Origin of the sequence: Streptomyces amritsarensis (genome assembly GCF_001953875.1) — a bacterium.
Lineage (GTDB): Bacteria > Actinomycetota > Actinomycetes > Streptomycetales > Streptomycetaceae > Streptomyces > Streptomyces amritsarensis.
This window is the reverse complement of the sequence record NZ_MQUR01000006.1, coordinates 1-56,042: the sequence shown is the minus strand read 5'-3', so window position 1 is coordinate 56,042 and position 56,042 is coordinate 1. Positions and strand designations below refer to the sequence as shown.

Annotated in this window: 56 protein-coding genes (1 of these 56 running past the window's edge); 37 read left to right on the top strand and 19 right to left on the bottom strand. The window is 71.6% G+C overall.

Annotation, left to right across the window (positions count from 1 at the left end; all coding sequences use genetic code 11):
- The 4 genes from AVW11_RS04430 to AVW11_RS04415 all read left to right on the top strand — a co-directional run.
- On the top strand, nucleotides 1–569 hold the 3' portion of the coding sequence (locus AVW11_RS04430) for a MepB family protein (RefSeq protein ID WP_078857692.1). 4 nt of this gene lie to the left of the window's left edge; 569 of the gene's 573 nt are visible here — the last part of the coding sequence; the start codon falls outside the window, past its left edge; its stop codon occupies nucleotides 567–569.
- Between the two features lie 41 nt (nucleotides 570–610).
- Nucleotides 611–1,198, top strand: a complete 588-nt coding sequence (locus tag AVW11_RS04425; RefSeq protein WP_076043302.1) for a GNAT family N-acetyltransferase — start codon at nucleotides 611–613, stop codon at nucleotides 1,196–1,198.
- A 342-nt stretch (nucleotides 1,199–1,540) separates the two neighbouring features.
- Nucleotides 1,541–2,719 carry an exonuclease SbcCD subunit D gene (locus tag AVW11_RS04420; protein WP_076043301.1) on the top strand — a complete coding sequence of 393 codons (1,179 nt, stop codon included), beginning with the start codon at nucleotides 1,541–1,543 and terminating at the stop codon, nucleotides 2,717–2,719.
- A complete protein-coding gene (locus tag AVW11_RS04415; protein ID WP_076043300.1) occupies nucleotides 2,719–5,730 on the top strand; it encodes an AAA family ATPase in 3,012 nt (1,003 codons plus the stop codon). The genes AVW11_RS04420 and AVW11_RS04415 overlap by 1 nt, the downstream gene beginning before the upstream one ends.
- 101 nt (nucleotides 5,731–5,831) lie before the next feature.
- On the opposite strand, the gene AVW11_RS04410 is transcribed toward AVW11_RS04415, so the two are convergent.
- Nucleotides 5,832–6,050: a hypothetical protein gene (locus AVW11_RS04410; protein ID WP_030848328.1), complete on the bottom strand. Its 219-nt coding sequence runs from the start codon at nucleotides 6,048–6,050 to the stop codon at nucleotides 5,832–5,834.
- Nucleotides 6,051–6,286: 236 nt separating this feature from the next.
- On the opposite strand from AVW11_RS04410, the gene AVW11_RS04405 reads away from it, so the two are divergent.
- Nucleotides 6,287–6,526 carry an acyl-CoA carboxylase epsilon subunit gene (locus tag AVW11_RS04405; RefSeq protein ID WP_107423233.1) on the top strand — a complete coding sequence of 80 codons (240 nt, stop codon included), beginning with the start codon at nucleotides 6,287–6,289 and terminating at the stop codon, nucleotides 6,524–6,526.
- A gap of 50 nt (nucleotides 6,527–6,576) precedes the next feature.
- On the opposite strand, the gene AVW11_RS04400 is transcribed toward AVW11_RS04405, so the two are convergent.
- Nucleotides 6,577–8,211 (bottom strand): FAD-dependent oxidoreductase, encoded by a 1,635-nt coding sequence (locus AVW11_RS04400; protein WP_030848322.1) that lies wholly within the window; start codon nucleotides 8,209–8,211, stop codon nucleotides 6,577–6,579.
- A gap of 275 nt (nucleotides 8,212–8,486) precedes the next feature.
- Here AVW11_RS04400 and AVW11_RS04395 point away from each other — a divergent pair, with 275 nt between their 5' ends.
- The 10 genes from AVW11_RS04395 to AVW11_RS04350 all read left to right on the top strand — a co-directional run bounded on the left by AVW11_RS04395 (nucleotide 8,487) and on the right by AVW11_RS04350 (nucleotide 16,328).
- Nucleotides 8,487–9,584 (top strand): SchA/CurD-like domain-containing protein, encoded by a 1,098-nt coding sequence (locus tag AVW11_RS04395; protein ID WP_060179672.1) that lies wholly within the window; start codon nucleotides 8,487–8,489, stop codon nucleotides 9,582–9,584.
- A gap of 87 nt (nucleotides 9,585–9,671) precedes the next feature.
- A complete protein-coding gene (locus AVW11_RS04390; RefSeq protein WP_030848318.1) occupies nucleotides 9,672–10,115 on the top strand; it encodes a cupin domain-containing protein in 444 nt (147 codons plus the stop codon).
- Nucleotides 10,112–11,383 carry a beta-ketoacyl-[acyl-carrier-protein] synthase family protein gene (locus AVW11_RS04385; RefSeq protein WP_078093526.1) on the top strand — a complete coding sequence of 424 codons (1,272 nt, stop codon included), beginning with the start codon at nucleotides 10,112–10,114 and terminating at the stop codon, nucleotides 11,381–11,383. The genes AVW11_RS04390 and AVW11_RS04385 overlap by 4 nt, the downstream gene beginning before the upstream one ends.
- Nucleotides 11,380–12,618, top strand: coding sequence for a beta-ketoacyl synthase N-terminal-like domain-containing protein (locus tag AVW11_RS04380; protein WP_060179670.1), 1,239 nt, complete (start codon nucleotides 11,380–11,382; stop codon nucleotides 12,616–12,618). The genes AVW11_RS04385 and AVW11_RS04380 overlap by 4 nt, the downstream gene beginning before the upstream one ends.
- Nucleotides 12,619–12,662: 44 nt before the next feature.
- Nucleotides 12,663–12,917 (top strand): acyl carrier protein, encoded by a 255-nt coding sequence (locus tag AVW11_RS04375; protein WP_030848312.1) that lies wholly within the window; start codon nucleotides 12,663–12,665, stop codon nucleotides 12,915–12,917.
- Between the two features lies 1 nt (nucleotide 12,918).
- A complete protein-coding gene (locus AVW11_RS04370) occupies nucleotides 12,919–13,398 on the top strand; it encodes an SRPBCC family protein (protein ID WP_030848309.1) in 480 nt (159 codons plus the stop codon).
- Between the two features lie 20 nt (nucleotides 13,399–13,418).
- Nucleotides 13,419–13,760: a TcmI family type II polyketide cyclase gene (locus tag AVW11_RS04365; protein ID WP_030848306.1), complete on the top strand. Its 342-nt coding sequence runs from the start codon at nucleotides 13,419–13,421 to the stop codon at nucleotides 13,758–13,760.
- 165 nt (nucleotides 13,761–13,925) lie between these two features.
- Complete coding sequence (locus AVW11_RS04360; protein WP_078093524.1) at nucleotides 13,926–14,633, top strand: NADPH-dependent FMN reductase; 708 nt, start codon at nucleotides 13,926–13,928, stop codon at nucleotides 14,631–14,633.
- A 63-nt stretch (nucleotides 14,634–14,696) separates the two neighbouring features.
- Nucleotides 14,697–15,614, top strand: coding sequence for a MurR/RpiR family transcriptional regulator (locus AVW11_RS04355; protein ID WP_030848299.1), 918 nt, complete (start codon nucleotides 14,697–14,699; stop codon nucleotides 15,612–15,614).
- A gap of 327 nt (nucleotides 15,615–15,941) precedes the next feature.
- Nucleotides 15,942–16,328 carry a hypothetical protein gene (locus tag AVW11_RS04350; protein ID WP_030848295.1) on the top strand — a complete coding sequence of 129 codons (387 nt, stop codon included), beginning with the start codon at nucleotides 15,942–15,944 and terminating at the stop codon, nucleotides 16,326–16,328.
- A 22-nt stretch (nucleotides 16,329–16,350) separates the two neighbouring features.
- On the opposite strand, the gene AVW11_RS04345 is transcribed toward AVW11_RS04350, so the two are convergent.
- Complete coding sequence (locus AVW11_RS04345) at nucleotides 16,351–16,725, bottom strand: hypothetical protein (protein ID WP_030848292.1); 375 nt, start codon at nucleotides 16,723–16,725, stop codon at nucleotides 16,351–16,353.
- A gap of 335 nt (nucleotides 16,726–17,060) precedes the next feature.
- Here AVW11_RS04345 and AVW11_RS04340 point away from each other — a divergent pair, with 335 nt between their 5' ends.
- The gene (locus tag AVW11_RS04340) at nucleotides 17,061–17,576 is read left to right on the top strand and encodes a hypothetical protein (protein ID WP_030848288.1); all 516 of its coding nucleotides are present in this window, start codon (nucleotides 17,061–17,063) and stop codon (nucleotides 17,574–17,576) included.
- A gap of 43 nt (nucleotides 17,577–17,619) precedes the next feature.
- The gene (locus AVW11_RS04335) at nucleotides 17,620–17,868 is read left to right on the top strand and encodes a hypothetical protein (protein WP_030848285.1); all 249 of its coding nucleotides are present in this window, start codon (nucleotides 17,620–17,622) and stop codon (nucleotides 17,866–17,868) included.
- Nucleotides 17,869–18,006: 138 nt separating this feature from the next.
- Here the strand turns inward: AVW11_RS04335 and AVW11_RS04330 are convergent, their stop codons facing one another.
- Nucleotides 18,007–18,342, bottom strand: coding sequence for a hypothetical protein (locus AVW11_RS04330; RefSeq protein ID WP_076043298.1), 336 nt, complete (start codon nucleotides 18,340–18,342; stop codon nucleotides 18,007–18,009).
- Nucleotides 18,339–18,770, bottom strand: coding sequence for a MerR family transcriptional regulator (locus AVW11_RS04325; protein WP_030848280.1), 432 nt, complete (start codon nucleotides 18,768–18,770; stop codon nucleotides 18,339–18,341). The genes AVW11_RS04330 and AVW11_RS04325 overlap by 4 nt, the downstream gene beginning before the upstream one ends.
- Before the next feature lie 93 nt (nucleotides 18,771–18,863).
- Here AVW11_RS04325 and AVW11_RS04320 point away from each other — a divergent pair, with 93 nt between their 5' ends.
- Nucleotides 18,864–19,691: an oxidoreductase gene (locus tag AVW11_RS04320; protein WP_076043297.1), complete on the top strand. Its 828-nt coding sequence runs from the start codon at nucleotides 18,864–18,866 to the stop codon at nucleotides 19,689–19,691.
- 68 nt (nucleotides 19,692–19,759) lie between these two features.
- Here AVW11_RS04320 and AVW11_RS04315 read toward each other — a convergent pair whose 3' ends face one another.
- Together AVW11_RS04315 and AVW11_RS04310 are read right to left on the bottom strand one after the other, a co-directional pair.
- The gene (locus tag AVW11_RS04315) at nucleotides 19,760–20,011 is read right to left on the bottom strand and encodes a hypothetical protein (RefSeq protein ID WP_225884572.1); all 252 of its coding nucleotides are present in this window, start codon (nucleotides 20,009–20,011) and stop codon (nucleotides 19,760–19,762) included.
- Between the two features lie 50 nt (nucleotides 20,012–20,061).
- A complete protein-coding gene (locus AVW11_RS04310) occupies nucleotides 20,062–21,264 on the bottom strand; it encodes a DUF418 domain-containing protein (protein WP_240528126.1) in 1,203 nt (400 codons plus the stop codon).
- 347 nt (nucleotides 21,265–21,611) lie between these two features.
- Between AVW11_RS04310 and AVW11_RS04305 the strand changes: the two genes are divergently transcribed.
- From AVW11_RS04305 to AVW11_RS04295, 3 genes are all read left to right on the top strand, one after another.
- Complete coding sequence (locus AVW11_RS04305; RefSeq protein ID WP_076043294.1) at nucleotides 21,612–22,931, top strand: hypothetical protein; 1,320 nt, start codon at nucleotides 21,612–21,614, stop codon at nucleotides 22,929–22,931.
- A 23-nt stretch (nucleotides 22,932–22,954) separates the two neighbouring features.
- Nucleotides 22,955–24,175 carry a serpin family protein gene (locus AVW11_RS04300; protein ID WP_076043293.1) on the top strand — a complete coding sequence of 407 codons (1,221 nt, stop codon included), beginning with the start codon at nucleotides 22,955–22,957 and terminating at the stop codon, nucleotides 24,173–24,175.
- 189 nt (nucleotides 24,176–24,364) lie between these two features.
- The gene (locus AVW11_RS04295) at nucleotides 24,365–25,525 is read left to right on the top strand and encodes an NAD(P)/FAD-dependent oxidoreductase (RefSeq protein ID WP_076043292.1); all 1,161 of its coding nucleotides are present in this window, start codon (nucleotides 24,365–24,367) and stop codon (nucleotides 25,523–25,525) included.
- 125 nt (nucleotides 25,526–25,650) lie between these two features.
- Here the strand turns inward: AVW11_RS04295 and AVW11_RS04290 are convergent, their stop codons facing one another.
- Nucleotides 25,651–26,412, bottom strand: coding sequence for an MBL fold metallo-hydrolase (locus AVW11_RS04290; RefSeq protein ID WP_076043291.1), 762 nt, complete (start codon nucleotides 26,410–26,412; stop codon nucleotides 25,651–25,653).
- Nucleotides 26,413–26,649: 237 nt separating this feature from the next.
- Nucleotides 26,650–27,627: a GlxA family transcriptional regulator gene (locus tag AVW11_RS04285; RefSeq protein WP_060179662.1), complete on the bottom strand. Its 978-nt coding sequence runs from the start codon at nucleotides 27,625–27,627 to the stop codon at nucleotides 26,650–26,652.
- A 164-nt stretch (nucleotides 27,628–27,791) separates the two neighbouring features.
- On the opposite strand from AVW11_RS04285, the gene AVW11_RS04280 reads away from it, so the two are divergent.
- Both AVW11_RS04280 and AVW11_RS04275 read left to right on the top strand, forming a co-directional pair.
- Nucleotides 27,792–28,034 carry a hypothetical protein gene (locus tag AVW11_RS04280; protein ID WP_076043290.1) on the top strand — a complete coding sequence of 81 codons (243 nt, stop codon included), beginning with the start codon at nucleotides 27,792–27,794 and terminating at the stop codon, nucleotides 28,032–28,034.
- Complete coding sequence (locus tag AVW11_RS04275) at nucleotides 28,031–28,471, top strand: SRPBCC family protein (protein WP_060179661.1); 441 nt, start codon at nucleotides 28,031–28,033, stop codon at nucleotides 28,469–28,471. The genes AVW11_RS04280 and AVW11_RS04275 overlap by 4 nt, the downstream gene beginning before the upstream one ends.
- A 44-nt stretch (nucleotides 28,472–28,515) precedes the next feature.
- On the opposite strand, the gene AVW11_RS04270 is transcribed toward AVW11_RS04275, so the two are convergent.
- The 3 genes from AVW11_RS04270 to AVW11_RS04260 all read right to left on the bottom strand — a co-directional run bounded on the left by AVW11_RS04270 (nucleotide 28,516) and on the right by AVW11_RS04260 (nucleotide 30,621).
- Nucleotides 28,516–29,277 carry a hypothetical protein gene (locus AVW11_RS04270; RefSeq protein WP_076043289.1) on the bottom strand — a complete coding sequence of 254 codons (762 nt, stop codon included), beginning with the start codon at nucleotides 29,275–29,277 and terminating at the stop codon, nucleotides 28,516–28,518.
- Nucleotides 29,278–29,693: 416 nt separating this feature from the next.
- Nucleotides 29,694–30,143: a peptidase M23 gene (locus AVW11_RS37340; protein WP_158076117.1), complete on the bottom strand. Its 450-nt coding sequence runs from the start codon at nucleotides 30,141–30,143 to the stop codon at nucleotides 29,694–29,696.
- Nucleotides 30,144–30,174: 31 nt separating this feature from the next.
- On the bottom strand, nucleotides 30,175–30,621 hold the full coding sequence (locus AVW11_RS04260) for a hypothetical protein (protein WP_060179658.1): 447 nt from the start codon (nucleotides 30,619–30,621) through the stop codon (nucleotides 30,175–30,177).
- Nucleotides 30,622–31,001: 380 nt separating this feature from the next.
- Between AVW11_RS04260 and AVW11_RS04255 the strand changes: the two genes are divergently transcribed.
- Nucleotides 31,002–31,460, top strand: a complete 459-nt coding sequence (locus tag AVW11_RS04255) for a hypothetical protein (protein WP_240528125.1) — start codon at nucleotides 31,002–31,004, stop codon at nucleotides 31,458–31,460.
- A gap of 566 nt (nucleotides 31,461–32,026) precedes the next feature.
- Nucleotides 32,027–32,257, top strand: a complete 231-nt coding sequence (locus AVW11_RS04250; RefSeq protein WP_060179657.1) for a hypothetical protein — start codon at nucleotides 32,027–32,029, stop codon at nucleotides 32,255–32,257.
- A 54-nt stretch (nucleotides 32,258–32,311) separates the two neighbouring features.
- Here the strand turns inward: AVW11_RS04250 and AVW11_RS04245 are convergent, their stop codons facing one another.
- The 4 genes from AVW11_RS04245 to AVW11_RS04230 all read right to left on the bottom strand — a co-directional run bounded on the left by AVW11_RS04245 (nucleotide 32,312) and on the right by AVW11_RS04230 (nucleotide 36,659).
- Nucleotides 32,312–33,637, bottom strand: coding sequence for an outer membrane protein assembly factor BamB family protein (locus AVW11_RS04245; protein ID WP_076043287.1), 1,326 nt, complete (start codon nucleotides 33,635–33,637; stop codon nucleotides 32,312–32,314).
- Between the two features lie 138 nt (nucleotides 33,638–33,775).
- Nucleotides 33,776–34,717, bottom strand: coding sequence for an NAD(P)-dependent oxidoreductase (locus AVW11_RS04240; protein ID WP_240528124.1), 942 nt, complete (start codon nucleotides 34,715–34,717; stop codon nucleotides 33,776–33,778).
- A 282-nt stretch (nucleotides 34,718–34,999) separates the two neighbouring features.
- Nucleotides 35,000–35,998 (bottom strand): endonuclease/exonuclease/phosphatase family protein, encoded by a 999-nt coding sequence (locus tag AVW11_RS04235; RefSeq protein ID WP_158076116.1) that lies wholly within the window; start codon nucleotides 35,996–35,998, stop codon nucleotides 35,000–35,002.
- Between the two features lie 133 nt (nucleotides 35,999–36,131).
- A complete protein-coding gene (locus tag AVW11_RS04230; protein ID WP_076043286.1) occupies nucleotides 36,132–36,659 on the bottom strand; it encodes a DoxX family protein in 528 nt (175 codons plus the stop codon).
- Between the two features lie 488 nt (nucleotides 36,660–37,147).
- Between AVW11_RS04230 and AVW11_RS04225 the strand changes: the two genes are divergently transcribed.
- Nucleotides 37,148–38,140 carry a GlxA family transcriptional regulator gene (locus tag AVW11_RS04225; protein WP_076043353.1) on the top strand — a complete coding sequence of 331 codons (993 nt, stop codon included), beginning with the start codon at nucleotides 37,148–37,150 and terminating at the stop codon, nucleotides 38,138–38,140.
- A gap of 577 nt (nucleotides 38,141–38,717) precedes the next feature.
- Here AVW11_RS04225 and AVW11_RS04220 read toward each other — a convergent pair.
- Entirely contained in the window at nucleotides 38,718–39,647 is a 930-nt protein-coding gene (locus AVW11_RS04220; RefSeq protein ID WP_076043285.1) for an AraC family transcriptional regulator, read from the bottom strand.
- 110 nt (nucleotides 39,648–39,757) lie between these two features.
- Here AVW11_RS04220 and AVW11_RS04215 point away from each other — a divergent pair, with 110 nt between their 5' ends.
- A complete protein-coding gene (locus AVW11_RS04215) occupies nucleotides 39,758–40,438 on the top strand; it encodes an NAD(P)H oxidoreductase (RefSeq protein ID WP_076043284.1) in 681 nt (226 codons plus the stop codon).
- A gap of 1,057 nt (nucleotides 40,439–41,495) precedes the next feature.
- Nucleotides 41,496–42,749, top strand: coding sequence for a protein-glutamine gamma-glutamyltransferase (locus AVW11_RS04210; protein WP_076043283.1), 1,254 nt, complete (start codon nucleotides 41,496–41,498; stop codon nucleotides 42,747–42,749).
- Between the two features lie 295 nt (nucleotides 42,750–43,044).
- Here the strand turns inward: AVW11_RS04210 and AVW11_RS04205 are convergent, their stop codons facing one another.
- A complete protein-coding gene (locus AVW11_RS04205; RefSeq protein ID WP_076043282.1) occupies nucleotides 43,045–43,503 on the bottom strand; it encodes an RpiB/LacA/LacB family sugar-phosphate isomerase in 459 nt (152 codons plus the stop codon).
- 483 nt (nucleotides 43,504–43,986) lie between these two features.
- Between AVW11_RS04205 and AVW11_RS04200 the strand changes: the two genes are divergently transcribed.
- The 8 genes from AVW11_RS04200 (at nucleotide 43,987) to AVW11_RS37330 (ending at nucleotide 53,546) form a co-directional block, all read left to right on the top strand.
- Nucleotides 43,987–45,597 (top strand): alpha/beta hydrolase, encoded by a 1,611-nt coding sequence (locus AVW11_RS04200; protein WP_076043281.1) that lies wholly within the window; start codon nucleotides 43,987–43,989, stop codon nucleotides 45,595–45,597.
- Between the two features lie 1,083 nt (nucleotides 45,598–46,680).
- Nucleotides 46,681–47,913, top strand: a complete 1,233-nt coding sequence (locus AVW11_RS04190) for a hypothetical protein (RefSeq protein ID WP_079250515.1) — start codon at nucleotides 46,681–46,683, stop codon at nucleotides 47,911–47,913.
- Between the two features lie 171 nt (nucleotides 47,914–48,084).
- On the top strand, nucleotides 48,085–48,537 hold the full coding sequence (locus AVW11_RS04185; RefSeq protein ID WP_076043351.1) for a hypothetical protein: 453 nt from the start codon (nucleotides 48,085–48,087) through the stop codon (nucleotides 48,535–48,537).
- A gap of 31 nt (nucleotides 48,538–48,568) precedes the next feature.
- Nucleotides 48,569–48,742, top strand: a complete 174-nt coding sequence (locus AVW11_RS37335; protein WP_158076115.1) for a hypothetical protein — start codon at nucleotides 48,569–48,571, stop codon at nucleotides 48,740–48,742.
- Between the two features lie 383 nt (nucleotides 48,743–49,125).
- Nucleotides 49,126–50,256: a S41 family peptidase gene (locus tag AVW11_RS04180; protein ID WP_079250507.1), complete on the top strand. Its 1,131-nt coding sequence runs from the start codon at nucleotides 49,126–49,128 to the stop codon at nucleotides 50,254–50,256.
- Nucleotides 50,257–50,367: 111 nt separating this feature from the next.
- Complete coding sequence (locus AVW11_RS04175) at nucleotides 50,368–51,309, top strand: aldo/keto reductase (RefSeq protein WP_225884561.1); 942 nt, start codon at nucleotides 50,368–50,370, stop codon at nucleotides 51,307–51,309.
- A gap of 231 nt (nucleotides 51,310–51,540) precedes the next feature.
- On the top strand, nucleotides 51,541–53,052 hold the full coding sequence (locus AVW11_RS04170; RefSeq protein ID WP_076043279.1) for an alpha/beta hydrolase: 1,512 nt from the start codon (nucleotides 51,541–51,543) through the stop codon (nucleotides 53,050–53,052).
- A gap of 320 nt (nucleotides 53,053–53,372) precedes the next feature.
- Nucleotides 53,373–53,546: a hypothetical protein gene (locus AVW11_RS37330; protein ID WP_158076114.1), complete on the top strand. Its 174-nt coding sequence runs from the start codon at nucleotides 53,373–53,375 to the stop codon at nucleotides 53,544–53,546.
- A gap of 21 nt (nucleotides 53,547–53,567) precedes the next feature.
- Here the strand turns inward: AVW11_RS37330 and AVW11_RS04165 are convergent, their stop codons facing one another.
- Nucleotides 53,568–54,875 (bottom strand): MFS transporter, encoded by a 1,308-nt coding sequence (locus tag AVW11_RS04165; RefSeq protein ID WP_076043278.1) that lies wholly within the window; start codon nucleotides 54,873–54,875, stop codon nucleotides 53,568–53,570.
- Between the two features lie 210 nt (nucleotides 54,876–55,085).
- Here AVW11_RS04165 and AVW11_RS04160 point away from each other — a divergent pair.
- Nucleotides 55,086–56,042 (top strand): AI-2E family transporter (locus AVW11_RS04160; RefSeq protein WP_076043277.1); only part of this gene is annotated, 957 nt, incomplete at its 3' end.

Below are 56,042 nucleotides of genomic sequence, written 5' to 3'. Positions count from 1 at the left end.
CGACGGACGGCGAAGCACGCGGAACGGTCGGACGGGGCGGGGCCTCGCCGCGGATTCCGGACGACCTGCTGCGGGCGAGGGCTCTGGTGTACGACCCGGGCGGCTTCACGTGCTCGCCGGCGGTGCCCGAGGCGGAGAGCGCCGACTACGGGGCGTGCGGATTCACCCTGGACGGGCTCTCGGTCCGGTTCCGGGTGGCCAGGACGACCCCGACCAAGGCCGGCCAGTTCGTGACGGTGTGGAAGAGGTCCGCGAGCGGGCCGATCCAGCCCTACGACGCGGCGGATCCCGTCGACCTGTTCGTCGTCAGCAGCCGTGAGGGCGATCGGTTCGGGCAGTTCGTGTTCCCGCGGGAGGTGCTGCGCGAGCGGGACATCGTGTCGACGAACGGCGCCGGCGGCAAACGGGCCTTCCGCGTCTATCCGCCCTGGGTGACGACCACCGGCCGGCAGGCCGGCCGTACCCAGGCCTGGCAGGTGGAACACTTCCTCCGGCTCCGCGAGGGGGAGCCGGTCGACATGTCCCGCGCACACGCGCTCTACCACCCCGGAGGAGCACTCGGCCGTTAATGCGTTGTGGCGGCCGGCCGTTGCGGGCGAACATCCCTTGCATGGATGAGCCCCCCGAAAGCCTCCGTTCCCCCCAGGCCGACCTGCGCCGCTGGCGCATGAGCGACCTCGACGCCCTGGAGCGCGCGATCCGCGAGTCGCTCGACCACCTGGTGCCGTGGATGCCGTGGGCTGCCGACCCCGGCAGGCGGCAGACCGCCGCATTCCTCACCGAGGCCCAGCAGAAGTGGGAGACCGGGCGGGAATTCGGCTACGCGATCACCGCGGACGCCGAAGTGATCGGCAGTTGCAGCCTCATGCGCCGCATCGGAGCGGGCGGCCTCGAAATCGGCTACTGGCTCCACCCCGCCCGGACCGGGCGGGGCCTGGTCACCATGGCCGTGGAGACCCTCGTCGGCGCGGGCTTCCGGCTGGACGGCACCGACCGCATCGAGATCCACCACGACGCCGCGAACCATGCCAGCGGGGCCGTCGCGCGACGGGCGGGATTCACCGAGATCGAGCGTGTACCGGCTCCTGAAGGGCCGCTCACGCCAGGCGAATCGGGGATCGACGTCATCTGGCGGATGACGGCAGACCAGTGGAGGACGCGGACCGCGCAGAGCGCCGCCGCCCGCCCGGCGAGCTGACTGCCGGGCGAGCCGCCCGGCGGCCGGGCCGACCGGCACCGGCCCGCGAACCGGCCGGGCCGCGGCGGCGACGCCCGGGCCGCGTCAGGCACGCCCCCGGCCGCAGCCCGGGCGGTTCCCGGGTCCGTCCCGGTCGCACCCCGGATCGGGGGCGGCTGCCGGCAGGCGATCCGATCGGCCCCCGACGTACCGGTGCGGCCCCGCACTTCTTTCCGCAGCGACGGTGGCCCGCGGCCCCAAGGGGGGAAACCTTCCCGCACCCGCCGCCGGAGCGGTGTGTGCCGTTCCGCCTATCGGCAAAACCGTCCGGGGACCCCGCGCGTGCGGTTACGGTCTGGGCCCATGAGGTTCCTGCACACTTCGGACTGGCACCTGGGCCGCCGGTTCCACGGAGTAGACCTGATCGACGCCCAACGCAAAGTCCTCGACCACATCTGCGCAACCGTCCGGACCGAGCAGGTGGACGCGCTGCTCGTCGCGGGCGACGTCTACGACCGGGCGATTCCCGGCCTCGACGCCGTGCGCCTGTTCAGCGACGCCCTGCACCAGCTGGCGGACCTGGACATACCCACCGTCATGATCAGCGGGAACCACGACTCCGCCCACCGGCTGGGCGTGGGAGCGCGGCTGCTGGCCCGGGCCCGGGTGCACCTGCGGACCGATCCGGCCGACCTCGACACCCCGATCCTCCTCGAGGACGCCGACGGACCCGTCGCCGTCTACGCGGTGCCCTACCTCGAGCCCACTCTCGTACACACCCAACTGGGCGCCGAGACGGCCTCCCACCAGGCCGTGCTCACCTCCGCCCTGGACCGCATCCGCGCCGACCTCGCCACACGACCCGCAGGCACCCGCTCCGTCGTCCTCGCCCACGCCTTCATCACCGCCGGCGGCAGCCCGGCCGACGTCACCGGCAGCGAACGCGACATCAGTGTCGGCGGCGTTGCCGACGCCGCAGCCCGCGTCTTCGACGGCATCGACTACACCGCCCTCGGCCACCTGCACCGCGCCCAACGGGTCACCGACCGCGTCCACTACAGCGGCTCCCCGCTGGCCTACTCCTTCTCCGAAGCCGGACACGACAAGTCGCTGACGCTCGTCGACCTGCCGGGGAGCGCCGAGCCCACCGTGACCCGCACGGCGTTACCGCCGGACCTGCGGCTTCCCCTGGCCCGCCTGACGGGCCGCCTGGAGGACCTGCTGACCGACCCGGCCCAGGAGGCCATGGCCGAGGCCTGGCTGCACGTCACCCTCACCGACACCGCGCACCCCTACGAGCCGATGGCCCGGCTCAAGCAGCGCTTCCCCCACACCCTGCACATCGAGCACACGCCCGCCTCCCTTCCCGCCCAGGCCACCACCTCCTACGGCGAACGCATGCGGGGCCGGGGCGACCTCGACATCACCCACGACTTCATCACCGCCGTGCGCGGCACCGGGCCCACCGACGAGGAGAGCGCGCTCCTGCGGGAAGCGGTCGACGGGTCCCGCATCAACGCCCAGGAGAAGGAGGCCGTCTGATGCGCCTGCACACCCTGCGCCTACAGGCGTTCGGCCCCTTCGCCGGCACCCACACCGTCGACTTCGACGCCCTGACCCGCGACGGACTGTTCCTCCTGCACGGAGACACCGGAGCCGGCAAGAGCACCCTATTCGCCGCCATCTGCGTCGCCCTCTACGGAGAGCCCCCCACCGACCGCAAACTCCAGCTGCGCAGCGACCACGCCCCCGCCGGCCTCCTCACCGAGGTGACGCTCGAAGTCACCCTCGCCGGCAAACGGTTGCGGATCCGACGGGTTCCCGCCCAGCAGAAGCCCAAGGTCCGCGGAGGGGGAACCACCCAGCAGCCGGCCGAGACCCACCTCAGCCAATGGTCCCCGGGCCCCTCGGGACAGGGCCACTGGGAGGCCCTGAGCAGGTCCCACAGGGAAGCCGCGGACGAGATCAAGACGCTGCTCGGGATGAGCCGGCAGCAGTTCTGCCAGGTCGTGCTCCTGCCGCAGAACGAATTCACCAAATTCCTGCGCGCCAGCGCCTCCGACCGCAAGGACCTGCTCGGCAAGCTCTTCCACACCCACCGGTTCGGGTCCGTCGAGAACTGGCTGGCCGCACGGAAGAACGCCCTCGCCCAGCAGCGCGACGAGGCCCGTACGTCCGTCGTGCACCTGACCGAGCGCATCCAGCAGGAAGCGGGGGAGGAGCTCGAGCCGCACGAGGGCGCCCCGGTCGCCGCCGACCCCGCCACCCTCACCGGCCCCGCCCTCGCCTGGGCGACCGCCCTGCACGCCGAGGCCGTCACCCGCGAACGCGACGCGGCCGCCGCCGCCGGACAGGCGCAGGAGGAGCTGGCCGCATTCCGAGACGCCGAACGCGCCGTGCACGACCTCGCCTCCCGGCAGGAAGCCCACCGCCAGGCCCACGACCGGCTCAAGGCCCTCGACGAGCAGACGGACCGGCAGGCCGACCTCGGCCGGCAACGCCAGGAGGCCCAGCAGGGGCAGAAGCTCGCCCCCCTCCTGGAAGCCGCGACCACCGCCGCCGAACAGCACGCCCGGGCGCTGGAGGACGAGCGCCGGGCCCGTGCCGCCCTGAGCCCCGAGCACGCGGTGCTCGCCGCCGCCGACCTCACCCGGGCCGGGCAGCGCCTGCGCGCCGACATCGGCGCACTGCAGGCACTCCTGCCCGACGAGGCCTCCCTCCAGCAGCACACGACGGACCTGCGGAAACTGGACGACGAACGCCAGGAACTCGCCCAGGACCTCGACGACGCCGAAGCCTGGCTGGCCGAGGCGCCGCAGCGCCGTACGGAGCTGCGCGCCCGCCTCGACGCCGCACGCACCGCGGAGGAGGCCGGCCGCCGGCACGCCACCGCCCTGGATCTCCTCGACGCCCGCGTCGACGCGGCGAAACGCCGGGACGCGCACGTCGAGCAGATCGGCGCGGCCGAGCAGGCCTTCGCGGCGGCCCGGAACACGACGAGCGAAGCCGCGCGGGAACACATCGACATCCGGCGCCGGCGCACGGACGGCATGGCCGCCGAACTCGCCCTCGGGCTCGAAGACGGCGAGCCCTGCGCGGTCTGCGGTTCACCCGTCCACCCGAACCCGGCGGCCCCGCACCCCGACCAGCCCACGGCCGCCGACGAGAAGCAGGCCGAGACCCGCCACGCGCAGGCCCAGGACACCGAGCGCGCTCTCCGGGACGGCCTGCAGGACCTCCTCCAGCTGGCGGCGGCGGCCCGCGGCGAGGCGGGCGGGGACACCGCCCTGGCCGTCCTCACCGCCGAACGCGCCACGCTGCGGGACCTCCTGGCAGCAGCCCTCGAAGCCGCGGCCGACAGCGGGCCGGCGGCCGAGGAACTCGTCGCGCTGGAACACCGGCACGCCCAGACCGACGAGGCCAGGACCGCGGCGGCCACCCGGCTCGCCGCCGCCGACGCCGCCCACGAGGCACTCGCGCACCGGATCGAGGACCTCGACCGGAAGATCACCGGCGCCCGCGCCGACGACCCCACCCTCGCCCGGCGCATCACGCGGCTCACCCGGACGGCCGACCACCTCACCACCGCGGCCGAACACTGCGGCGACACGGCGCGGACGGCCGCCGAACACGAGGAGTCGAGGCGAGCGGCGGAGCAGGCCGCCCACTCGGCCGGCTTCGACTCCCTGGAGGCCGCCGCACGGGCCCAGCGCTCCGACGAGGAGATCCGCACCCTTGAAGCGGAGATCGACCAGTGGCGCGAACAGCGCGCCGTGGCCGCCGCACGCCTGCAGGAACCCGACATCGCCGCGGCCGCGGCCCTGCCGCCCGCCGACCCCGGCGAAGCCACCGGGCGACTCGACGCCGCCACCGCCCGCCACACCGGCGCGGCCGCCCGAGCCGCACACGCCGCCACACGCGCCCGTGCCCTCGCCGACCTGCTGGCCCGGCTCACCACCCGCGTCGGGGACCTCGAACCCGCCGAAGACGCCCACCGCACCGTCGACCACCTGCACGGCCTGGTCAACGGCACCTCGCCCGGGAACTCACTGCGCATGCAGTTGGAGGCCTACGTCCTGGCCGCCCGCCTCGAAGAGGTCGTCACCGCCGCCAACACCCGCCTCACCCGCATGTCGGACCACCGCTACACCCTCGTGCACTCCGACGGCCGGGCCTCGCACGGAGCCCGCTCCGGCCTCGGCCTGAAGATCACCGACTCCTGGACGGGCAAGGAGCGCGACACCGACACCCTCTCCGGCGGCGAGTCGTTCTTCGCCTCCCTCTCCCTCGCCCTCGGACTGGCCGACGTCGTCACGGCCGAATCGGGCGGCCAGGCCCTCGACACCCTCTTCATCGACGAAGGCTTCGGCACCCTCGACGAGGACACCCTCCACAAGGTCCTCGACGTCCTGGACTCCCTGCGCGCGCACGACCGGACGGTCGGGGTCATCAGCCACGTCCCCGAACTCCGCCGGCGCATCACCCACCGCCTCCACATCCGCAAGACGACCACCGGCTCGACCCTCGCCCAGCTGACCGGCGCGGAGCAGTGACACCCTCTCGCCCTGCGGGTACCGGCCCCTGACACGTTCCGTCCGCCGCGGCGATCGCCGCGGCGGACGGAACTCACCCGTGTGGCCCAATCCGCCGGACTTCAGCGGCGCGGCCCCAACACCTCCTCGGCTCCGGGCAGGTCGTGGACGCAGACACCGCGCCCGGTCAGCGGCAGCAGCCCCGCTAGCGGGCACGACACGGGCATCTCGTGGTCGACCTCCCACTGCCCGACCTTGTTCCCACCCGTGTGGTCCGTCGTGCAGACGGCGTACAGGTGGCCGGCGCACCCCCGGCAGAGCAGGGGCTGGTGGCCGCTCACGGCCGTCCCGCCGGCCGCGGCGGACTCGGCATGCCGCGTCCGCCGGGCGCTTGTACCGTCGGTCGCGACAGGAGTCCTTGAGATCCGACAGGACCCCACAGGCCGGTTCGCGCACGCGGAACACGTCCCGTCAGCGCGCCGAGCCACCCGTGTGCCGCCCGCGTCGATGCCGAGCCGGTCAGCCCCTCGCGACGCAAAAGGGCGCACGCGCAGCCCCCGTGAGAGAGGCCGTGCCGATGTCGAACGATGTTCCGATAACGAGCCTGCTGCGTGTGGAGAAGGGCGTCGCCGCCCCGGAGGAACTGGCCGCGATCGCGGTCGTCGTCGCCTGCTACGCGAACCGGACGTCCCTCGATCGCGCCCGTGACCGCGGCGCGACGGGCGGCGCCGGGAAGGGGGTCGGCAGCGGCTCGGGCCGCCGCCGTACCGTCCACCCCTACGCCGGCTGCTGGGCAGGCTGCTGGACCTGCCGCTGAACCCCGTCCGCCGGCCGCGCGCACGGCCGGCGGACGAGGGGCGTGGGTGGTCACGCCCGGCGCAGCACCGTCGAGAGGACCTCGCGCAACGCCGCCGCCGGATCGGCCGCGGCGCCCTCCGAGCGCCAGGCGACGAAACCGTCGGGGCGCACGAGCACGGCGCCGTCGGCGCCCAGCCGGTGGACCTCGGTCCAGGGGGCACCGCCCGCCGGGACCAGGTCCGCACCCGGCCCGGAGCCGATCGTGTACGCGTCCATGCGCACCTTCAGCTCCCGGGCCACCTGCTCCGCGGCCGCCTGCCACGGCGTACCCGCACCGCTGAGCAGCACGAAGGAACGCTCGTACAGGTCCAGGGTGGAGATCCGCTCACCGGCCCTGGTCAGCCACATGTGCGGGGCCCGGGTCCCGGTGTCGCCCATCGACTGCAGCGTCTCGGGGATGACGGGCCGATCAGGGTCGCCGCCGACGAGCGCGCCCTGCGTGTAGCAGTAGGCCATCGCCGTCGTGAGGACACCGCTGCCCGGGCCGCCGCCCATGGTGGGCGGAGGCACGTACCCCGGGTGGCTGTGTTCGGCCGAGCGGGCCGACGCCCGCTCGCTCGTGGCCCTGGCCACCGGCAGCCGCTCGGCCTGGTAGGTGTCGAGCAGCCCGATGCCCGCCGACCCGTTCAGCACCGCGGCGATCTTCCACGCCAGGTTGTGCGCGTCCTGGATGCCCGTGTTGGAGCCGAATGCCCCCGTGGGCGACATCTCGTGGGCGGCGTCCCCGGCGAGGAACACCCGTCCGGACGCATACCGCTCGGCCACCCGTTCGGCCGCGTGCCACGGTGCCTTCCCGCCGATCTCCACGTCCAGGTCGGGTACGCCGACCGCCTCGCGGATCTGGTCCACGCACCGCTCGTCGGTGAAGTCCTCCAGGGTTTCGCCCTGGTCCGGGTGCCAGGGGGCGTGGAAGACCCACTGCGTGTCGTTGTCCACCGGCAGCAGCGCCCCGTCGGCACCCGGGCGCATCAGGTAGCAGACGATGAAGCGCAGGTCGCCCAGCACCTGCACCAGCCGCTCCGAGCGGAAGGTGACGCTCACGTTGTGGAACAGCTCGCCGTTACCCGTCTGGGGGATCCGCAGCTGCTCGCGGACGGGGCTGCGCGGGCCGTCCGCCGCGATGAGGAAGTCCGCGCGCACCGTGATGTGCTCGCCCGTCGTGCGGTCCTTCACCACGGCGTTCACCCCGGTGGAGTCCTGGTCGAAGCTCATCAGCTCGTTGCCGAAGCGGATGTCGGCGCCCTGCGCCCGGCTCTGCTCGGCCAGCACCGGCTCGATGTTGTTCTGGCTGCACAGGCACCACTCGGTCGGGCTGAAACGTGCCAGCGCGCCGGACGGGTCGATGGACTTGATGAGCCAGTTGTGGTCGGCGGCGTCGGTCAGCGACCGCGCCTGCAGAATGCCCTGAATTCCCTCCAGTACGGACGCCGCCCGGCGGATCGCGTGCTCCGCCCCTGCTGTGCGGTACAGCTCCATCGTCCGGGCGTTGATGCCACGGCCGCGCGGGTGCGGGGAGGTACCCGAGTGCTTCTCGACCAGCAGGTGCCTCACTCCGTGGCGGCTCAGGAAAAGCGAGGTGGACAGGCCCACGAGGGAGCCGCCCACGACGAGAACCGGTACGCGAACATCGGCGTTGTCTTCCATCAGCTGCGGGCTCCTGTTTTCTGTGTGGGGGAGTGGACTCTTTATGCCCCCGATCCGGGATGAGGCCCAGTTGATTCGCCGGTTGTCACCCGCTTGATCCCGACATGTAGCGGTACGCCCCTCCCCGGATGACGATGAGCGACAGCGGCTCCCCCCGGGACGCGCCGGCCTGTCCTTCCCCGGCGAGGCGGCCGCCGGCCCGGGCAGAGGCCACCGGTGACGGACGAGGGGTCCGTACGCGATGGATCTCCACCCCCTCATGAAGGAGTGAGTAGATGACAACCACCCTGTCCGAACGGGTGTCGCAGTCAGCCTTCGACGGCTCCATGCTCCGGGTCGTCCTTCTGATGGATCTCCACGAGGGGACCCAGCAGCGGTTCTTCGAGGCGTACGAAAAGCTCCGCAACGACATCGCGTCGGTCCCGGGCCACATCAGCGACCAGCTGTGCCAGTCCTTCGAGAACCCCTCGCAGTGGCTCATCACGAGCGAGTGGGAGAGCGCCCCGCAGTACCTCGCCTGGGTCAACAGCGAGCACCACGCCGAACAGGTACGGCCGCTCGGCGCGTGCGCCCGCTCCATGCGCCCGCTGAAGTTCACCGTCCTGCGCGAGACCGGCCGCGGCTACGACCAGGCGTCCCGCCCGGCCACGGCGCGCCTGCAGGCCACGCCCCGCCTGGGCGCCGGCATCGTGCGCCACGCCCTCACCTTCACCGTCAAGCCGGGCAGCGAGAAGGACGTCGCGGCCATCCTCTCCAGCTACGCCTCCCCGGCGGCCCGCGTCGACGACCACACCCGCCTGTGCCGCACCTCGCTGTTCATGCACGGCAACCGGGTGGTGCGGACGGTCGAGGTCCAGGGCGACCTGATGGCGGCCCTGCGGCACGTCTCGGAACAGCCCGAGGTACGCGCCGTGGAAGAGGCCATCAACCCCTACCTCGAACAGGACCGCGACCTCGGCGACCCGGAATCGGCCCGCATGTTCTTCATGCGCGCCGCCGTCCCGGCCGTCCACCACATCGCCGCGCCCGAACCCGAGTCCGACGAGGTGCAGCGGCACGCGATCTACTACCCCGCGAAGCCCGGCTGCGGCCAGGCGCTCGCCAGGTTCCTCGCCCGGCAGGACGAGGCGGCCGCACGCCGGCCCACGAGCCCCGTTCGGAGCAGCAGCATCTTCCAGCGCGACGACATCGTCGTCCGGCTGATCGACGTGCGCGGCCCGCTGAAGGCCGACCCCGAGACCGTCTACGGCGTCTCGGGCCCCCGCAAGGCCGCGGTGCTCGACCGGCTGACGGTCGCGTCCGGCGGGCGGGGTCGCGCCGCGCACCACACCATGAACCTCATCACCGACCGCCGGGCACCCGCGCAGTCCTGATCCCCCGGGGCCGCCGGCCCCACCTCCCCGACCCCCACCTTCCCGATCTCCGTCGAGGCTCTCCCCACACGCCAGGAGGCACCCACCATGACCCAACAGCGCCCACGCATCGTGGACCTGAGCGAGACGCCGCCCAACCGCCGGCGCGGTGGCGACCTGAGGGCCGTACTCACCCCGACCTCGGTGGGCTCGACCAGCGGCTTCATGGGGCTGGCCATCATGGCCCCCGGAGAGTCGATCGCCGAGCACTACCACCCGTACTCCGAGGAGTTCGTGTACGTCGTCAGCGGCCGGCTGGAGGTCGACCTCGACGGGGAACCCCACCCGCTGCGCACCGACCAGGGACTCCTCGTCCCCCTGAACACCCGCCACCGCTTCCGCAACGTCGGGGACACCGAAGCACGCATGGTCTTCCACCTCGGCCCCCTCGCCCCGCGCCCCGAGCTGGGACACGTGGACACCGAGCAGGCCCCGAACCCGGAGGGAACCGCATGGGAGCAGCCGCCGGACCGTACAGGAGCGATCTCGTGACCCGCCGGCGGGTGGCCGTCACCGGAGTGGGCGTCGTCGCGCCCGGCGGCATCGGCGTCCGCGACTTCTGGGACCTGCTGGCCAACGGGCGTACGGCGACGCGGGCCATCAGCCTCTTCGACCCGAAGGGATTCCGCTCCCGGATAGCCGCGGAGGTCGACTTCGACCCCGCCGCGCACGGCCTCGACGACGAGGAGACGGCCCGCGCGGACCGGTACATCCAGTTCGCCCTGGTCGCCGCCCGCGAGGCGGTGCGCGACGCCGGACTCGACCTCACCTCGGACGGGGCCTGGCGGACCGGTGTCTCCCTCGGCACCGCCGTCGGCGGCACCACCCGTCTGGAGCACGACTACGTCGCCGTCAGCCAGTCCGGCTCCTGGTGGGACGTGGACCACAAGCTGGCCGGCCGGCACCTGCACCGGGCGTTCACGCCGGCCACCCTCGCCTCCGCCGTCGCGGAGCAGACGGGAGCACGCGGCCCCGTCCAGACCGTCTCCACCGGCTGCACCTCGGGACTCGACGCCATCGGGTACGCCGTGCACGCCATCGCGGAGGGCCGCATGGACGTGTGCATCGCCGGCGCCTCGGACTCGCCGATATCGCCGATCACCGTGGCCTGCTTCGACGCCATCAAGGCCACCTCGCCGAACAACGACGACCCGGCCCACGCCTCCCGGCCGTTCGACGCCGACCGGGACGGGTTCGTCCTCGGCGAGGGCGGCGCCGTCCTCGTCCTCGAAGAGCTCGAACACGCCCGCGCCCGCGGTGCGACCGTCTACTGCGAGATCGGCGGCTACGCCACCTTCGGCAACGCCCACCACATGACCGGGCTGACCACCGAGGGACTGGAGATGGCCCGGGCCATCGAAACCGCCCTCGCCCAGGCCGGGATCGCCGCCCACGAGATCGACTACGTCAACGCGCACGGCTCGGGCACCAAGCAGAACGACCGCCACGAGACCGCGGCGGTCAAGAAGGTCCTGGGCGACCACGCCTACAAGACGCCGATGACCTCCATCAAGTCCATGGTGGGGCACTCCCTCGGCGCCATCGGGGCCATCGAACTCGCAGCCTGCGTCCTCGCCATGGTCCACCAGGTGGTGCCCCCGACCGCCAACTACGAGACGCCCGACCCCGAATGCGACCTGGACTACGTGCCCAAGGTCGCCCGGGAGCGGAAACTGCGCAGCGTGCTCTCCGTGGGCAGCGGCTTCGGCGGGTTCCAGTCCGCCGTGGTCATGACCCGGCCGAAGGAGGAGGTCTCGTGACCAGCCGTACGGTCATCACGGGCATCGGGGTCGTCGCGCCCAACGGCGTCGGCGCCGACGCCTTCTGGAAGGCGACCCAGTCCGGCATCAGCGTCCTGGACCGCGTCACCCGGTCGGGCTGCGAGCACCTGCCGCTGCGCGTCGCCGGCGAGGTCAGGGGCTTCGACCCCGGCGCCCTGGTCGAGGACCGGTTCCTCGTCCAGACCGACCGGTTCACCCACCACGCCCTCGCCGCCGCCGACCTCGCCCTGGAGGACGCCCGGCTCGGCCGGGCCGACTACGAGGACGACCCCTTCTCCTTCGGCGTCGTCACCGCCGCCGGCTCCGGCGGCGGCGAGTTCGGCCAGCGCGAACTCCAGCACCTGTGGGAGCAGGGGCCGCGCTTCGTCGGCCCCTACCAGTCGATCGCCTGGTTCTACGCCGCGAGCACCGGCCAGATCTCCATCCGCCGCGGGCTGAAGGGGCCTTGCGGGGTCGTCTGCAGCGACGAGGCGGGTGGGCTCGACGCCTTCGCGCACGCCGACCGGGCCATCCGCCAGGGCAGCCGGGCCATGCTGGTCGGAGCGACGGAGGCGCCCCTCGCCCCGTACTCCATCGTCTGCCAGCTGGAGTACGAGGGACTGAGCACGCTGGATGAACCGGAGCGCGCCTACCGGCCGTTCACCGACCAGGCCTGCGGCTACGTCCCCGCCGAGGGCGGCGCGATGTTCGTCGTCGAGGACGAGGACGAAGCACGCCGCCGCGGCGCCACCGTACGCGCCGTACTGGCCGGCCACGCCGCGACCTTCAGCGGCACCCGCCGCCGGGACGAGGCAGGCGAGGGACTGGCCCACGCCGTCCGCGGCGCCCTGCGGGAAGCCGGCTGCGCCCCCGAGGACATCGACGTCGTCTTCGCCGACGCCCTCGGTACCCCGGAGGCCGACGCGGCCGAAGCGGCCGCGATCCTCCACGCCCTGGGCGACCACGGACACAAGGTGCCGGTCACGGCGCCCAAGACCGGTACCGGAAGGGCGTACTGCGCCGCTCCCGCGCTCGACACCGCGGCCGCCGTCCTGGCCCTGGAGCACGGAGTCGTCCCGCCGACCCCGAACGTCTACGACGTGTGCCACGACCTCGACGTGGTGACGGGCAGCGCCCGGCCGGCGGAACTGCGCACCGCGCTCGTGCTCAGCCGCGGCCGGATGGGTTCGAACTCCGCGCTCGTCGTCCGCAAGGGCTCCGCGGCGGCCTCGTAGTCCGCCGGGGCCCCGGCGGCCCCGCACAGGAAGGGAGCACCCGTATGTCCGACCGACTGACCGTGGAAGAACTCGCGGCCCTCATGAAGACCGCCGGCATCACCGTCGATCCGACCGAGATGGCGAGCCGCCCGGACCGCTCGTTCGACGAGTACGGCCTGGACTCGCTGGGCCTGCTCGGCATCGTCGGTGAGCTGGAGAACCGGCGCGGACGGGCCCTGCCCACCGACGCCGACCGCTGCAAGACCCCCGGGGAATTCCTCGACCTCGTCAACCACAGCCTGATGACCGGAGCCTGACATGCCAGGACACACCGAGAACGAGATCACCGTCAACGCGCCCGTGGAGCTCGTCTGGGAGATGACCAACGACCTCCCCAGCTGGCCCGAGCTGTTCAGCGAGTACGCCTCGCTCGAAATCCTCGAGCAGAAGGGCGACACGACCACCTTCCGCCTGACCATGCACCCCGACGAGAACGGCAAGGTGTGGAGCTGGGTCTCGGAGCGGACCGTCGACCGCCAGGGCCTCACGGTCCGCGCCCGACGGGTGGAGACGGGCCCCTTCGCCCACATGGACATCCACTGGCAGTACTTCAAGGTGCCCGGCGGCACCCGGATGAAGTGGACCCAGGACTTCGCGATGAAGCCGGACGCGCCCGTGGACGACGCCTGGATGACCGACAACATCAACCGCAACTCCCCGATCCAGATGGCGCTCATCCGCGACAAGATCGAGCAGCGCGAACGCGAGGGCCGGGCCCCGGCCGCCAGCCGCCTCTGAGACGAAAGGCAAGCAGTCGGATGAACGACACGCACCGCGCTCTGATCGTCGCCCGCATGGCGCCGGGATCGGGCCCCGACATCGCCGAGCTCTTCGCGGACTCGGACGCGGGTGAACTGCCGCACCTGGTCGGGGTCACACGCCGGAGCCTCTTCCAGTTCGGCGACGTCTACCTGCACTTCATCGAGGCGGACCGGCCACCCGGACCGGCCATCGCCAAGGTCACCGACCACCCGGAGTTCCGCAGCCTCAGCGAACGGCTCACGGCGTACGTCAGCCCGCACGACCCGGAGACCTGGCGCAGCCCGAAGGACGCGATGGCCCACGAGTTCTACCGCTGGGAGAACCCCCGCGCGAAGTGACCCGGCGGCCCGGACGGGACCCGCACACCGGCGTGTGCGGGTCCCGCCGCGTATGGACCGTCCCCCGGCGACGGGAGAGGACAGCGCAGCGGGCGGGGCAGCAGGGCAGCAGGGCAGCAGATCGGCAAAGGGCACAGCAGCACAGAGCGAGAAGCAGGAGACGGCATGAACCCGACAGACACCGACCACTTCCCGAGGGACCCGGGCCGCCCGCACGACGGCGAGCACCCGCGGACCTCGCTGCGCACGCTCGTCCTGTCCGGGTCCTCCCGTACCGGCTCGGTCAACGTCCGGCTCGCGGCCCTCGTCGCCGCGATGGTGCGCGAGGCGGGGGCCGTGGCGGAACCCGCCACCCTCCGCGACTTCCCCATGCCGCCGTACGACGGCGACGCCGAGGCGGGCGAGGGACTGCCGGAGGGCGCCCTGGCCCTGTGCGAGCGGATCGAGGCCGCGCAGGCGCTGATCATCGCCTCGCCCGAGTACAACGCCTCCGTGCCGGGCGTCCTGAAGAACGCCGTCGACTGGGTCTCCCGCTACCGCCCGCAGCCCTTCAAGGACAAGCAGACCCTGCTGGTCTCCGCCTCGCCCTCGATGGTCGGCGGCAACCGCGGCCTGTGGGCCCTGCGCGTCCCCCTCGAACACCTCGGCGCCCGCGTCTACCCCGACATGTTCAGCCTGGCGGGCGCCCACCACGCCTTCACCGAGGACGGCACCCTGACCGACCCGGACCTCGGCAAGCGGCTCGGCGAGACGATCGGCTCCTTCCTCGACCTCGTCGAGGCCGACACCCGCTACCTCTGCCTCCAGCGCCGCTGGTACGAGTTCCTGGGCGACCGCACCGACGCCCCGGTGACCTCCCGCGCCCAGGACTGATCATCATCGGCCACTGGGGGTGAGCTATGTTTGGCGCGAGTGACGTGAGAAGGAGGCCCTCCGGTGTCATCGGGGCAGCAGGCACGCGCACAAGCGGCTGCGATCACGCCGAGCGGTCAGCCGGCCACTGAGGTCCGTCCTCCGGCCGACCGGCTCCTCGCGCTCTTCGACGGCCGCCGCCTGTCCCCGGGCCAGCGGCGCATCGCCCAGTACCTGATCGACCACCTCACCGAGGCAGCGTTCCTGTCGATCACCGAGCTCGCCGAACGGGTGGGCGTCAGCCAGCCCTCCGTGACCCGGTTCGCGGCCTCCCTCGGCTTCAGCGGCTACCCGGCCCTGCGCGACGTGCTCCAGCCGATCGCCCTGAGCGCGGTGGCCGGCGCCCCCGACACCCGCGAGCAGATCCGCCGCAACGAACTCCAGGCTGCCGTCGACGCGGAGATCGAGAACCTGGAGAACGTACGCCGGCTGCTCGCCGACACCAACCAGGTGCTGGACATCGGCCGCGAGCTGGCCGCGTCGGTGCCGCTGACCATCCTCGGACTGCGCATCTCGGTCTCCCTCGCCGAGTACTTCGCGTATGCCGCCCGGCGCATCCACCCCGACGTACGCCTCGTGACGCGCGGCGGCAGCGTCGCCTTCGACGCGCTGCTGCAGTCCAGGGCGGCCGGCGGGACCTGGGTCCTGGCGTTCGCGATGCCGCGGCACGCCAAGGAGACCCTGCTGGCCGTCCGGGCTGCCCGCAGTACGGGGCTGCGCGTGGTCCTGATCACGGATCCCACCCTCGGACCCCTGGTGGACGAGGCCGACGTGGCCCTGACGGCGGCGACCGGTTCCCGCCTGGTGTTCGACTCCTACGCGGCGCCCGGGATGCTTTCGGCGGCCCTGCTGCAGGCGATGGCGGACGCGGATCCCGAGCGGACGCAGGCCCGGCTCGAGGACTACGAGCACGTGGCCGACCAGCACGGCTTCTTCCTGTAGGCCTTCTTCAAGCACCTCCACGCCGACTCCACCAGGCGATATTCAGCCTTCGAGGTGCATGAAATTTTTCATACGCTTGCTTACTCGACGGTATATATGTTTACTGACGACGGCGCTCCTGATCCACCAGATGCCAAGGAGGACGACCCCACGTCCTCTCGAACGCGCCGCGGTACGACGAACCTCCTCCTCACGTCGCGACCGCGGGTCGAGTCCAGGCTTTCGGATCCCGCAGAGCGCCCATGGCGGCCTCGGTCAACCCCTGGGCCGAGGCCGCCCCTCAGAACGTCTCGATCAGAGCTTCGACACCACTCGGAAGTGACGAGAATGCCCCAGACGGCCACGTTTACGCTCAGCCCGGACTGGCCCCTGCAGGTCAAGGCGCCCGGCACGCACGACTGGGAGCGCACGGCCACGCGCTGGCTGCGGGACCTCCTCCCGGCTCGCTACGGCGGCTACCTGACGCTGACCCGCCACCACGCGCTCCTCGCCCGGCACGTCCAGCTCCAGCTCCAGCACGAGATGCGTGCGGTGCGGGCGGCCCTGCAGACCAGCCGCGCCGAGCTGCCCACGATGGGCATCGCCGAGTCGGTCATCGAGAACTCGATCAGGATGTACGCCCTGGAGCTCGAGCAGCTGGGACGCCTCGCCCGCGGTGCGCGGCTGGTCTCGGACGCGCTCCTGGTGGGCACCCCCGCCCAGCGCCGGCGCTGACGGCGGCCTGGCGGGGCAGCCCTCAGGACGGCTGCCACGAGCGCAGCCGGGCGGCGACGTCGAAGACACCGACCCGCAGCATGCGGATATCGGTGATGAGGTCGCGCCACTGCTCGTAGGAGGCCTCCACCGCCTTCCCGGAGGCCTCGATGTAGGCGACGGCCACCCCGTAGGCGAAGTACTCGTTCGAGGCGGGCAGCGGCCGGAGCAGCACGATCGCATCGAGCAGGGCGGCCGCACGCCAGAAGGCATCGGGGTCGTCCACTTCCAGGCTGGGCGTGTTGACCCGGTGCCGGGCCACGGCGGCGACCAGGGCGGAGTGGTCGGCCACCTCCACGTCCTTGAACAGCGCCTCCTGCCGCTCCAGCAGCCAGCGGTGATCGATGTGCAGTTCCACGCGTCCGAGTATCCCCGCCCCGGGCCCGCCCGTGGGGCTTTTCGGTCCGGGCGGCGGCCGCAGGGCGCATCGCCCCCGTTCGGCGGGCGGCGATCGGCGGGCAGCGGGCAGTGGGCTGGGCGGTGGGCGGTGGCGGTCGCGCCTGAGGTTCCGCCGCCCCGCCCGCCTCACCCGGCTCGCCTGCACCGCTTCGCAGCGGACACCCGCCACCTGCGTCGACAGGTGTTCCTCCCGTACCGGACCGCTGTCCGCGAGATCCGACCGCGCAGAGGTGTTCCGCCGCGGGACTTTGCCTCCTACGGTCTGTGCAGCACAGTTCTGGACCAGGAGGCAGCGTGAAGCGCGACATCGACATCGACATCGACCAGCTGGTGACGGCGATGCAGGCGGTCGACGAGGCGGGGCGGCTCTTCGAGGAGGCGCTCGCGACGTACGAGTCGCGCGGCCTGAAGCGCACCAGCGACGACTTCAAGGTGGCGGGAGGCTCCGTGCAGACGCTCCAGGGCGCCGAGGAGATGGCGATGGGCACTCGGAAGTTCCTCGCCGAACTCGCACTGATCCTCGGCTACGCGACAGCGGGCATCGAGGACCGTGTCGCCGCCCGGCCGGCGGTCGCCCGGGCCGGTTTCACCGGCATCAGCGGCGGCGGCGCCCGGATGGCGCGCCCGCTGCTGGACCCGACGCTGCGGGGGCTGCGCCTGCTGCTCGGCGTCGACTTCTTCGAGCCCGCCTTCAAGGCGGAGATAGAGGAGGTCGTCCGGGCCGAGAAGGCGACCTACCCCGACCCCGCCACGTTCCGCATCCGCGCGTCGGCCGCCGACGCCGCCGCCTCCGTCGGCCGAACGCGCTGACTCCCGGGATGCCGGACCGGCCCGGCCCGGCGAGGCTGGGGGTATGCATCACGCGCCCGTCGTCGTACACCGGATCTTCCCGTCGGGAGGCCGACAGGTCACCCTGCGGACCGCCAACCGGGAGGAGCCCCTCGGGCTGGCCCGCTCGGACGAGGACCTCATCGAGTTCCTGCGGCGGGCGGGCATGCCGGACCCCGACGACGTCGTCCTCGGCGGCACCGAACTGGTGGAGTGGGAGTCGGACACCCCCCACGTCTACGAGGCCGACCCGCCGACCGAAGACCTCCCCTGAGCCTCCCCCGACAGCCGCCTCGTGGGGCTCGACCGCCGAGGACCCCTGCGCACCGGCCGCGCCCCCCTGCGCGCAACCTGACCCAGCAGGTCGAAGCGGCCTGGCACCTCGTCCTCACGGCAGGCCGGCGGCCGTGCTTCAGCCCACCGTCCAGGGAACCCGGCAGGTGTGCGGAGCCGATCCCTCCGGACACAGGGCGGCCAGTACGGCCTTGCGGATCGCCCGCCAGGTCCGCAGGGAACACACCAGGTGGACGTCCAGCTCCACCGGCTGCCGGGCTCCGCCGCTCCCGCCGGGATGTTCCACGCTCCACTGCTCCGCCAGGAAATCCAGCCCGTCGTCGTCCGTGCGGGCGACGGTCCCGCCGACGATCCGGGCGCTGCGGGAACCGACTGCGGCCTCGATCAGGCCCTCGACCCAGGCCAGCCCCTCCTCGTCCGCGTACAGGCCGAGCCTGAGGCGTCGTCTCCTCATCGCACCGCTCCTTCCCCGGCCGCCGCATCCGGGCGGGACGGATTCCACAGCCGGTCGGCCTCACCGCGGACGACGTGATCCTCGTAGACGCGCACCTTGTGGCGCATCACGTCCAAGGCACCCTGCAGTTCACGGATCCGCGCCTCCACGTGGCCTTCGTGCCGGCGCAGCAACTCCAGCCGCTCGTGTTCGTTGCCCGGGCCCTGCCGGACCAGTTCGATGTACTGCCGGATCATCGCCAGTGACATGCCGGACGAACGCAGCTTGGTGCAGATCGCCAGCCACTCCAGGTCCTCCTGGTGGTAGATCCGGCGGCCGTTGGACAGCCGGCGCACAGGATTGGCGAAGAGGCCCTCCCGTTCGTAGAACCGCAGTGCGTGAACGCTCAACCCACTGCGTTTCGCCACTTCGCCGATGGTCAGGTCCACGAGCAACTCCCCTCACGCACCTCTTGATCTAGACCGGACTCTAGCTTCTAGCGTGAAGCCCCCGGCCAATCGGCGATCGGAGTGGAGAAGAACATGGGCGTTTGGTTTGTCACCGGTGCATCGCGCGGCCTCGGCGCGGAGATCACCCGTGAGGCTCTGGAGCGGGGGCACAGCGTGATCGCCACGGCGAGGGACGCGTCGGCCGTGCTCAAGGCGTACCCGGAGAAGCCGGACGGACTGCTCGCGGTGAACGCGGACGTGACCGAACCGGAGCAGTTGACGGCCGCTGTGCAGGCCGGCCTCGCGGAGTTCGGCCGGATCGACGTCGTCGTCAACAACGCCGGCTACGGACTCGTCGGCGCGATCGAGGAGACCTCCGACGAAGCCGCCCGCGACCTGTTCGACGTCAACGTCTTCGGCCTGCTCCACACGTTGCGGGCGACCCTGCCGACCCTGCGTTCCCAGCGATCCGGACACGTCGTGAACATCGGTTCCGTGGGCGGTTTCGCCACCGCTGCGGCGGTCGGCCTCTACGGCGCCTCGAAATTCGCCGTCGAGGGCATCTCCGAAGCACTGCACGGCGAACTGGCACCGCTCGGTGTCCACGTCACGATCATCGAACCCGGCGGTTTCCGCACCGACTTCCTGGGCCGCTCCAGCATCCGGGTCGAACCGGCCGCCATCGCCGACTACGCCGTCGGCGCGGGCCCGGTGCGCGAGGCACTGGCCCGGAACGACGGCATCCAGCCGGGCGACCCGAAGAAGGCGGCCAAAGCCGTCGTCGATGTCACCGAGGTCGAACGGCCGCCGCTGCGCCTGCAGTTGGGCGCCGACGCGGTCGAGCGCGTCGAGGCGAAGCTGGAGCTGGTACGGCGTGAACTCGACCAGTGGCGCCACGTGGCGCTCTCCACCGCCCTCTGACGCCCGGCCGCTCGGCGCGTGCGGGGGAGGAGCGCCGCGGTACCCGTCCGCGCCCCGTACGCACTCTTTTACGACCGCTTACCGGAAGGTGGGGCGAGGGGCCCGTCCGCACAGCCGGCGGTATACCTGCGGCGTTGCAGGATCCACCGGTGAACGGACGGTGTCAGGCCGGCGCCGACGACGAACCCGACCACGACGCTCCGGCTCGCGACCGCGACGGTCCCGGTGAGCGCGCACAGGACCATGCCGGTGACCACCCAGCCCGCGACCTCGACTCGACGGGGCAGCTGAGCGAGCCATCGTGCGGTCGAGTAGGTCACGAGGTACACGGTGGAGCCGAAAGCGGCCGACGCCAGAGCGGATAAGACGTTCATATGGCGGCCGACCGGTCACGGTCCTTCGGGAGCCGTGCGAGGGTGACCGTGCGCAGCAGCCATTCCACGGGACCGTAGCGGTGTCGTGCCATCAGGCGCGAACTCAGGGCGAGTTGGATGGCGTACAGCACGAGTGCGCCCAGTACGACGACGGCGGGGCTGAGGCGGTCGTACAGGGCCAGGCCGTAGGCGGTGAAGACGAGGGCCATGACCAGGGACTGGCTCAGGTAGTTCGTCAGGGCCATTCGGCCGGCGGGGGCGAAGAGCGCTGCGATGCGCGCGCCGCGGGAGGTATTCATGAGCAGCAGCATCCCGCAGACGTATGCGGCGGTCAGGGCGGGGGCCGTGACCATGCCCACCATCGTCGCGAAGAGTGCCCATCGGGGACCGAGCGGGCCGCTGAGGGCCAGGGCCATGAATAGGCTGCCGGGCAGGCCCACGGCGGCACCGATCACGAGGATGCGGCGCATCCGTGCGCGGTGGTTTCCCGTGTCGGCGAGCAGACGCAGCTTGCCGCAGTGCAGCCCGACCAGGAAGGCCGCCAGGACGAAGCCGCTCATCAGCAGCGCGGCGAGGAACTGGTCGGGCAGCAGGCTGATGTTGGCCCGCACGACGGACGAGGCGTCACCGCGGTAGCGGGCGACCAGTACGGGCAGGTCTTCCGCGAGTTCGGCGTCCGCTTCGGCTGTCTCGGCGTCCGACATGAGCAGGGTCGCCGAGCCCACAAGGAGCAGGGCGGCGCCGAGGCCTCCGTACAGGATCCGGGCGGCGCGCAGGGCCGCGCCGGGCGTGCAGTTGCGTACGGCGATGAGGACCAGGCCGAGCACCGCGTACGTCATCAGGATGTCGCCGGTGTACAGGAGTACGGCGTGCAGGACTCCCAGGACGAGCAGGCCGAGCGAGCGGCGCAGCAGGCGGGGCACGGCGCTCGTGCCGGCGCGCTCCGCGGAGGTCAGCTGCAGGGTGAAGCTGTAACCGAAGAGGAACGAGAACATCAGGTAGAACTTGCCGACCGCCAGGGTCTGGACGACGCCCTCGACGCCCCGGTCGAACGCGGAGGCACCCGGATCCGGGATGGTTCCCAGGCCGTACGGACCGGCCATCATCAGCGCGTTGACCAGGAGGATGCCCATGAGCGCGAAGCCGCGCAGGGCGTCGACCTCCGGTATTCGCGCCGGTCGGTCTTGTCGCGTGCGCACTGCCGCTGAAGGCACTGCTCCCCCCAGGTGGTGGTCGGTGTCAGGTTGCCGGCCCATGCCGTACAGGCGGCCGACTCGGTCGAGCGAGCCGTGCTCGGGCCTTGTCGTGCGACGTTAGCCCACTTGAGAGGCCGATACGGCGGACGGTGAGCGCCACGGCCGGCCCGGGCGCCGAAACAGCCGTCGGCGGGAGGTCGCGGCCGCTTGGATCAAGCCGGGTCGACCGAGTCGCCGGCCCGGGCCCGGGGCCGAGGAAGGCCGGGCCGAGGACGGTGTCGGGACCGGCGGGGCGGCGGCGGGTCGGTGCCCCGGGCCGACTGTCAGCGACGTGGCGCAGGATGGGGTGCATGATCCAGACCCTTCCCCTGGCCCTGCCGGGCACGCTGGTGGACCACCACCGCCTCGACCTGACCGCGCTCTACTCCAAGGGCTGGGGCGTGCACCTCTTCGACGTCGTCGGCGCACCGAACGGAGAGGTGTACGCCTTGTACGGCGTCTCCCGCCACACCTACGGGGTCGCCCGCGATGAACAGGACCCGCAGATCGCGAACTTCGGGTACCGGCTCATCACCCGCTACTCCGCGGCGGGCGAGATCCTGGCGAGCGCACAGTTCCGTACGGGCGGCGCGCGAGAGGGAGGCTCGGAGGTCGCCGACGGCGGCGACCTCAGCCTGTGCGTCCTGCCCGACGGCGTTCTCGCCGTCACCGGCACACCCGACCGGACCACCCTCGTCGCACCGGACCTGAGCCGGGTCCTGGCCGTCTACGACTCGAAGGACGATCGCCCCTACCGGGAGTTCACGCCCGGCGAAGGCAACCCCTTCGCCGGCTCCATCACCGTCACCCCCGCCGGCCGACTGCTGTGCACCCTCGCCGAGTACGGCGTGTGGAGGTACGGCAGCGTCATCACCAACCTGGTGGGCATCGCCGACGGAGCCTTGACCGCCGACTCCAAGCCGGCCATCCGCACGCTCGCCTCGCTCGACCCCGAACCGGCCCACCAGAGCGCCGTCGACCTCCGCCCGCACGCCACGTACCGGGATGCCCCCGTCGGCCTGGCGAACCGTCCCCGCCCGGCACTGACCGAGCTCGTCGCCGCCGAGGACAGCCTCTCCGGCTGGGACCGGTCCCGTCTCGGCCGCCCGGTCCCGCTCTCCGAGAACCTCTTCGTCGTCCCCTTCTACGCCAGGACGTTCCGGGGCGGCAGCCGCGGCCAGCCCTTCGTCTTCGCCCTCGTCGACGACCGGGGCGAGATGACCGGACGGCTCCACGGCCTCCACGAGTGGCACGACTCGCCCTTCACCGGCCTCTGCCGCAACGTCGCCGCCGACCCGCACAGGGGCCACGCCTTCCACCTCAACCGCTACGGCCTCTACGCCTGGAACAAGGCAGGAGTGCTCCGCGCCAAGCTGGACACCGCCACCAAGGCGTTCAAGCCGCTGACCCACTTCACCCTCGGATCCTGCGCCCCCAACGGCGACCTTCTGCTGGCCCACACCAAGCAGCACCTGATCCTGCGCGTCCCCGCCCCCGACGACCTGACCGCCCTCGCCGCCACGGTCGAGGAAGCACTGCGGGAGTACGGTCGACGGCGTACGGCCCTGAAAAAGCAGTGGAGCCCGGTCAACTGGCACTGGACGCACGACGGGCCGCTGCACCGGATCTGAGGTGCGCTGACGATGGGGGTGGAATGGGAGTCTCGACGACGACGGTCCGCGCGGTGAACGGGTTGACCGCGCGGTGGGCGGCCGCCTCGGATGCCGGGGAGGACGGCGCCGGCGCCGCGGTGTTCTCGGCGGCGGGGGTGTGGCCGCTGCTCGCCTACCTGGCCGATGGCGCCGAGGGCACGGCTCGGGCCGACCTGGCGGAGGCGCTCGGCCTTCCCGCCGGACGAGCGGCGCACGCCGCACATGAGCTGCTCGCCGCGATGGACGCCATGCGGGGACTGCGAACGGGTCTGGGACTGTGGACGAAGCGCACGCTGGAGCTGGGGCAGGAGTGGGAAGCGGCCCTGCCGCCCGACGTCCACGGGGTGCTCACGGGGGATCCTGTGGCCGACCACCGGGCGTTGGACGCCTGGACGATGAAGCGGACCGGCGGGCTGATCGACCGTATGCCGCTCACGCTGACCGAGGATACGCAGATGGTGCTGGCGAGTGCGCTGAGCATGCGCACGCGCTGGCTGAGCCCCTTCCACGAGGTGGAATTGGAGACGGAGTACGCGCCCTGGGCGACCGGGCCGCGGCTGGGACTGTCGCGCGAAAGCGCCGTGCTGGACCGGGTGGGGGTGGCCGAGACACCCGGCGGTCACGTCACCGAGCTGAAGGTGCTGGGGACCAACGCCCTGGATGTACACCTGCTGCTCGGCGAGGAGGGCATGAGGCCGGGGCAGGTGCTGGGGGCCGGGGTCGACCTTCTCGCCGGCAGGTGTGCGGTGCTGCCGGGGCCGCGGCTGCCCTTCGGGAACCCGGGCCCCGGCCTGCAGGTGGAGAAGGTGCGCCGCACGCGGCCCGAGCCGCCGTCGCTGGAGGTGACGACCGCGGCGTACGACGTGCACGCGAGCCACGATCTGCTCAGGCTGCACCGGTTGTTCGGGCTCACGACCGCGCGGGACACCTCGCGCGGCCACTTCCCGGGCATCAGCGACTTCCCGCTGGCCATCGGATCGGCCGAGCAGAACACCATGGCGAAGTTCGGCGCGTTGGGCTTCGAGGCCGCCGCGGTGACGGCGTTCGGTGAGGTCGGCGCGGGCATATCCGACCTCCGCTACATGACCACCAGGATCAGCGCCGCCTTCGACCGCCCCTTCGGCTTCCTCGCTCTGCATCGCCACACACGACTCGTGCTGACGGCGGGCTGGGTCACAGATCCGTTGCCGTTCCCCGGGCACGACTGGGAGGACGAGTGGTGAGGAGACGAACGCCGGCCGTCCCACGTCGACTGACGGGCCGCCGGCGTCACGTCGGGCCTGCCGCGAGCCGGCATGAGATCCACTTCACACGACACGGCGGGGGGAGGTTGTCACGAACCGGGCCCGCCGGCTGGTCCCCCTACCGAAAGGGCACACAGGGCCGCGTGAGAGTGGAACGGGAGCATCGACATGGGACAGAAGCAGCACGTCGTGGTGGTGGGCGCCGGGTATGCCGGAGTGACCGCGGCCCTCCGCGTCAGCCGACGCCACCGGGTGACTCTCGTCGACCCCAAGGAATGCTTCACCGAGCGGATCCGGCTGCACGAACTGGCTGCCGGCCGCGTCGGCGCCCCCGTCGCCCTGCGCGACCTTGTCGCCGGCAGGGAGATCGACACGGTCAAGGCCACGGCCACGTCCATCGATCCCGATGCCCGCACGGTCCTTCTGGACAGCGGAACGACGCTGACCTACGACCGGCTCGTCTACGCCCTCGGCAGCAGCACCGACACCACCGGCGTTCCCGGCATCGGCGAGCACGCCTACACACTGGAGCAGGCTCGCGAGCTCAGTGATCGACTGTCTCGTGGATCCGGCACCGTCACCGTCGTCGGCGGCGGAGCGACCGGCATCGAACTGGCCGCAGAACTGGCCGAGTCGGCCGGCCCGTGGCAGGTACGCCTGGTCACCGGCAGCGAGCCCGGCAACGGGCTTTCGACAGCCGGCCGGACCCATGTGCGCACCGCCCTGGAACGCCTGGGTGTCCGCCTTCACTCACACACCCGGGTCCAAGCCGTCCACAGCAGCGGCCTGTCCACCGATCGCGGTGAGCTGACCGGGGACGTGGTCGTCTGGGCCGCCGCTTTCGCCGTTCCCTCGCTGGCCGCCGAAGCCGGGCTCCGCGTGGACGAGCGCGGTCGGGCCCTGGTCGACACCGCCATGCGCTCGCTCTCCCACCCCGACGTGTTCGTCGTCGGCGACGCGGCACGCGTCACCGTGCCCGGCACGGGCGAACTCCGCATGGCATGCGCGACGGCGATGCCCACCGGAGCGCATGCCGCCGAGGCCATCGACGCACTCGCCCACGGGCGCGAGCCCAAGCCGCTCAGGTTCCGTTACCTGGCACAGTCCCTCAGTCTCGGTCGCCACGACGGCGTCATTCAACCGGTACGCACCGACGACTCGGCCCACCGCCTGGTGATCACCGGGCGGCCGGCGGCCCGGATCAACGAGTGGATCAACCGATACACGATCGCATCCCTGCACGCGGAACGCCGGCGCCCCGGCACCTACCGGTGGGCCAAGCCGCTGCGCCCGGCTGGGGCTGGGGCTGCGGCTGGGGCTGCGAGCTGACCGCTCACCGCTGACGGCGCTCGGACTGCCGGGAGAGCCGCCCGCGCCTTCGGCCTTGCGGCGACCCCTGCCCCCGCTCCCGACGCCCGCTCCCGACCCCCGCTCCGGCCCCGGTCCGCGGCTCGTCAGGGCGTGTCGGCCTCGTCCGTCCGGGCGCGGAGCCGGCCGGCTGCTGCGAGGCGGGTAAGCCGCCGGTGTTCCCGGGCGGCCCAGCGGCGGACGCGGTCGGGTTCGAGGGGGGTGCCGTGTCCGACGTGGAGTCGGGTGGGGTTCAGGGCGAGCATCCGGCGCAGGCTGGCGAGGTTGAGCAGCGGGTCGTCGTGGAAGGGAGGGTTGGCCGGCCGACCGGGTATGAGACCGAAGAAGGAGTTGGCGATCAGGTCGCCGGCCACGAGGTCTCCTTGACCGGTGAGGACGGAGACCGATCCGGGGGTGTGCCCGGGGGTGGGCATGATGCGTGCCGCGACCCCGAAGTCGTCCAAGTCCGTCTCCCGGGTGATGAGCACGCCGGGTTCGAAGGGTTCGACGCGGAGGTGCAGGTTCTTGTTCCGGGCCATGACACGGCCCATCCGCCCCGTGGGCAGGTAGGGCTCGCGGGCGCGGCCCGTGCGGAACGGGCCGAGGTCGGCGGCGTGCCCCGCCACCGGTGCCCCCGTCAGGCGGTGCAGTTCGGCGGCGGAGCCGAAGTGGTCGATGTGGCCGTGCGTGACGACGATCAACGAGACGTCGGAAGGGTCCACACCGTGCGCGGCGACCTGGGCGGCGATCCTCCGGCCGCTGCCCGGTGTGCCCGCGTCGACGATGACGGGCCGGCGGCCCAGCAGCAGATACGCGTTGATGTTGTGCCGGCCCATCACGGGGATCGGGACGACCTTGGTTCGGGACACTGTTCTCTCCTCGGGCATGACGGAATTCCGTCGCACGGTCGTTCGCGGACGGTCGAGCGGGCTGACACACGGCCTAAGGGCCGTCCCCTAATCCCCGGCGGGCGCACGACGACAGCTACGGCACCTCGCTGCGTTGTCGGAACACCCGAATACGCCCAGTACGAGGACGCCCCTCCGCCTTGCGATGCACCGCATCTGACGCCGTGCGCCGATCCACCGGGGATTACGGGACAGCGCTTAGCTGAAGCGGCGCCGGTATTCGGCGGGGGTGGTACCGAGACGGCGCCGGAAGGAGCGGTGCAGGCTCTCCACGGAGCCGAGGCCGCTGAGAGCCGCGACCTCGGGCAGGCCGTGATTGCTGTCCTGGAGCAGGCGGCGGGCGGCCTCCAGCCGCACGGATTCGACGTAGGCGGCCGGGGTGGTGGCGGTGCGCCGCGAGAACAGCCGGGAGAAGTGGCGCACGCTCAGGTGCAGCCGCGCGGCGAGGGCCTCGGCGGACAGGTCCTCGGTGAGGTGTTCGCCGATCCACACGCGCAGCTCGTCGATCCGGTCACCCGGGTCGGCCGGCACGGTGAGCGGGACGCTGAACTGGCTCTGTCCGCCCGCGCGTTTGACGTACATGACCATGGTGCGGGCGGTGGCCAGGGCGAGCCCGGGGCCGTGGTCCTCGGTGACCATGGCCAGCGCCATGTCCATCCCCGAGGCGATGCCCGCGCAGGTCCACAGGCGGCCTTGCCGGATGAAGATCGGGTCCGGATCGACGGTGACCTGCGGGTGGTCGCAGGCCAGCCGTGCGGCTGTCCGCCAGTGGGTGGTGGCGGACAGCCCGTCGAGCAGGCCCGCCGCTGCCAGCAGGTGCGCCCCCGCGCAGACGGAGGCCACCCGGTGGGGACCGCGTGCCGCCTCGCGCAGCCATGCGACGATCGCGCCGTCGACGACCGGCTGCACCTCGTGCCCGTCCACGCGGACCGCCCCGGAGACCAGCAGGGTGTCCACGGCGCCGTGCACCTCCTCCAGCGTCATGTCGGCCATCAGCCGGATCCCGCCGGCGGTGGCCACCGGTTCCCCTCCGGCGGTCGCGATGCGGACGGTGTAACCGGACCGGCCGCTGCCGGCGACCCGGGTGGCGACCGAGAACACCTCGGCCGGTCCGGTGACGTTGAGGAGCTCGACGCCCGGGAAGGCGGCGATCACGACCCTGTGCGGTGACTGCATGTGCCGATCATTTCGCCCCGCAACGAGGTCCGCAATGACCGTGTTCTGTCAAATCCGGACACGCGCTCCCGGACACGCGCTCCCGGGCGCCCGCCGCCCCGGCACGCGGAGTCGCCCCCGCGCGGTGGTTCGACAACCCGGACCGACCGAGTTACCTTGGTAACATGGTAACGATTGAGCGGACTCAGACCGGGCTGCGGATCGAACGGAATCTGCTGAAAGTGCTCAAGGCGCTGGCCGAGTACCTCGACATGCCTCTCGGCGAGCTCGTCGAGGGGATCGTCCTGCACGCCTTCGACGGCAAAGCCCCCTTCTCGGCGGAGACCCTGGCCAACATCGAGCAGCTCAAGGACGTCTACGGGCTGGAGTTGACCGCCGCCGACGCCCACGCCCTGGAGGAGAGATGAACCGTCGTGTCCTGAGCGCCGCGCTCACCGTCCCGCTCCCGCCCGAAGAGGCCTTCCGGCTCTTCACCGCCCGGGGGGAGCGCGACTGGGTGCCGGGCTGGGACCCGGTCTTCCCGGTCGAACCGCAGGACGACACCGCCCCGGGAACCGTCTGGCTCACCTCGACGGACGAAGAGGAGACGACCTGGCTCGTCGCCTCCCGCGACTTCCCGCGGTCGGTCTCCTACGCCCGCATCACCCCGGGCGTCCGGGCCGGCACGGTCACCGTCGCCCTGGCCGAGACCGGGGCCGGCAGCGAGGTGACGGTCACCTACGACATGACGCCCCTCACCCCGGCGGCCGCCGAGGCCCTGGATGCATTCGCCGCCGACTACCCGTCCTTCATCCGCTCCTGGGCACAGCTCATCGCCGGTCACCTGGCCCGACACCGCTGTTGACAGGCGGGTACGTCCGGGCCGGGATCATCCGACCCGGACACCTGTCAACCGGTGGCGGCGTCGCGTAGGGCGAGAGTGGTGCGGGCGGCGGTGGCGAGGTCGGTCTCCCGGACGTGGCGTACGCCGACGAAGTTGGCGGCGTCACTCCATGCGCACATGGTCTGGTCGCCGTCGGGTCCGGTCACGTGGCCGCAGGCGAGGCCCCCGCCGTGCCGGCCGGCGTCGAAGCGGGTCACGTCGCGGGCCTTGGCGCCGGCGAAGTAGTTGCGGAACTCCTGGGAGATGGACTTGGTCGCCTTCGACTCGGCGACCTTGGGGTCCCAGTCGGCGCTGTTGACCAGGACGAGCAGGTCGGAGGAGCCGTCGGCGTCCTGGTCGTAGTAGCCGGTCCGAAGACTGTGGGGGAGTTTCCGCCCGGCCAGCGCCTCGGATTCGGCGCGGGCGGCGTCTTCACCCTTGAGCAGGCGGAAGCGGTCGAAGAGCTCCGGGAGGACGATGACGGGGTATTCCTCGGTGCCGTCCGCGGCGCGCGTTTCGCCGGCCCGGGGCTCGGGATCGTACGCGGCGAAAGCGGTCACGCTCGCCGCGGCCGCGATGCACACGCTCACGCCCGCGATGAACCAGGTCCGCTTCCTCTTCCCCCGCGCCGCCCGTGCCGGGTCGCTGACGGGCGAGGCGGACTCCTTGCGCCAGGAGCGGGTCAGCCACCAGAGCACGCCGATGCCGGTGGCGGCGGGGAGCATGTAGCCGATGACCTCGCCCGCGGCGTACGCCTGCGAGGTGGGGTCGATGGAAGCGAGGATCATGCCCGCATCGTACGGGTGATCGAAACCTTCTGAACTGCCATTACGTCACGGCTGGGTGCCCCCCGGCCGTGCCCGGACGGAGCGCACGCGACAGGCTCCGGTGGCCGGCCGCGGGGCGCGGTGCGGCCGGCGCCGCCCCGCACGTCCTGCGCCGACGGCCGCCGTAGGAGCCCGGGACGGACGCGCGCCGCGCCCCGGCTCCCCGCGATGCGACCCGCGCCCCGGCTCCACGCGATGCGACCCGCGCCGAGGCTCCCCACGCGGCGCCCGCAGGTCACGCGCCGGTACGGCCAGAGGGTGATCCATGGCACGGGCCCGGCCCCCGTCAGGGCTCTGACGTACCGTCCACGACCGGTGCCGGGGGCGCCGCCGAGGGCGGCCCCGGCACCTGGAGCCCCGTGGCCCCGGCATGCTGTCTACCAGCCGCAGTCGGGCACTCCCGCGATCTTCTCGCCGCCCTGGATGTAGATGTTGTTCACCCAGCCGATCGTGCCGCCCGGCAGCTTGAGCAGTGTCCACCAGCGGTTGCGGTACCCGCTGTCGACGATCTCCTCGCCGGGGTGCTGGCACATGCCCTCGGCCGTCGTCCGCGACACCGTGGCGACGATCTTCACGCACGAGGCGCGGGAGGGGTGGTGGACGCAGTCGGCGTCGGCGCCGTCGTAGCGGACGTTCACGTTGGTCGCCCATATGTAGACCGCGGTCGCCGCCGCGGACGCAGGCGACGCGGGCGAGGCGGCCGTCGTCGGGAGATCGGCCTGGGGGGCGGCCGCGGGCGATGCGACGGCCGCGGGCGAGCCCAGGGTCAGAGCTGCCACGACGGCGGCCACGGCGGTCGTTGCCTTGAGAAGACGTCGAGTGTTCACGGGTTCCTCGGTTGTCGTCAGGGGAGCGGATCTAGATGAACTCGCAGTGCACGGTGGCGTCACCGGGCGCGTAGACCGGCGCGCCGGGGACCGGGGAGTTGTTGGAACCACCGCTGGCGTACACCGCGGAGATCCAGCCCAGCGTCCGGCCCGGAGTGATGATCTGCACCCAGTACGTGTTGGTGTAGGCGCCGTCCCTCACCCGCCCGGCCTCCCCACCGTCCATCTGGCAGTACGCCTGGACCCGGACGTTGGTCAGCCGCTCCGTGGTCGCCAGGGAGCAGGTGGCGCGCTGGCAGGTGCGTACCCGCACGTCGGATGCCCACACGTGCACGGATCCGCTCGGCGGATGCGCGGCCGCCGGCTGCGCACCCGCCATCAGGATCGACGCGAGGGCCAGGAGCAGCCCCGCGAGCGACCGCAGGCCGGCGGTACCGAAGCGTCCGCGTCGGCGCGTTGTCGGTGACGTGTGCGTCATGGTGCAAATCCCTTCCGAGGTGTGCCGCGAGCGGCGGGCGCCGCGCGCTTACGACCTCCTGACGGGAACCGGGCACGTCCCGTATGAGCGGGGCGCCGGCTGAATCGGCCCGCGTTCCCACCGCAAGGCGATGCGCGAGGGTGAGGAAGTGCGCATCCTGCGCGGGGATCCGCCCCCGGCCGAGGGCGTGGTCATCGCCGGGCGGGCGCAGGCGCTGTCGGCGGAGCGGCCGTTCGACGTCCCACTGCCCGAGCGGCTCTGCACCGGCTCCGGCACGGGTGGCGACGGCCGTTTCGCCACTGTTCACTCCGATCGCTCTGGGCGCGCTGACCCTGCTCGTCGCCTTTGGGATGGCGCTGGCCGGGGCGCGGGCGTCGACCGTGTTCGTGGTAGTGGGGGTGATCGCCGGGCTGGAGTACCTGATCGGCTGGCTGGCGGTGGCCTCTTCCCGGGCCCGGGACATCCTCCGGGTGGAGTTCGCGTCGGCCGGGGTGCCCACGTCTCTGCGGCTGGTCCGGGGCGCCGGGCCGGATGACTGGCTGCCCGTCAAGACCCTGCGCGAGGTGCGGCTGACGCACAAGGTGGTGGAGCCGTACCAGGGGGACTACAAGCCGGCCGTCTCCACGCTCACGCTGGAACTCGCCCTGCGGGGCGCCCGGGAACAGCTCACGCTCCCGTTCGACGGCGACCCGCGGCGGCTCGCCGACTCGCTGAAGGCCCTGCTCGGCCTGGCTGGGGTCGTGGTGATGCTGCGCACCGAGCGCAGCACGCGCGATCGGCCGCAGCGCAACTTGGGCTGGACGTCGGGTGGTTCGGCCTCGGCTTCGGGTGGCGGCTGACCCCGGGCTGTCCGCGCCGCTCCCTGGTGGGGCGTGTTGAGCCGCCGGGTCGTGGGCCAGGACGAGCGTGGCCGCCGCCCACCCGGGGGTGGCCGGGGAGGCGACCGCGATGGAGACCTCGGCGGTGCTGCGAGCCTGTTCGTGGCGCCCGAGAACGATCGCTGTCTCCGCCTGGAGAAGGCTGTACTCGGCGGCGTCGAATCCGAACCGCCCGGCGGCGAACCCGACGGGGTCGGCTTCGAGTTCCCGGCGGGCCGCGGCGAGCGCGGCGTCGGCTTCCCGTTCCCGTCCGAGTCCGGCGAGCGAGGTCAGCTCCGCCCAGGCGTGTGCCTGCGCCCTGGGCAGGCCGGCGGGAGCGTGGGTGACGGCCCGCTCGGCGTAGGCGAGGGCGGTCTCGTAGCGGTTCTCGGCGCGGGCGACCATGCTCTGCGCGCCGAGAGACCAGGCGGTGAGCCGTCCGTCGGCGGTGCGGGTGCCGTAGGCGGTGGCGAGGTGGGCGCGGGCGCCGGTGCGCAACTCGTGACGGCCAACCGACGTGTCCTGGCGCGAGGCGTGGGCCGACTCAGTTGGGGCGCATCGCCGCACGGCGCTCCGGGCGGTGCGCGTGCGGATGGCGCGGCGCCGCCGAATACCCGCTGGGCTGGGCGACGATCGACGACCGGCCCCTGTACGAGGCGGACATTGATCTGACCGGGCCGCTTGCGGACTGGAACGCCCACCTGTTCCTCGTACGCGACAAGGCAGTACCGCTGCCCGAGCCGCTGGCCGCCTTCTGGGCGACATCACCAAGCAGCTGACCGCCACGGCCGCCGTGACGGACCTCTGACACGCGCTCGGGTACCGGCAGGGGGTTACCAGCGCTCGTACACGGAGATGGGGCGCTCCCTCGCGCCCCATCGGACGGTGATGAGCAGGCCTTTGTGGTGGAGCACGGACACACCGCTCGCGTAGTCGCGGATGCCGCGGTCGTCCTCCTCGTCGCCCGTGGCGGCGTCGAAGACGTAGTAGCGGTCGTCGTACTTGGAGGAGGTGGTGATGACCGTCACCCGGTTGCCCTCCGCGTACAGGTCTTCGAACCCGTCGACGTTGCCGAGGTTCTCGCGCCATCGCTCCTGGCCCGTGGCCAGGTCGAAGGCGACGAGCTGCTTGAGCGTGGACTGGCTGCCCTGGTAGTCGGCAGCCGTGATGACCCGTCCTCCGTCGACGGCTGCCCACTTGAGGTCGCCGTAGGGGCCGGCATTGTCGATGCGGGACTGCGGCTGCCCGTCTGAGCTGAACGTGAGGATGGCCCGTATTCCGCTCTGTTTCCGGTCCTGAACCCAGACCACGGGCGGATCGGCCGACAGGAAGCTCACGCTCGCCTCGGCCACGCCCCGGCGGGCATCGAGGGGCACGATCCATCGCACTTTGCCATCGGCGGGGGCGAACGCGGCGAGTTTCACCTCACCAGTGCAGGAGAGGGCGCCGAGGACATCCCTCGGCCCGGCGACCACCTTGCCTGTGACGCAGCCCTCGGGCACCGCAGCCTGCCAACGCGCGGCGCCCGTCAGCAGATCGAAGGCACGGACGGCGTGGGAGCCGGACGACTGCGCGCCCGTCAGCGGGCTGTCGTCGCCGTCGAGGATCACACCGAGTCCGCCTCCGGAGGTGATGCGGCCGGTAACGGCCGCCTCTGATCCCGGTACGCGGGTGGTCTGCCACAGCTCGCGGCCGGTGCTGACGTCGAGTGCGGCAAGGGTGCCACAGCTGGTGTCTGCGGCAACGCTGGAGTTTTTGGGCCCTGCCTCGCCGTAGGAGATCAGGGCGATCGTACCGTCGGTGTGGCTGATGGTGCAGAGGTCCGCGCGCCCAGGTATCTGGTACTCCCAGCGCTTACGCCCTGTCCGTACGTCGAAGGCCGTGACACCGTCGAAGCGGCTGCGGACGACGCTGTCGCCGACCAGGAAGGCCCCGTTGCCGTGGTCGGAATCGCCGCGCTCGTACGGGGCCTCCCATAGGGGCTTCGCCCCCGGCAGGAGGCTTTGGCCCGGATCCGCTTCCAGCAGGCTGCTGGCTGCGTGCTGGCCCTTGTCGTCTTCGATGCGGCAGCCGACCTGAGTCGGCCATGCTGCCGCGCCGTGGGCAGGCCAGCGCTGCGGCCGCCAGGAGCAGGGAAGCCGGCGCGGACGACAGATCAAGGGCGAGGATCCGGCCGTCCAGATCCAGGGAGTCGGCGGCTTCGACGAGGTACGGAGAGGTGCCCATGTGGATTTCGCCGCCCACGGAATCCGACCAGGGCAGAGCGCGAAACCGACGACGAGATCAGGCCCAGGACGTCACGCCTTGGGAGTCCTAATTCCCTCGATCAGCCGGGCGAGGCTATCGGAACCATGGCCCGCTGCCACCTGGCGGTCGATGAGTTCGGCGATGGGCTTCATGATATCGGTGCCGATTCCCTGGTGCTCACTGATGCGCATGATGTGGTCCAGGCCGCCTTTGTTGAACGCCAGGCTTTGCACGTCGGTGGTGTAGTCACCCTTGTCGATGAACTCCGCCTGACCGGGCAGGAAGGTGGTCATGGCCTTCAGCCACGGAAGGGCGAGTGCCGTGAACTCCTCGGCTGTGACGCCTTGCGTTCCTACGAGCGCGGCACCGTGGAAGAAGCCGGCGAACATTGAGTACATCGACGCCAACAGGCCCGTTTCCAGGAGCGACGCACGGGCGGCGACGTCACCGAGGTACGTCGAGGTGCCCAGCAGTTCGAGCGCTGCCCGGTGCAATTCGAAGACGGCCGACGAACCGGCATACAGCAGCGACGCCTCTTCAGGGTTTCCGATCAGGTCCGGGGTGGCCATGATGGCGCCGCCGAGGAACGCGATGCTCTCCCGGGCCGCCCACGCGGAGGTCTCGTTGGCCTCCGCGGGGGAGAGGCTGGTCAGCATGAGGAGGCTGCGCCCGGCCAGCCGGTCGGTGACAGGGTGCAGGATCTCCTGGGCCGCGTCCCGGTCCAGTACGCAGACGACAACGAGTTCGCCGGCCTCGACCGCCTCGGCGGCGGTCGGGGCGAGGGATGCGCCCTTCGAGGCGAGGACGGCGGCCTTGGAGGCCGTTCGGTTCCAGACGGTCGTGGGGTGCCCGCCCGCGAGGAATGCCCCCGCGATCGCCCGGCCCATCGAGCCGAGGCCGATGACGGTGACAGGTGTGGCCTCAGCGGACCGGGGGGCTTGCTCGTTCATGGTCGTCGTCTCCGTATTCCACATGGTTCGGTCATCGGCCAACCGGGTCGTCCGTCACACGTGGGGGCGACTGTCCCCCCCCCGGGCCTGGAACGATCCGTCATCCGATCTGATGGGTGGTCACGGTGCGTGTACAGGACGTGGCCCTTGCACAAGCAGAGGGCGTTCCCCCGGCGCCCCTCATGATCGGGAGGCGGCTGCTCCGCTCGGCAGCCGGGCCACCGAAACGAGCGGTTGGCTCGGCTGACGCCACCGCGGGTGGACCCGGGCCGAGGGGAACAAGCTGACCGGCCCGGCGCGACCCGGTGGGCTGCGGTTGCTGCGTCAGTGCTCCCAGGCGGCGGCGCCGCGCAGGAGGTGATGGTCCGACATACCCGGAGTGCAGGCTGCGGAGTCACCGCGGACGGTGGTGAACCAGTAGTAGCTCAGGAAGATGTAATCGATCTTCCCAGGCTCGCTGGCCTTGGGCGAACACCCGGGCTCGGCGGTTGCTTCACCGCTACGGCAGCGATCCCCGCTCTGCGGACAGTCGGCTCCGGTGAAGTAGTCCTTGTCGTTCTCGTCGGCTTCCTGAAACACTCCGGTGCCACCACCGTGGGCGTAGAGGGGTGCCATGTCCACGTCCTTGGGGAGCTGGTTGAAGTCACCCGCGAGGACCACCGGGTCGCCACCGTTGGCAAAACCCCTGGTGATGTCGGCAACCTTCTGGATCTGAGCCCTGGGGTTGTTGTGGATCGTCGGGGGCACCTTGGGGTCCGGATCGGCGATCACCTTGTACGAGTAGTCGATGTGTGTGTTGCATGCACGGACTGTGCGCCCTGTGACGGTCGCCCGGGCGCACAGGAGGATACGATCCTCTCCCGGTGTCTCCTCGGGAAGGAAGTTGACGGACCGAGTGCCGTTGTTGATCGTCCCGGGCGCACCCTTGGCGAAGATGGCCAGACCATAACGCGTGTCGTCGCCCCACTTTGCACACCCGCTCGTGGACGGCAGTGTCGCGCCCCAGACCGAGTCGTACTTGTTGCCGGCGGGGCGGTCCTCCAGCGAGTCGCGCAGCAGGGTCCACTGCCCGTAGCACATCTCCTGCAGCATCACCAGATCGGCGTCCCAGCCGTCCATGGCGTTCACGATCTTGTTGCGCCAGGCGTCCTTGGACCCCTCGTACATGGCGCACGCCGCGCCGCAGACGTTGTAGCTGATGAACCTCGGCCTCGGCCAGTTCTGCGCATCGGGAGTGTCGGCCTGTGCGGGACCGGACCCGGAAGCGATCACCAGTCCTATGAGGAGAAACGCTGCGAAGAGCGCTCGGAGTGCCTTGCGCATAATGAACCCTTTCATGATCATTCGGATAAGCACGAACGACTGCCGTATCCCGACAGAGCAGTCGGACCCTCGGTCAGCCGCCGGTGGATCTGTGCGGTGGTCACGGCGGTGTGAGCCCCGGCTCGCGCAACCGTCACTGCGCGACGTCTAAGCCCGGGACCCCGCCGGACCGGTGGTCCGGGCCGGCTGCGGCGCGCCCCGGGAGCCGGGCCCACAGCGCGACGCAGATGAAGACCACCTGCTCGGGAATCCGGAACCACAGCGGCGTCGCCGGTTCCCCGCCGAGCGGGATGTGCTCGACGGCCGCGTGGACGTTGGCCGGGAGCATCAGCACGAACAGCGCGGCGAGGCCGAGCCCGGCCGACCGCCGGGTCCTGTAGAGGACGAGTCCGGCGGCGCCGAGGAGTTCCAGCACACCCGTCGCGTAGACCGCGAGGCGGGGGAGCGGTACGTACGGCGGGACCATGGCTACCAGGTCGTGGTGGCCGGGCACGGGGCCGACGGCGGATGGGAGGAAGTGCGCGCTCGCCGTTAACACCAGCATGACCGCGAGGCCGTGCAGAACGGACACCCGCCAGGTCGCGAACCGTCCGACGCCGAGTGCACCGAGCAGCCGGAACAGCACGGCGGGGACGGTGATGAGCATGAGTGTGCCGAACATGAGAGGAGAGTCCCTTCACTGGTGGTTCCGCCGGTCGCGCTCGGCCGGTGCACATGCCCGGGATGGCAGTACTCCGCGGAAGCGCTCCGGCGGGAGCCGCCGACCGGTCACCCGGGGAGGGGTGATCCCGACCCTGCACGCCCTGATCTCCGTGCGCGGACGGCGCGCGTTGCCCGGCGCGAACACCACGTGGCCCCCCGCCGTAAGGTGCCAGCCGCAGTCCATGAACTCGCCGGACAGCGCGTTTTCCGTCGTCTCGGACACGTCCTCCTCGCACCGTCGCGCCGCGCGGCGAAGTCGTACACCCACCCACGCACCCACAGCGTCGCGGGCGGCGCCTGCGGGCGATGACGCAGACGACGCAGGTCGGGCCGATGCCATCGACAGGACGGTCTGTACGACGGGTTCTTGGGTCACGTAGATCATGCTCGCGGCCGATCCGCCTCCGCCCCAGAGTCAGGATTGACATGCAGAGATACTTTTCTGCCATGAGTCTTCACCGCGTGGTGTGCCTTCTCTTACCACCGCAGTCCACGTTCGAGCTGGCCAGCGCAGCCGAGGTCTTCGGCCTGAACCGGCCCGGTCTGCCTTCCCGCTACACGTTCGACGTCTGCACCGAGCGGCCCGGACCCGTGCCCACGCTGGCCGGCTACGATATGGCGGTCACGCTCGGGTTGTCGGCAGTGCAGCACGCGCAGACGGTTCTCATCCCCGGCTGGGTGGAGCGCGCGAGCCCTCCCTCGACCGGTGTCGTGGACGCGCTACGGCGGGCGCATCGCCGCGGTGCCCGTATCGTCGGGTTGTGCTCCGCCGCCTTTTTGCTCGCCGAGGCCGGACTGCTGGAGGGGCGCAAGGCGACCACTCACTGGCGCTTGGCCGACGAGCTCGCCGCGCGGCACCCCCGGATCCAGGTCGAGCCGGACGTGCTCTACGTCGACCTGGGCGACGTCGCCACGAGTGCGGGCACGGCCGCGGGCATCGACCTGTGCCTGCACCTGATCCGCACGGACCAGGGCGCCGCCTACGCGAACCAAGTCGCCCGGCACATGGTCATGCCACCTCATCGCGAGGGTGGCCAGCTGCAGTACGCCACGCTCCCCCTCACCAACCGGACTCCCGACTCCCTGGCTCCCGTGCTGGATTGGGCTGCCGAGCGTCTGCACGAGCCGCTCTCCGTCGACGACCTCGCCTCGTTCGGTGCCGTCTCCACGCGCACGCTCGCCCGCAGGTTCGCCGAGCAGTTGGGTACGAGCCCTGGCAACTGGCTGCTGCGACAGCGGGTGATGGCGGCCCGGGCCCTCCTGGAGGAAACGGATCTGGCCGTAGAGACCATCGCCACCAGGACCGGCCTGTCCTCGGCCGCCAACCTCCGCCGGCGTTTCCACGCGCTCCTGCACACCACACCCGCCGCCTACCGCCGCTCCTTCCGGCACGACGCGTCGGGAACGCGCACGCCGGGCGCCGAAATGCTCCCCGCCTGACCGAGCCGGCCCTCTCCTGCTAGAGATGGCTCGGCAGCTGACTGCCACGGGCATGGCCGCGTCGTTGGCCGCGCCATTCGGTCGCCTCAAGGTCGTTATGGGTCATGCCCTGTTGTCGCTGGGTGGCTGGAACCGCTACATCCACCAGAATTGAACGCGCTCAATTTGGGGGGATTTTGCAGGAAGGGGGGTTGGGCTGCCGGCCCGACGGTGTGTCGTGGTCGGCGTTCGCGGTGATAGTCGCGGGTCTGGTGGGGACGTTCGTCTGGGCCGACACCTCTGTGCTGGTGCCGGAGTTCGGTGGGATGTTCACGCCGGTGTGCGTGGCGCTCCTCGGCACTGTTCTGGCATGCATGCCGCTCGTGGTTGCCGTGCAGCTGCGGCGCCGGCCGCGTAACAGTGCGGCTGTGTGGTGGGCCGGGGTTTCGGCGGCCCTCGTGCCGGCGTTCCTACCTCGACCGGCGGCCCCCGCGCCGCACCGGCTCCTCGACGCCCGGGGCTGCGGCATGACGACGCGGTGTCGTGCCGCGGGCCGGATCGTGGGGCGGCCGGTGCCTGTGCGGCCGCGCGCCGTGACTCATGCAGCCGTGGTGCGGAACATGCTGGGGCTGAGGCCCTTGTGGCGTTTGAAGGCGGTGCTGAAGCCGAAGGCGTCGGCGTAGCCGACGGTCTTGGCGATCTGGGCGATGCTGAGGTCGGTGTCGGCCAGGAGCGCCTCGGCGTCGTCCATGCGGCACTCGGTGAGGTAGGCGAGGGGCGGCCGGCCCATCAGCTCGGTGAAGCGGCGCGCGAACAGGGCCCGGGAGACGCCGGCCTGAGCGGCCAGCGACGCCACCGTCCAACTCTCGGCGGGCCGCCCGTGGAAGGCGTGCAAGGCAGGGGCGAGGACCGGGTCGGCGAGGCCGCGGTACCAGCCGGGTGCCTCCGCGCCCGCCCGGTCGAACCAGGTGCGCAGTGTGCACACCAGAGCCCAGTCGAGGAGTCGGTCCATCAGCGCCTGCGAACCGGCGGAGAGCCGGGCGGCGTCGGCGGCGGAGCTCTCCAGCCAGGCGCAGACCTCGGCGTCCTCGGCGATGACCAGGACGGGCGGCAGGGCGCGCAGGAGCCGTTCGTGGCGGTGCCCCGAGGCGCGGTAGGCGCCCACGATCAGCGCGGTCGCTCCTTCCGGGCCGGTGCCCCACTGGATGCCGTCGAGTTCCTGCCCGGTGCAAGCGGCGTCCGGGGCGAAGCAGTTGATCTCGTACGCGGTGTGGGGGCGGTGGACGGTGGACGGCTCGTCCGCGAGGCGGAACCGTGCCGGGCCCCGGACGACGGCCGTGTCGCCCGCGCAGATCGCCCGCTCGGTGCCGTCGGACAGCAGCAGTGTGCCGCCTCCGCGCAGCACGCTGACCATCGTGAGCGGTGCGGCGTCGGCGAAGGTGATGCTCCAGGGCGCCGTCAGGACGGCATGACTGACGACCGAGCCCTCGGCCCGGATACCGCTCAGCAGTGAACTCAGAGGATCCACAGCGCAATCGTAGACGATCTCCTATGCCCTGGAGAGTTTCTCCCATGGATCATCCACGGTGCCGCGGTTGTACTGGACTCACCGCACAGATCGAATCCCCGGGAGACACCGTGCCGCAGCACAGCAGTGACACCAGGACGGCCCTCGTGGTCGTCGCGCACCACCGCAGCGATTCCCTCACCGCCCACACCGCCCGCCGCGCGGCGGCCCGACTCGAGGCCGCCGGATACCGCATCGACCTGCTCGACCTGCACGCCGAGGGGTTCGACCCGCGGATGAACGTGGAGGACCAGCCGGACTGGGGCAACCGCGAGAAGCCGTACTCGGACGAGACGCACGCCCACATGCGGCGGATCCTCGACGCCGATGTCGTCGTCGCCGTCTTCCCCGTGTACTGGCAGAGCGTGCCCGCCGTCCTCAAGGGATGGATCGACCGTGTATGGAACTACGGGTTCGCCTACGGCCGCAGCAAGCCCCGCCTGGCGGGCAAGCGCATGCTGTGGCTGGCCCTGGCCGGCGCCACCGCCGACGATCCCGTCGCCGAGTCGATGCAGTCCGTCCTCGAAGCCAACCTGAGCGACGGGATCGCCTACTACTGCGGCTTCTCCCGCTCCACCGTAGGCCTGCTCCTGGACGCGGAGGAGCGACCGCAACGCATCGACGCCGAGGGCAATCTGCTGGTCGGCGAAGCCGTCGCCGGCGCCGAGCGGGAGGCGCAGTACGCCGATTTCGACCGCCGGGCACGCAAGCTCGTCGAGGAGTTCCTCGCGGACGAACCCGTCGCTGTCTGACGCCCTCCCCCCGGATCCCGCGGGCTGGCACAGCGGCCGTCCCTGCGGGACGGGGGCCCGCCTCGCACCGGCGGATGCGCGGGGGGTGATCCGGCCGTCTGCCGGTCGAGCGCTGCGCCGCCGGGGGATCCGGCGCCGTACGGGGCCCTGCCGCAGCACGTGCGTTACGCGGGTTCAGGCCGCCGCCGGCCCGGACCGTGAGGCCGCCGCACACGAGCCGGTGGCCGTCTGATCGACTCCCCGTCAGTCGCCCGCGGCTGAGCCCCGGTTCTGGACGTGCTACCGCTCGCGGACGGCCCGGCCGGCCTCGGCGGGGAAGCGGCCGGCCGGGACGACGGCCGGGATCTGCCGGTCCTGAAGGTGACCACCTCCAGGACCGGCAGGTCGATTCGGAGGTGACGCCGGGCCGGCAGCCCCATGTGCATTGCGCACACAGAGCGCTTAACCGGCCGTTCTACGGAAGGCGACGGCTCATGGCGGGGCGGGGTCGGCAGTGAGCCGGCCGAGGTCCGCAAGGAAGAGTGGCGAAGACCTTGCGGTCCTCCCTGCGAGCCGAGCCGCGTCGGGCCGAAGCTCCGTATACGTCGCCCGGACCTCCGGCGCCCGGGGCGCCGCCACCGTCCGACATTCCCCGGCGCCGCTGACAGCGCCGCCGCAGACCTTTCCGCGGGGCTGTTCGAGGCGGCCGGCTCCGGTCGCACCGCGGACCGCGTGGCACCGGTCGCAAGGACGCTGCCCGTGCACGTACCGGCGCAGCGCAGGCCCGGCCCGCATGACCGAATTCCACCTCACCGGGCCGTTGGCCGAATGTGGAGCCGCAGTGTTGTCGATGAATCGGCGTCGGGACATGATCACTTCTCGCACGACCTGACTGTCCATTTGAGGACCGCGCAGGTGCAGTGAAATCCCGGCCGGTTCCGGTCCCTTGCCGCGCCCGGACGCATCAAGTCATGGGCGGGAGTCGGCAGCGCGAACCGGATTCCGGGGCTTTTCTCCCGCCGCACAGACGCTCGCGCTCCCTCATTTCACTTTTCAACGAAAGGAATTCCAGGCTTTCATGTACAAACGTTCAGGGTTACTCGCTCTCACCACCGCAGGCATCGTGCTGTGCACCGCTGGTCTCGCGCCGTCCGTCAGTCAGGCAGCCGGCGGTACCGGCGACGGCAAGGGTTCCTATGCCGACGCGAACGGCCTGACAGCGGACGACATACGACTCATCAACGCGCTGAACGAAAAGGCCCTGGACCTGGGCCGATCGGCCAAGCCCCCCGGCGGGGACCTGCCGAGCGCCACCGAATCCCTCAGGGCCTCCACCGCCGTGGGCGACAGGGTGACACCGCCCGCCGAGCCACTGGAGCGCATGCCCGACGCGTACCGCGCCCATGGAGGCAGGGCCACCACCGGCATCAGCAACTACATACGCAAGTGGCAGCAGGTCTACAGCCACCGCGACGGCCGAGTGCGGCAGATGACGGAACAGCAGCGGGAGCAGCTGTCCTACGGGTGCGTCGGCGTCACCTGGGTGAATTCAGGTCCCTACCCGACGAACAAACTGGCCTTTGCGTCCTTCGACGAGGAGAAGCACAGGCATGCGCTGGAGAACACCAGCCCACGGCCGGGCGAGACGCGGGCGGAGTTCGAGGGGCGCATCGCCAAGCAGAGCTTTGACGAGGCAAAGGGCTTCAACCGGGCCCGGGATGTGGCATCCGTCATGAACAAGGCACTGGAAAGCGCCCATGACGAGAGTGCCTACCTGACCAACCTCAAGGCAGAGCTCACCAAGAACGGCGACGCTCTCGCCGCCGAGGACAGCCGTTCACCCTTCTACGCGGCCCTGAGGAACACGCCTTCCTTCAAGGACAGGAACGGGGGCAACCACGACCCGTCCAAGATGAAGGCGGTCATCTACTCGAAACACTTCTGGAGCGGGCAGGACCCCCGAAGCTCCTCCGACAAGCGGAAGTACGGCGACCCCGACGCCTTCCGCCCCCACCAGAACACAGGCCTCGTCGACATGTCGAAGGACCGCAACACCTCCCGCAGCCCCGCGAAGCCCGGCGAAAGCTATGTCAACTTCGACTACGGCTGGTTCGGGGACCAGAAGGAAACAAACCCTGACGACACCATATGGACCCACGCCAACCACTACCACTCGCCGGAAGGCGGCATGGGGCCCATGCAGGTGTACGAGAGCAAGTTCCGCAACTGGTCCTCCGGATACACGGACTTCGACCGCGGAACCTACGTCGTCACGTTCATACCGAAGAGCTGGAACACCGCACCCGCCAAGGTGAAGCAGGGCTGGCCGTAACAACCCGCCCCTTCACGAGCGGGATTGAGTGCAACCGACGTCGGACGCAGCTCGGGCCGCTCCTCGGCGCTGTCGAACGGCAGTCCTCGACACCCGCCTCGGGTGCGCCCCGCGCAGTCACTCGGCCGTCGGCCAACGTCGGTGCCGCCGCAGGGGGTGGCCGCGCTGTTGGCGCAACTGCGCAGCCGCGCCTCGTGGAAGCCGTTCCCAGGAGCCCCTGGACGGCCACGGCCTCCGACCGGCGGGACGCCCCGAGGGGCGCGAGCGCCCCTCGGCCGCCGTCGGTGTCACCGCCTCATTCCGGTGCGGGTTTCGTGTGATCGAGCCGATTGACACGCGCCACGTTCTCCCGGTCCTCGGCGTCCGCGCTCGCCTCGGCGGCGAACCAGGCGTCGAGGATCTCCTTGAGCAGCGGCTGCGAGGTCAGGCGCAGGCTGAGGGCGAGCACGTTGGCGTCGTTCCAGCGGCGCGCACCGTCCGCCGTGTAGGCATCGGTGCACAGGGCCGCGCGTACGCCGGGGACCTTGTTCGCTGCGATCGACGCGCCCGTACCGGTCCAGCAGCATACGACCGCCTGGTCGGCGTTCCCGGCGGCGACCTCGCGGGCCGCAGCCTCCGAGCAGGCCGCCCATTGCGGATCATCGCCGGGGCTGAGGGCCCCGTACGCCATCACGTCGTGTCCGCGCTCGCGTAGCTGCCCGAGAAGTGCGCGAGCCACGGGTTCGTCCATGTCCGAGGAAACAGCGATCCGCATGCCCCGAGACTACCCAGCCGTTTGCGCGACACCGCTGAAGCAGCCCGGCCGGGCCAGACGCAGCGCTCCGGCCAGATCATCCGCAGCGGCACGACCGGCGGCGCCCAGCGCCCCCTGCACATTGGAGGCCGACGGTGAGTCCCGCCCGCGAAACCGACGACGTCCTCTTGGCTTCGATGCGGAAGCTATTGCCGCACAGATCCTCGCCCGGACCCCCCGCCGGTACCGGCACAGGGCCGTGAACGATCCCACCAAGCTGTATGCGGGGGACTACCGGCATGTCGCCGGGCTGGGCTGGTACTGCTGAGACGCGTGTCGGCAACAGCGACAACAGCGACAACCCTCAGCGCAGCCCCGCCGGCGGTCTCCTCACTGAGGAGGAGACCGGACCGGGCCGCAGGTCCCGGACCAGGGGTGGACGGGACCGGGGTCCTCGTGCCCTTGGGCGATGCGCCGTACCAGGCGGGTTCCTAGCCTCGGGGCATGCGATCACACGAAGCGGACGATGCTCAAGGAGACCCCGTTACCACTGTCAGCCCCGCCGCACGCCGCGCCTTGGCCGTGGGCCTCACCCTCGCCGCCTGCCTCACGTCCTTTCCGGTCCTGGCCACGGCCGCCGAGACCCCCGCCCAGGACAGCTCCAGGGCTGGACTGGACCGGTACTACCGCCAGCACCTCGGCTGGGGCAGCTGCATCGAGGGGCCCGACGACACCATGGGCCGCGATCTGGACCAGGCAGGCGTGCAGTGCGCGGACGTGACCGTGCCCCTGGACTACGCCGACCCCCGGGGGCGCACGATCACCGTGGCGATCTCCCGGCTCAAGGCCACCGACACCCGCCACCGCATCGGCGCGATCCTCCTCAACAACGGCGGTCCGGGCGGTCCCGCGCTCCAGTCCCCGCCGCAGGCCCGTGCGTCGATGAAGGAGGTCGGCGCGCGCTACGACATCATCGGCTTCGACCCACGCTTCATCGGGCGCAGCACCGCGCTGGACTGCGGCTTGCCCGTCGGCATGACCTGGCTGTCCGCCGGCACCGGCCGGGCGGGCTTCGACCGCCAGGTCGCCCTGCAGAAGAGCTTCGCCGACAAGTGCCGGGCCACCGACGCCGCGGTGCTCCCGCACATCACCACCCGCAACACGGCCCGCGACATGGATGTCATCCGCGGCACCCTCGGCGAACGGAAGATCTCCTACCTGGGCTACTCGTACGGCACCTACCTGGGCACGGTCTACACGCAGATGTTCCCCGGCCGCCACGACCGGATGGTGCTGGACGGGGCGATCAACCCGAGCGACTACCGCCCCCGGCTGTTGAAGGGCACCGAGCGCGAGAACGAGAAGGCGCTGTCCGACTGGGCAGCCTGGGCCGCGGAGCACCACGCCACATACGGCCTCGGCCGCAGCCGCGCCGAGGTACTCGCCGCCGTCGACCGCATCGCCGCGGCGGCCGCGCGCGGTCCGCTGACCATCGGCGCCGGCGCCGATGCCTTCCGGATCGACGACAGCCAGGTGCCGCTCCTCCTCTTCTCGGGCATCGCGGACGACACCGCCCCGGCGCGGGCGTCGTTCGGCGAGCTGGTTTCCGTACTGGCCGAAGCCGCGGAGGGCCGGCCGACGACGGTGCCGCCGATGCTCGTCCCGGAGCTCCGGTACGTGCTGCGCGGTGAGGGCGAGCCCACCGGCGCGCAGTCCGCCGTCATCTGCGGGGACGTGGCCACCGCGCGCGATCCCGAGGTCTACTGGCGGGACATCGAGCGCAACCGCACCGCGCACCCGCTGTTCGGCGCTCTGACCAACAACATCAACCCGTGCGCCTTCTGGGACTCGCCGCGCGAAGAGCCCACCCGGGTGCGGCGCGATGCCCCTGCCCTGATCGTCGCCGCCACCGGTGACCCGCGTACGACGTACAAGGGAAGTGTCGAGCTGCACAAGCAGCTGCCGAGCTCCAGGCTGGTCACCCTCGAGGGCGCCAACCGGCACGCCCTCTACGGGCACTACGGCAACGCGTGCGTGGACGACCAGGTCAACCGGTACCTGGCCACCGGCAAGCTGCCGGCGAGGGACCAAACCTGCGTCAAGCAGGCGGGATAGCGGCCCGCGGTTCACGCACCGTCTGACCCTTCTCGGCCCTGCCCGGCGGCGGCGAACGCATCAGAGCCTGTTCCGGACTTCGGCCGCGTAAGCAGGAGGAGCCAGAGAGCCTGGTGTCGCTCAAGGGTGCGTTCAGGCCCCGGGACCGGCTCCGAGGCTGCGCCGCGGAGACTTGGAGCCGGGCTTCGTACGCGGGGTCGGCCGCTGGGGAATTTCCTCGGCGGCCCGCTCAGCGGCGGTACGGCCACGAACCGCACGCACCTCTTGGCCGTCGAGGGGGTCCGGTCCGTGCCCGAGAGGGCGGCGCATGATGCTCACGAGGGCAGTCTCGCAGCCCCGGCTGACGGCCCGTCGGCCCGGGGTCGCGGACTGCTCGGAGCGTCGATCGTGGAAGGCGAGGCGATCCGTCGTTCTCCGGCTGTCGGCACCCGCTTCCTGCTCCACTGGGGCGAGCGCAATTTCCCGCAAGCTGAGCGGACAACGGCGCTGGGGGATGGACGGGCCGCTCGCACCTTCGGGCACCCGCCCGCCGGCCCGCTCTCAGCAGCGACCCCGATGGCCCTCACCATGGCGATCCTCGATGACCCGAACGGGCACCACACCCTCGTGCTGCTGCTGTCCGCCCTGTCGTCGACGAGCACCGCCCACATCCGGCTCCGGCAGCACGCTTCCCACTGCTTGCCCACGATGACCGTGGTGCTCCGCGGGGTCTGCCTTCTTTCCCCAGCCGGCCACCCACCGGGGCAGACTCGACCCCTGCACCATCCCCGCAGTCCTGCCTGAGCACTGGACCACCCCGCTCGACGAGCTCGACGCACCGAGCCGATCACTGTGGCGGGACGCGACGATCCAACACGCCGTGGCGTACCACGATGCCCTTCACCGCGTCGCCGAGATCGCTATCGCCGACAGCGAAGGCGACCCGCGAGGTGCCTCGCCCAGGTGACGGGGCCCATGATGGGGCGGTATTGCCCCAGTCAGCCTCGGCTCTGAGGACGAGGGTTGCCCGAACCATTTCAGTTGGCCGACGGCGCTGCATAGGGCCAACCACTGCACGCGGAGGCATGCGGCAAGATGCGGCGCATGACCCTCTCATCGCGTTTCACCCTGCCGGGCCAGGTCCGAGCTGTGGCCGCGGCAGATCCCTCCGGACCGCTGACCGTGACCAGCTACGGTGCGGATCCCCTGACGACCGTCATCACGAGGGTCGATCTCTCTGGCAAGGTGGCGTGGCAGCGGAGCTACCCAGGGACAGGCAGGCCGCAATCCCGTCTGTCCACGGACGGCATACTGTGGGTCGCCTACCCGGATAGCGGCGGTCGGCTCCTGGAAGGTGTTCTGCCGGACGGATCCACTGGGCCCTCCACCCGCCCGGAGCGCCACCTGGACGAGGAGGTCGGGGCATTCGTCCTCCTCGACGACGGGTTCGTCATCTCCTGGGTCAGCGCTTCCCGCCTGGTCCGTGGAGAACGAAGCCGGTCCACGTCTGTACCGGAGCCTCGCGTGGCCCGGTACACGCGCGAAGGCGAGTGCCTCTGGTCCACACCGATCGTGCTCGGTGCGGTGTCGTTCCCGGGTGTGGTGGAGATGGGAGACCGGACCGGATGGGAGATCCAACCGCGTAGACCTTGGGTCCCGGAGGAGATCGGCGTAGACCACTGGGAGCCCCTGCTCGTCTCGGCAGACCGGATCGCAGCCAGCTTCACCGACACACGGGGCGGCATCGGGCGGACGTTCTTCCTCAATCTGGAGAGCGGCGAGACCATTTCGGCCACCTCTCCCGCTCCCACCGGCAGAAAGGCGATAGCGGGACCTGGCCAGTTCCTGATCGGATCCCAGGGCTACGGCGCGTTCATGACCAGTCTCTACGGCCGCGACGGCGCTGAAACCGCGAGCTGGGCCAGCCAGGGGGCCATGCTCGTCGACAGGAACGGCAGCGTCAGCGGGCCCGAGCTCGAAAATCACCTGCCGTCGAGATCACGCTTCCGGCGGCTCACACCGGACAACACCCTCGTGGACGGGCCTGCGCTGACGGGCTACTACACGTCCCACCCCGCGATGGACTGCGAGGGAACCACGGTGTTCTGGCGCGACGGCAAGCTGCTCGCCGTGGACGCGGACCTCGCCGGACACGAACTGTTCGCCATGGACGACAGCCGCACCGTCATCGGTCGTGCGCTACTGCTAAGCGAAGGCAGCGTTGCCGTCTCCCTGGACAACGAGGTCCTGGTTTTCCGTACACCGCTGGGGCCCCTGGCAGAGGGTCCCTGGCCGTGCGGGGAAGGGAACCTCCAGGGCAATCCTCTGCTGAGCTGAAACGCTGACGTTGCGCCGGCGGAGTCTGAGTCCGAGGGACCCCGAGGGCCCCCGCAGGAAGCGTCCCTATGGGGTCTGCGGACCGGATAAGCCAGGGTCTCGACCGGTCCGCGTACGCACGCGCGCGGAATGTAGATGCTGGCTCCTGGCCTGCGCAGGCAGGATCTCTCCATGTCGACCGATGTCAGCGGAATGATCGAATGCAGGCCGGGGGCCCGCCTATGGGGACCCGACGACGAGGACTCCGTGTGGGAGGTCGGCATCGATCTCTTGCTCCTCAACAGAGGCAACGCCTACGACGGCCTGGCCTGCCTCTTCGGAATCCGAAACTCCTACGCCTTTCGTCCCCTGGCCGAAGATCGTGGCTTCCCGGACGACGCCTCGGACGGGCTGCGCAGCGTGGTCGCCGGCTACGGCGGCCCCCACGATGTGCAGGGGACCACCTGGCTTTCCTGGGCCGAGCTGGAGAACGCGGACTGGCAGGAAACCAACGCCTCAGGCACACGAACCCGCGCCTCAGCCGCAGGGGGCGACACCGACTGGGGCCGGGTCTGGAACGTCATGAGCATCCTCAGCGAAGTCCACGGAGCGGAGAACGTACGCCTCGTCGTTTGGTTCCACTGATCCATGGCCGCCTGCGCGTCAGTCTTGGCCCGTGCGCCTCATCGCCCGGTACTGCGGTGGGACCAACATCGAAAGCGAGTGTTACGACGCTGATGGACGGAGCCTGACGCTGGACGAGGTCATCGAAGACTTCGCACACTTGGCCTCGTACGAGGAGTTCCTGACGGTGTTCGGCCAGCCTGATCAGCATAGGGCGATCTCATGAGTTACGAGACCTACTACTGGGGCGCCCGGAAGCATGTGACGTGGGACGTCTGGGAGGACCGGGTGAGCTTCATCAACCTGGGCGACTTCGAGGGGAACAGTCCCTCGCAATGAACTCTTCGACCCGCGCGATCCTCGGCGAAGCCCTCGACCCGGCGCTGGTGAGCGGTGTAGTTGGTCAAGCGGGCCGACTGCACCGCTCTGTCACAGCCGGCCGGGGTGAACGGCAGGGACGCGGTGGCGGTGCAGGCGGTGGGGTTCGGCGCTGCTCGGAGGCTGTCAAGCCACGGGTTCCAGCGGCATGACGTGACGGGGGCGGCCGGGCGCAATGGAAGAGCAGCCGAAACGGCTCGCCCACCCTCCCGGCACAAGGAGCACACCCTGATGAACGGCCACCCCGCCCGGCGTCTCGTCCTGCTCACCGCATCGGCCGCCCTGGCCCTGGGGACCGTTTCCGTGTCCTCCCACGCCTTCGCCGCGCCCCCTGCGGCCGCCGCCCCGTCGCCACAGCCCCCCGCGGAGATGTCGGCGGCCGCGGAGCTGTACCTGACCCGCGTCCTGGACCTGCTCCAGGACAACTCGATGGACACCAAGAAGGTCGACTGGCCGGAAGTGCGGCGTCGGGCGTTCGCCGAAGCCGCGGGCGCCAAGACCACCGCCGACACCTACGACGCGATCGACCTCGCCGTCGCAGCCGTCGACAACCCGCACACCGTCTTCCTGCGGCCCGCCCAGGCGGCCGAATTCAACCCGTCCCCCGAGGCAGAGGCACCCGACACCGGGGTACCACCGCCGGTGCCCCGCGGCCGTCTCGTCGGACAGGAGGTCGGCTATGTGTCGCTGCCGACCACCGACAGGATCCCGGGCTATGCCAAGGCCGGCGCCCAGGTGGTTCGCACGCTCGACGCGTCGCGACCCTGCGGGTGGATCGTCGACCTGCGCGCGGACAGCGGCGGAGCCATCTGGCCCAAGCTCGACGTCCTGGCGCCGCTGGTGGGGGACGGGCGCCTCGGCGCCTTCGTGGACGCGGACGGCAACCAGGCCGCGTGGGCGCTGGACAAGGGGCGGCTGTCCGTCGGCGGCAAGGTCATCCCCAAGGACCTCCCGCCGAGCATCGAAACGGGCCAGGACGGCGTCGAGGACTACGTGACGCACAACGCCTACGTACTTAAACGGCCCCGGCCGCCGGTCGCCGTCCTGACGGGCCCCAGAACCGCGAGCGCCGGCGAAGCCGCCCTGATCGCCTTCCGCGGCCGACCGGAGAGCCGGAGCTTCGGACTCCCCACGGCCGGGCTGGCGACGGGAAACGCGGCCTACCCGCTTCACGACGGCGCACTCCTGCTCATCACCTCAGCCGCCGACATGGACCGGACCGGCCGCCGGTACGTCAATGCCCCCATCGCGCCCGACGTCCGCGTGGCCTTCACCGACCGCGACATGCGCTGGGGTGCCGATGACCCGGTGATCGACGAGGCCCGCGAGTGGCTGGAGTCCCGGCCCGCGTGCAGGCAGTGACCGGCGGCGACGACAAGGCAACAGCATCCCGTGGGCGCCCGCGGAGGCCCTCCCGGCATGATCGGCAGGGCGCCACCCTAGGGTGGCGGGGTGACGAGCGAGGATGTGGGCATGAGTGACGACGACCGGGTGCTGTACGGGTGCATGGGCCTTGGCGGGAGCTGGGATCCGCAGCCGTACGGACCCGGCGACATCGATGCCGCCGAGGCGGCCGTCGAGGCGGCTCTCGACAGCGGGATCACCGTCTTCGACCACGCCGACATCTACCGGCACGGCAAGTCCGAGGCCGTGTTCGGCGAGGTCCTCGCGCGGACGCCCGGACTGCGCGACCGCATCACGCTCCAGACCAAGTGCGGAATCCGGCTCGGCGACGAGGACCGCCCGGGCATGTACGACCTGCGTGCGGAGACCGTCACACGACGCGTGGAGGAGAGCCTCACCCGGCTGCGGACCGACGTGATCGACGTCCTGCTGCTGCACCGCCCCGACCCCCTGGCGGACGTGGACGCACTCGCCTCCGCGCTGACCTCCCTGCACCGGCAGGGCCTCGTACGGCGCTTCGGCGTGTCCAACATGGGTGCCGCCCAGATCGCCCACCTCCAGGCCCGGCTGGCGCAGCCGCTCGTGGCCAACCAGTTGGAGATGAGCCTGCACAGCCGCGACTGGGTGGAGGCCGGGGTCCTGCTCAACACCCCCGCCCGCACCGCCAACGGCTTCCCCTTCGGCACCCTGGAACACTGCCGCGACCACGGCATCCGTCTCCAGGCCTGGGGCGCGCTGGCCCAAGGACGCTTCACCGGCCGCCAGCAGACGCCGGCCGAGCGGGCCACCGCCGATCTGCTGGCCGAGCTGGCCCGGCGCAAGGGCACGACGCCCGAAACCGTCCTGCTGTGGTGGCTGATGCGGCACCCGGCGCGGATCGCACCGGTCATCGGCACCGCCCGCCCCGACCGGATCCGGGCCTGCCGCGACGCGGCCCGGCGCGAACCCGACCTCACGCACGAGGAGTGGTACGAGCTCTGGGTCACGGCCCGCGGCGTCCCCCTGCCGTAGGGGCGGAACACCGGCAGACCGGCGCCTCGGTGAGGGGGTCGGCCGTAAACCGGCGCCTCCGTGGCGGGCCGGGCGGCAAACCGGCGCCTCCGTGGTGGGACCGGCCGTAAACCGGTGCCTCCAAGGCGGGGCCGGCCGTAAACCGGCGCCTCCGTGAGGGGGGTTGGCCCCACCACGGTCCGACCGGGCTGCCGGATGGGGCCCCGGCGCGTGCTCCACGAGGCTTGCGCCATGACGACCTACCCGAAGCAGGCCCTGCTCCTCGCCCTCGCCGCCGCCACCGTGGCGGCGGGTCTCACGGCGACCGCCGCCCCGGCCGTCGCCCGGCCCGCCGCGACCGCGGTCCCGCGGCTCGACTGGAAGCCCTGCGCCACACCCGGCGGACCCGCCGCCCAGGAGTGCGCGGTCCTGCCCGTCCCGCTCGACTACGACGACCCCGACGGCCGGCAGATCCACGTCGCCGTGTCCCGCGTCCTCAGCGACCGCCCCGCGGCCCGCCGCGGCACGCTCGCCGTGATCCCCGGCGGCCCGGGCGGATCCGGCGTGCAGCGCCTGGCACAGAAGGGCGCAGCCCTCCAGCGGGAGCTGGCCGGCGCCTACGACCTCGTCGCCTTCGACCCGCGCGGGGTGGGCGCCAGCACCACCGCCCGCTGCGGCCTCGCCCCCGAGGACCGGTACCTGACCAGCCTGCGGTCCTGGCCGGGCCCGGACGGGGAGATCACGGACAACACCGCCCGCTCCCGCCGCACCGCCGAGGCCTGCGCCCGCAACGGGGGTCCCGAACTGCGCAGCTTCACCACCGCCAACCAGGTCCGGGACCTGGACCGCCTCCGTGAGGCCCTCGGCGAGCGCAGACTCTCCGCCTGGGGTACCTCGTACGGGGCGTACGTGGCGGCCCAGTACGCGCAGAAGTTCCCGCGGCGCACCGACCGCTGGGTCCTCGACAGCACGGGCGACCCCGACCCGCAGCGGGTCGCCCGCGGCTGGCTGGCGAACATGTCGCGGGGCGCCGACGAGCGCTTCCCCGACTTCGCGGCCTGGGCGGCCCACCCCGACCGGGACCGGGACGGCCTGCGGCTGGCCGCACGGCCCGAAGAGGTCGAACCGCTCGTCGTGGCGCTCGCGGCCCGGCTCGACCGGGAACCGCGCCCCTCGACCACGCCCGGCGTGCCCCTGACCGGCAACGGGCTCCGCCAGGCCGTCCAGAACGCCCTCTACGGCGACACCGCCTTTCCCGGCCTCGCCCGACTGGTCACGACCGCCCAGGACCCGGCGGGAACCCCCGCGCTCCCGCCCGAGCTCGCGCAGCCCCTCCGTGACGAGGACGCCGCGGTCATGATCGGCGTCATCTGCAACGACGCGGCCTGGCCGCACGCGTCCGCGGACGCCTACCGGTCCGCGGTGCGCAAGGACCGCGCCCGGTACCCGCTCACGGCCGGCATGCCCGTCAACGTGCTGCCCTGCTCCTTCTGGAAGACCGCCCCCGAGGACGCGCCCACCCGCATCACCGACAGGGGGCCGTCCAACATCCTCATGGTCCAAAGCCGCCGGGATCCGGCGACGCCACTGTTCGGAGCCCTGGAGATGCGCGAGGCCCTCGGCGGCCGCGCCCGCATGGTGACCGTCGAGCAGGGCGGGCACGGGCTCTACCTCGGCAACGGCAACGCGTGCGGCGACCGTGCCGTCACCGACTTCCTCACCACCGGCCGGCGTCCCACCGAAGACACGCACTGCGCGAACTGAGCCCGCGGCCGCCCGCCGCCGCCCGCCGCCGCCCCGCGCCCGGAGGTCGTCATCACGGCGACGCAGCGCAACCCGTACGACGTCCTCCCCCTCCAGGGTGACGGCCGGCGGGGCCGTCCGCCGCCGGGAGGGCACCGGATTCCCGGTCGCCGCAAGGGATCCTGCCGGCGTGGCGGCCGTTCGGGGCGCCTGCCCGTTCCCGTCGCGCCGAGCCCAGGTCACGCAATATCCATCCGTACTTGTGGGTACTGCGGCCGAATGGCGCCGGATTTGATAGTTCTGGACAGGTCCGGTGTTGGAAACCTGCGGAAGGACTGGGCATGTTCGATCTGCTACGCCCGGAAACCGTCATCTGCCCCTTCTGCAAGGCCACCGCCGCCGACGGCGCGGTGCGCACGCTGCGGACGGGGGCGGGCTCCCTCTCGGTGACCTGGCACGCCCTGAACTGCCCGCACTACGCGGCCGACCGGATCCTCGCCGAGAAGGAGGGCTGAGGGCCCGCACCCCGGACCGCGTCACACCGCCGTGCCGGCCTGCGCACCGCGCGCCTCGGCCTCCCGCGCGGCCCGTCGCCGCAGCGCGTCCTCGTCGGTGTCCGCGTCGTACGAGATCAGCTTCGGCAGCAGCGCGGCGAGCACCGCCACCGAGGCGACACAGGCCAGACCGCCGCTCCAGAAGGCCGGCCGGGTCCCGGTCCAGCCGGCCATGCTGCCCGCCCGGACCTGGCCGAGCTGCGGACCCACGCTGTACGAGAGCACCTCGATGCCCGCGAGCCGGCCGCGCAGCTCCTCGGGGATCGTCTGGTTCCAGATCGTGGCGCGGCCCAGCCCGCTCAGCATGTCGGCGGCGCCCGCCACCGCGAGGCAGGCCAGCACCAGCCAGATGCCGGGCGCCACGCCGGCCGCCGCGATCGCCAGGCCCCACACCGTCGCACCGCACACCACCAGCAGCCCGTGCCGGCGCACCCGGGACACCCAGCCGCTCGTCAGCCCCAGCAGCATCGAGCCCACCGCCCCCGCCGCGTACATCAGACCGAGCGCCCACACCGCGTCCAGCTCGTCCGCGAGGAACGGGAAGATCGTGTTCGGGAAGGCGAAGAGCATCGCCGCGAGGTCCACGGCGTACGTCCCCAGCAGCACCGGCCGGCTCCAGGCATAGCGGGCTCCTTCGGCGATCCCGCGCAGCGACGGACGCTCGGCGCCCTCGGCGGGCGGAGCCGGGCTCAGCCGTGAGCACAGCACGACCGATCCGAGGAAGCCCGCCACGGTGACGGCATAGGCCGGGGCGTGACCGGCGTAGGCGACGACCAGGCCGGCCAGCGCCGGGCCGACGATCGCGCCGAACTGGTAGCGCAGCCCGTTCAGCGCGGCCGCCGCGGTCAGCTGGTCGTGCGGCACGATCCGCGCCATCAGTGAGTCCAGCGCCGGCCGCTGCAGCCCGGCCAGCGCCGACACGCCCGCCGCGACCACGTACAGCGGCCACAGCAGCGGATCCGGCAGCAGCGCGTTCACCAGCAGCACCAGGGCCAGCACCCCGAGCGCCGCCTCGGTCAGCAGGATCATCCGCCGCCGGTCGACCGCGTCCGCGAGCGCGCCGCCGTACAGCCCGAAGACCACCAGCGGGACCAGCTCCACCGCGCCCATCGCGCCGACGGCCAGCGGCGAGTCCGTCAGATGCTTGATCTGCAGCGGCAGCGCGATCATCGCCATGAAGGACCCGAAGTACGTCACCGTCCCCTGGTAGAACAGCAGCCGGAAGTCACGGCTGGAACGCCACGGGGCGAGGTCGGGCAGTACGGCGGTCCATCGGGAGGAAAGGCTCACGGCAGGCCATCGTGCGCGGCCGCCCCCGACACCGGCAAAGGGTTTTCTCCGGCCCCCTGCCCGGAGGCGCCGGCCCCTGCCGGGCTCGTGCCGTCCCCTGCCGGACATCCGCCCCCGTCAGCCGTCACCCGCCCCCCGCCGGCCGCCCCGGACGGGCGAATCCGGGGCGCGGCGCGTGGCATCGCGGGTCCGCCGTGGCACCCATGGACCATGCCGCCGGTGTCACCGTTCCTGCGTACGGCCGCGTCCTACGCCTGGCGCCTGCTGGTCGTCGGCGCCGCCGTCTACGTGGTCTTCGCCCTGCTCGGCCGCTTCCACGAGATCGCCGTCGCGGTCTTCCTCGGTCTCGTCGTCACCGCGCTGCTGTGGGCGCCGACCCGGTACCTGGGCCGGGCAGTGCCCCGGACGGCCGCCGTCGCCCTCACCCTCATGGGCAGCGCCCTGCTCCTGCTGGGCGTGCTGACCCTGGTCGGGGAGGCGGTGGCGGGGGAGAGCACGACCCTGGCGGGGGAGTTCCGCGAGGGTCTGGCCAGCATCGAGGCGTGGCTCGAGAAACCACCCTTCCGGCTGAACCCGGAGGCGCTCTCCGATGTCCAGTCCCGGATCGGCCAGTACCTCTCCAGCCACCGTTCCACGGTGCTCAGCCAGGCGGTCAGCGGAGCCGGGCGGCTCGTGCACGTCCTGACCGTCCTCGCCCTCGCGCTCTTCTGCTCGTTCTTCTTCCTCCACGGCGGCGACCGGCAGTGGGCGTGGTTCTGCGACCAGCTGCCCGAGACGGCGCGCGGGCGCGTGACGATCGCCGGGCGCGCGGGCTGGCGCACCTTCACCGGATACACCCACGGGATCGTGGTGGTCGCGGCGACGAACGCGATCCTCGTCGGGCTGGCCCTGTACTTCCTCGGGGTCCCGCTGGCCGTCCCGCTGGCGCTGCTGGAGTTCTTCGCGGCCTTCATCCCCCTCATCGGGTCGCCGGTCGCCCTGGCGGTCGCCGCGGTCGTCGCGCTCGCCGCGAAGGGGCCGCTGGTCGCGGGGATCGTCGTCGCCCTGATCGTGGTCATCGGCCAGATCGAGGGGCACCTGCTGCATCCGCTCGTCATGAGCCGGGCGGTCCGCCTCCATCCGCTGGTCGTGGCGATCTCGGTGGTCGCCGGTGCGATCGCCGCCGGC

Coding starts and splice junctions, on each gene's coding strand:
- AVW11_RS04170 (WP_076043279.1), top strand. CDS start 51,541: ATGACGACCTACCCGAAGCAGGCCCTGCTCCTCGCCCTCGCCGCCGCC.
- AVW11_RS04225 (WP_076043353.1), top strand. CDS start 37,148: ATGAGTCTTCACCGCGTGGTGTGCCTTCTCTTACCACCGCAGTCCACG.
- AVW11_RS04330 (WP_076043298.1), bottom strand. CDS start 18,342: ATGAGGAGACGACGCCTCAGGCTCGGCCTGTACGCGGACGAGGAGGGG.
- AVW11_RS04280 (WP_076043290.1), top strand. CDS start 27,792: ATGGTAACGATTGAGCGGACTCAGACCGGGCTGCGGATCGAACGGAAT.
- AVW11_RS04235 (WP_158076116.1), bottom strand. CDS start 35,998: ATGCGCAAGGCACTCCGAGCGCTCTTCGCAGCGTTTCTCCTCATAGGA.
- AVW11_RS04320 (WP_076043297.1), top strand. CDS start 18,864: ATGGGCGTTTGGTTTGTCACCGGTGCATCGCGCGGCCTCGGCGCGGAG.
- AVW11_RS04405 (WP_107423233.1), top strand. CDS start 6,287: ATGTCGAACGATGTTCCGATAACGAGCCTGCTGCGTGTGGAGAAGGGC.
- AVW11_RS04390 (WP_030848318.1), top strand. CDS start 9,672: ATGACCCAACAGCGCCCACGCATCGTGGACCTGAGCGAGACGCCGCCC.
- AVW11_RS04425 (WP_076043302.1), top strand. CDS start 611: ATGGATGAGCCCCCCGAAAGCCTCCGTTCCCCCCAGGCCGACCTGCGC.
- AVW11_RS04415 (WP_076043300.1), top strand. CDS start 2,719: ATGCGCCTGCACACCCTGCGCCTACAGGCGTTCGGCCCCTTCGCCGGC.
- AVW11_RS04260 (WP_060179658.1), bottom strand. CDS start 30,621: ATGACGCACACGTCACCGACAACGCGCCGACGCGGACGCTTCGGTACC.
- AVW11_RS04350 (WP_030848295.1), top strand. CDS start 15,942: ATGCCCCAGACGGCCACGTTTACGCTCAGCCCGGACTGGCCCCTGCAG.
- AVW11_RS04395 (WP_060179672.1), top strand. CDS start 8,487: ATGACAACCACCCTGTCCGAACGGGTGTCGCAGTCAGCCTTCGACGGC.
- AVW11_RS04190 (WP_079250515.1), top strand. CDS start 46,681: ATGACCCTCTCATCGCGTTTCACCCTGCCGGGCCAGGTCCGAGCTGTG.
- AVW11_RS04360 (WP_078093524.1), top strand. CDS start 13,926: ATGAACCCGACAGACACCGACCACTTCCCGAGGGACCCGGGCCGCCCG.
- AVW11_RS37330 (WP_158076114.1), top strand. CDS start 53,373: ATGTTCGATCTGCTACGCCCGGAAACCGTCATCTGCCCCTTCTGCAAG.
- AVW11_RS04230 (WP_076043286.1), bottom strand. CDS start 36,659: ATGTTCGGCACACTCATGCTCATCACCGTCCCCGCCGTGCTGTTCCGG.
- AVW11_RS04210 (WP_076043283.1), top strand. CDS start 41,496: ATGTACAAACGTTCAGGGTTACTCGCTCTCACCACCGCAGGCATCGTG.
- AVW11_RS04305 (WP_076043294.1), top strand. CDS start 21,612: ATGATCCAGACCCTTCCCCTGGCCCTGCCGGGCACGCTGGTGGACCAC.
- AVW11_RS04300 (WP_076043293.1), top strand. CDS start 22,955: ATGGGAGTCTCGACGACGACGGTCCGCGCGGTGAACGGGTTGACCGCG.
- AVW11_RS04375 (WP_030848312.1), top strand. CDS start 12,663: ATGTCCGACCGACTGACCGTGGAAGAACTCGCGGCCCTCATGAAGACC.
- AVW11_RS04185 (WP_076043351.1), top strand. CDS start 48,085: ATGTCGACCGATGTCAGCGGAATGATCGAATGCAGGCCGGGGGCCCGC.
- AVW11_RS04175 (WP_225884561.1), top strand. CDS start 50,368: ATGAGTGACGACGACCGGGTGCTGTACGGGTGCATGGGCCTTGGCGGG.
- AVW11_RS04200 (WP_076043281.1), top strand. CDS start 43,987: ATGCGATCACACGAAGCGGACGATGCTCAAGGAGACCCCGTTACCACT.
- AVW11_RS04205 (WP_076043282.1), bottom strand. CDS start 43,503: ATGCGGATCGCTGTTTCCTCGGACATGGACGAACCCGTGGCTCGCGCA.
- AVW11_RS04400 (WP_030848322.1), bottom strand. CDS start 8,211: ATGGAAGACAACGCCGATGTTCGCGTACCGGTTCTCGTCGTGGGCGGC.
- AVW11_RS04285 (WP_060179662.1), bottom strand. CDS start 27,627: ATGCAGTCACCGCACAGGGTCGTGATCGCCGCCTTCCCGGGCGTCGAG.
- AVW11_RS04370 (WP_030848309.1), top strand. CDS start 12,919: ATGCCAGGACACACCGAGAACGAGATCACCGTCAACGCGCCCGTGGAG.
- AVW11_RS04180 (WP_079250507.1), top strand. CDS start 49,126: ATGAACGGCCACCCCGCCCGGCGTCTCGTCCTGCTCACCGCATCGGCC.
- AVW11_RS04335 (WP_030848285.1), top strand. CDS start 17,620: ATGCATCACGCGCCCGTCGTCGTACACCGGATCTTCCCGTCGGGAGGC.
- AVW11_RS04275 (WP_060179661.1), top strand. CDS start 28,031: ATGAACCGTCGTGTCCTGAGCGCCGCGCTCACCGTCCCGCTCCCGCCC.
- AVW11_RS04295 (WP_076043292.1), top strand. CDS start 24,365: ATGGGACAGAAGCAGCACGTCGTGGTGGTGGGCGCCGGGTATGCCGGA.
- AVW11_RS04365 (WP_030848306.1), top strand. CDS start 13,419: ATGAACGACACGCACCGCGCTCTGATCGTCGCCCGCATGGCGCCGGGA.
- AVW11_RS04270 (WP_076043289.1), bottom strand. CDS start 29,277: ATGATCCTCGCTTCCATCGACCCCACCTCGCAGGCGTACGCCGCGGGC.
- AVW11_RS04420 (WP_076043301.1), top strand. CDS start 1,541: ATGAGGTTCCTGCACACTTCGGACTGGCACCTGGGCCGCCGGTTCCAC.